The sequence below is a fragment of the Alishewanella tabrizica genome, from assembly GCF_014652375.1.
GTDB lineage: Bacteria > Pseudomonadota > Gammaproteobacteria > Enterobacterales > Alteromonadaceae > Alishewanella > Alishewanella tabrizica.
In genome coordinates this window covers 57,672-115,342 of the sequence record NZ_BMYR01000008.1, presented here as the reverse complement: position 1 = coordinate 115,342, position 57,671 = coordinate 57,672, and the positions used below count along the sequence as shown (strand labels likewise).

The 57,671-nt window shown below is 45.8% G+C and carries 58 protein-coding genes and 1 tRNA gene (2 of these 59 cut by a window edge); 18 read left to right on the top strand and 41 right to left on the bottom strand.

From position 1 onward, the window contains the following. The 5 genes from IE070_RS10595 to IE070_RS10575 form a co-directional block, all read right to left on the bottom strand. A protein-coding gene (locus IE070_RS10595; RefSeq protein WP_189483161.1) for a response regulator crosses the window boundary here: on the bottom strand, positions 1-2,076 show its 5' portion. It extends 63 nt beyond the left edge of the window; 2,076 of the gene's 2,139 nt are visible here — the first part of the coding sequence; the start codon lies at positions 2,074-2,076; its stop codon lies off the left edge, out of view. Between the two features lie 94 nt (positions 2,077-2,170). Then, positions 2,171-2,893 carry a TIGR04219 family outer membrane beta-barrel protein gene (locus tag IE070_RS10590; RefSeq protein ID WP_229797030.1) on the bottom strand — a complete coding sequence of 241 codons (723 nt, stop codon included), beginning with the start codon at positions 2,891-2,893 and terminating at the stop codon, positions 2,171-2,173. Positions 2,894-2,999: 106 nt separating this feature from the next. Beyond that, on the bottom strand, positions 3,000-3,980 hold the full coding sequence (locus IE070_RS10585; protein WP_189483160.1) for a DUF2333 family protein: 981 nt from the start codon (positions 3,978-3,980) through the stop codon (positions 3,000-3,002). Between the two features lie 437 nt (positions 3,981-4,417). Continuing rightward, positions 4,418-5,410 carry a tRNA dihydrouridine(20/20a) synthase DusA gene (gene dusA / locus IE070_RS10580; protein WP_189483159.1) on the bottom strand — a complete coding sequence of 331 codons (993 nt, stop codon included), beginning with the start codon at positions 5,408-5,410 and terminating at the stop codon, positions 4,418-4,420. Between the two features lie 27 nt (positions 5,411-5,437). After that, positions 5,438-5,668, bottom strand: a complete 231-nt coding sequence (locus IE070_RS10575) for a DUF2798 domain-containing protein (protein WP_189483158.1) — start codon at positions 5,666-5,668, stop codon at positions 5,438-5,440. Positions 5,669-5,869: 201 nt separating this feature from the next. Here IE070_RS10575 and IE070_RS10570 point away from each other — a divergent pair, with 201 nt between their 5' ends. Further along, positions 5,870-6,307: a transcriptional repressor gene (locus tag IE070_RS10570; protein ID WP_189483157.1), complete on the top strand. Its 438-nt coding sequence runs from the start codon at positions 5,870-5,872 to the stop codon at positions 6,305-6,307. Positions 6,308-6,409: 102 nt separating this feature from the next. Next, positions 6,410-6,874 carry a chemotaxis protein CheX gene (locus IE070_RS10565; protein ID WP_189483156.1) on the top strand — a complete coding sequence of 155 codons (465 nt, stop codon included), beginning with the start codon at positions 6,410-6,412 and terminating at the stop codon, positions 6,872-6,874. A gap of 42 nt (positions 6,875-6,916) precedes the next feature. On the opposite strand, the gene alr is transcribed toward IE070_RS10565, so the two are convergent. The 20 genes from alr to tsaE form a co-directional block, all read right to left on the bottom strand. Then, complete coding sequence (gene alr / locus IE070_RS10560) at positions 6,917-7,996, bottom strand: alanine racemase (RefSeq protein WP_189483155.1); 1,080 nt, start codon at positions 7,994-7,996, stop codon at positions 6,917-6,919. Beyond that, positions 7,996-9,381: a replicative DNA helicase gene (gene dnaB / locus IE070_RS10555; protein ID WP_189483154.1), complete on the bottom strand. Its 1,386-nt coding sequence runs from the start codon at positions 9,379-9,381 to the stop codon at positions 7,996-7,998. Before dnaB ends, alr begins: the two co-directional genes overlap by 1 nt. A gap of 183 nt (positions 9,382-9,564) precedes the next feature. After that, the gene (gene rplI, locus IE070_RS10550; RefSeq protein WP_189483153.1) at positions 9,565-10,017 is read right to left on the bottom strand and encodes a 50S ribosomal protein L9; all 453 of its coding nucleotides are present in this window, start codon (positions 10,015-10,017) and stop codon (positions 9,565-9,567) included. A gap of 18 nt (positions 10,018-10,035) precedes the next feature. Beyond that, positions 10,036-10,263 (bottom strand): 30S ribosomal protein S18, encoded by a 228-nt coding sequence (gene rpsR / locus IE070_RS10545; RefSeq protein WP_008218940.1) that lies wholly within the window; start codon positions 10,261-10,263, stop codon positions 10,036-10,038. Positions 10,264-10,274: 11 nt separating this feature from the next. Next, complete coding sequence (gene priB, locus IE070_RS10540; RefSeq protein WP_189483152.1) at positions 10,275-10,580, bottom strand: primosomal replication protein N; 306 nt, start codon at positions 10,578-10,580, stop codon at positions 10,275-10,277. 7 nt (positions 10,581-10,587) lie between these two features. Then, positions 10,588-10,965, bottom strand: coding sequence for a 30S ribosomal protein S6 (rpsF, locus tag IE070_RS10535; RefSeq protein WP_189483151.1), 378 nt, complete (start codon positions 10,963-10,965; stop codon positions 10,588-10,590). 213 nt (positions 10,966-11,178) lie between these two features. Then, on the bottom strand, positions 11,179-11,913 hold the full coding sequence (gene rlmB, locus IE070_RS10530) for a 23S rRNA (guanosine(2251)-2'-O)-methyltransferase RlmB (RefSeq protein ID WP_189483150.1): 735 nt from the start codon (positions 11,911-11,913) through the stop codon (positions 11,179-11,181). Positions 11,914-11,936: 23 nt separating this feature from the next. After that, on the bottom strand, positions 11,937-14,309 hold the full coding sequence (gene rnr, locus IE070_RS10525; RefSeq protein ID WP_189483149.1) for a ribonuclease R: 2,373 nt from the start codon (positions 14,307-14,309) through the stop codon (positions 11,937-11,939). Positions 14,310-14,376: 67 nt separating this feature from the next. Further along, positions 14,377-14,997 (bottom strand): tetratricopeptide repeat protein, encoded by a 621-nt coding sequence (locus IE070_RS10520; protein ID WP_189483148.1) that lies wholly within the window; start codon positions 14,995-14,997, stop codon positions 14,377-14,379. 116 nt (positions 14,998-15,113) lie between these two features. Beyond that, a complete protein-coding gene (locus IE070_RS10515) occupies positions 15,114-16,481 on the bottom strand; it encodes a S41 family peptidase (protein WP_189483147.1) in 1,368 nt (455 codons plus the stop codon). 182 nt (positions 16,482-16,663) lie between these two features. Next, positions 16,664-17,959 carry an adenylosuccinate synthase gene (locus tag IE070_RS10510; RefSeq protein ID WP_189483146.1) on the bottom strand — a complete coding sequence of 432 codons (1,296 nt, stop codon included), beginning with the start codon at positions 17,957-17,959 and terminating at the stop codon, positions 16,664-16,666. A gap of 114 nt (positions 17,960-18,073) precedes the next feature. Continuing rightward, on the bottom strand, positions 18,074-19,237 hold the full coding sequence (locus IE070_RS10505) for an aminotransferase class V-fold PLP-dependent enzyme (protein ID WP_189483145.1): 1,164 nt from the start codon (positions 19,235-19,237) through the stop codon (positions 18,074-18,076). Positions 19,238-19,330: 93 nt separating this feature from the next. After that, on the bottom strand, positions 19,331-20,212 hold the full coding sequence (hflC, locus tag IE070_RS10500) for a protease modulator HflC (RefSeq protein WP_189483144.1): 882 nt from the start codon (positions 20,210-20,212) through the stop codon (positions 19,331-19,333). Positions 20,213-20,218: 6 nt separating this feature from the next. Continuing rightward, complete coding sequence (gene hflK / locus IE070_RS10495; RefSeq protein ID WP_189483143.1) at positions 20,219-21,376, bottom strand: FtsH protease activity modulator HflK; 1,158 nt, start codon at positions 21,374-21,376, stop codon at positions 20,219-20,221. Positions 21,377-21,418: 42 nt separating this feature from the next. Continuing rightward, entirely contained in the window at positions 21,419-22,711 is a 1,293-nt protein-coding gene (hflX, locus tag IE070_RS10490; protein WP_189483142.1) for a ribosome rescue GTPase HflX, read from the bottom strand. Between the two features lie 18 nt (positions 22,712-22,729). Next, positions 22,730-22,987 (bottom strand): RNA chaperone Hfq, encoded by a 258-nt coding sequence (gene hfq, locus IE070_RS10485; RefSeq protein WP_189483141.1) that lies wholly within the window; start codon positions 22,985-22,987, stop codon positions 22,730-22,732. A gap of 81 nt (positions 22,988-23,068) precedes the next feature. After that, positions 23,069-24,013 carry a tRNA (adenosine(37)-N6)-dimethylallyltransferase MiaA gene (gene miaA, locus IE070_RS10480; protein WP_189483140.1) on the bottom strand — a complete coding sequence of 315 codons (945 nt, stop codon included), beginning with the start codon at positions 24,011-24,013 and terminating at the stop codon, positions 23,069-23,071. Beyond that, the gene (gene mutL, locus IE070_RS10475; RefSeq protein ID WP_189483139.1) at positions 24,003-25,811 is read right to left on the bottom strand and encodes a DNA mismatch repair endonuclease MutL; all 1,809 of its coding nucleotides are present in this window, start codon (positions 25,809-25,811) and stop codon (positions 24,003-24,005) included. Before mutL ends, miaA begins: the two co-directional genes overlap by 11 nt. A 1-nt stretch (position 25,812) precedes the next feature. After that, positions 25,813-27,138, bottom strand: coding sequence for an N-acetylmuramoyl-L-alanine amidase (locus IE070_RS10470; RefSeq protein WP_229797043.1), 1,326 nt, complete (start codon positions 27,136-27,138; stop codon positions 25,813-25,815). Between the two features lie 52 nt (positions 27,139-27,190). After that, positions 27,191-27,688, bottom strand: coding sequence for a tRNA (adenosine(37)-N6)-threonylcarbamoyltransferase complex ATPase subunit type 1 TsaE (gene tsaE, locus IE070_RS10465; protein WP_189483137.1), 498 nt, complete (start codon positions 27,686-27,688; stop codon positions 27,191-27,193). A gap of 303 nt (positions 27,689-27,991) precedes the next feature. Between tsaE and queG the strand changes: the two genes are divergently transcribed. After that, on the top strand, positions 27,992-29,128 hold the full coding sequence (queG, locus tag IE070_RS10460; RefSeq protein ID WP_189483136.1) for a tRNA epoxyqueuosine(34) reductase QueG: 1,137 nt from the start codon (positions 27,992-27,994) through the stop codon (positions 29,126-29,128). Here the strand turns inward: queG and IE070_RS10455 are convergent. The 3 genes from IE070_RS10455 to orn all read right to left on the bottom strand — a co-directional run bounded on the left by IE070_RS10455 (position 29,097) and on the right by orn (position 30,229). Further along, positions 29,097-29,300: a DUF1289 domain-containing protein gene (locus IE070_RS10455; protein ID WP_189483135.1), complete on the bottom strand. Its 204-nt coding sequence runs from the start codon at positions 29,298-29,300 to the stop codon at positions 29,097-29,099. The two genes, queG and IE070_RS10455, sit on opposite strands and share 32 nt — an antisense overlap. Positions 29,301-29,534: 234 nt before the next feature. Beyond that, positions 29,535-29,610 (bottom strand) — tRNA-Gly (locus tag IE070_RS10450). Positions 29,611-29,680: 70 nt separating this feature from the next. Beyond that, on the bottom strand, positions 29,681-30,229 hold the full coding sequence (gene orn / locus IE070_RS10445; RefSeq protein WP_189483267.1) for an oligoribonuclease: 549 nt from the start codon (positions 30,227-30,229) through the stop codon (positions 29,681-29,683). Positions 30,230-30,382: 153 nt separating this feature from the next. Here orn and rsgA point away from each other — a divergent pair, with 153 nt between their 5' ends. From rsgA to IE070_RS10430, 3 genes are read left to right on the top strand one after another with little or no spacing between them, the layout of a single operon-like run. Beyond that, positions 30,383-31,417, top strand: a complete 1,035-nt coding sequence (gene rsgA, locus IE070_RS10440) for a small ribosomal subunit biogenesis GTPase RsgA (RefSeq protein WP_189483134.1) — start codon at positions 30,383-30,385, stop codon at positions 31,415-31,417. A 23-nt stretch (positions 31,418-31,440) separates the two neighbouring features. Next, entirely contained in the window at positions 31,441-32,313 is an 873-nt protein-coding gene (gene asd / locus IE070_RS10435; protein ID WP_189483133.1) for an archaetidylserine decarboxylase, read from the top strand. A 29-nt stretch (positions 32,314-32,342) separates the two neighbouring features. Further along, positions 32,343-33,041 carry a glycerophosphodiester phosphodiesterase gene (locus IE070_RS10430; protein ID WP_189483132.1) on the top strand — a complete coding sequence of 233 codons (699 nt, stop codon included), beginning with the start codon at positions 32,343-32,345 and terminating at the stop codon, positions 33,039-33,041. Positions 33,042-33,256: 215 nt separating this feature from the next. Here IE070_RS10430 and IE070_RS10425 read toward each other — a convergent pair whose 3' ends face one another. Continuing rightward, positions 33,257-33,664 (bottom strand): MerC domain-containing protein, encoded by a 408-nt coding sequence (locus IE070_RS10425; RefSeq protein WP_189483131.1) that lies wholly within the window; start codon positions 33,662-33,664, stop codon positions 33,257-33,259. Between the two features lie 215 nt (positions 33,665-33,879). Between IE070_RS10425 and IE070_RS10420 the strand changes: the two genes are divergently transcribed. Further along, positions 33,880-34,194 (top strand): prephenate dehydrogenase, encoded by a 315-nt coding sequence (locus IE070_RS10420; RefSeq protein ID WP_189483130.1) that lies wholly within the window; start codon positions 33,880-33,882, stop codon positions 34,192-34,194. A gap of 63 nt (positions 34,195-34,257) precedes the next feature. Here IE070_RS10420 and IE070_RS10415 read toward each other — a convergent pair whose 3' ends face one another. From IE070_RS10415 to IE070_RS10405, 3 genes are all read right to left on the bottom strand, one after another. Next, positions 34,258-34,785 carry a DUF3016 domain-containing protein gene (locus tag IE070_RS10415; RefSeq protein ID WP_189483129.1) on the bottom strand — a complete coding sequence of 176 codons (528 nt, stop codon included), beginning with the start codon at positions 34,783-34,785 and terminating at the stop codon, positions 34,258-34,260. A 227-nt stretch (positions 34,786-35,012) separates the two neighbouring features. Next, positions 35,013-36,650: a chaperonin GroEL gene (groL, locus tag IE070_RS10410; protein WP_189483128.1), complete on the bottom strand. Its 1,638-nt coding sequence runs from the start codon at positions 36,648-36,650 to the stop codon at positions 35,013-35,015. Positions 36,651-36,697: 47 nt separating this feature from the next. After that, positions 36,698-36,988: a co-chaperone GroES gene (locus tag IE070_RS10405; protein WP_189431542.1), complete on the bottom strand. Its 291-nt coding sequence runs from the start codon at positions 36,986-36,988 to the stop codon at positions 36,698-36,700. A 374-nt stretch (positions 36,989-37,362) separates the two neighbouring features. Here IE070_RS10405 and IE070_RS10400 point away from each other — a divergent pair, with 374 nt between their 5' ends. The 8 genes from IE070_RS10400 to purH all read left to right on the top strand — a co-directional run bounded on the left by IE070_RS10400 (position 37,363) and on the right by purH (position 46,110). Next, positions 37,363-39,186, top strand: a complete 1,824-nt coding sequence (locus IE070_RS10400; RefSeq protein ID WP_229797029.1) for a protein-disulfide reductase DsbD — start codon at positions 37,363-37,365, stop codon at positions 39,184-39,186. Positions 39,187-39,606: 420 nt separating this feature from the next. Continuing rightward, a complete protein-coding gene (gene aroQ, locus IE070_RS10395; RefSeq protein ID WP_189483127.1) occupies positions 39,607-40,065 on the top strand; it encodes a type II 3-dehydroquinate dehydratase in 459 nt (152 codons plus the stop codon). 18 nt (positions 40,066-40,083) lie between these two features. Next, the gene (gene accB, locus IE070_RS10390) at positions 40,084-40,539 is read left to right on the top strand and encodes an acetyl-CoA carboxylase biotin carboxyl carrier protein (protein WP_189483126.1); all 456 of its coding nucleotides are present in this window, start codon (positions 40,084-40,086) and stop codon (positions 40,537-40,539) included. 16 nt (positions 40,540-40,555) lie between these two features. Further along, complete coding sequence (gene accC, locus IE070_RS10385; protein ID WP_189483125.1) at positions 40,556-41,899, top strand: acetyl-CoA carboxylase biotin carboxylase subunit; 1,344 nt, start codon at positions 40,556-40,558, stop codon at positions 41,897-41,899. A 111-nt stretch (positions 41,900-42,010) separates the two neighbouring features. Beyond that, entirely contained in the window at positions 42,011-42,892 is an 882-nt protein-coding gene (prmA, locus tag IE070_RS10380) for a 50S ribosomal protein L11 methyltransferase (protein ID WP_189483124.1), read from the top strand. Positions 42,893-43,155: 263 nt separating this feature from the next. Then, complete coding sequence (dusB, locus tag IE070_RS10375) at positions 43,156-44,127, top strand: tRNA dihydrouridine synthase DusB (protein ID WP_189483123.1); 972 nt, start codon at positions 43,156-43,158, stop codon at positions 44,125-44,127. A gap of 17 nt (positions 44,128-44,144) precedes the next feature. Continuing rightward, positions 44,145-44,435, top strand: coding sequence for a DNA-binding transcriptional regulator Fis (gene fis / locus IE070_RS10370; RefSeq protein WP_019676480.1), 291 nt, complete (start codon positions 44,145-44,147; stop codon positions 44,433-44,435). 88 nt (positions 44,436-44,523) lie between these two features. Continuing rightward, positions 44,524-46,110 carry a bifunctional phosphoribosylaminoimidazolecarboxamide formyltransferase/IMP cyclohydrolase gene (purH, locus tag IE070_RS10365; protein ID WP_189483122.1) on the top strand — a complete coding sequence of 529 codons (1,587 nt, stop codon included), beginning with the start codon at positions 44,524-44,526 and terminating at the stop codon, positions 46,108-46,110. 76 nt (positions 46,111-46,186) lie between these two features. Here purH and IE070_RS10360 read toward each other — a convergent pair whose 3' ends face one another. Both IE070_RS10360 and IE070_RS10355 read right to left on the bottom strand, forming a co-directional pair. Beyond that, positions 46,187-46,723, bottom strand: a complete 537-nt coding sequence (locus IE070_RS10360) for a SixA phosphatase family protein (RefSeq protein WP_189483121.1) — start codon at positions 46,721-46,723, stop codon at positions 46,187-46,189. A 117-nt stretch (positions 46,724-46,840) separates the two neighbouring features. Then, entirely contained in the window at positions 46,841-47,422 is a 582-nt protein-coding gene (locus tag IE070_RS10355; RefSeq protein WP_189483120.1) for a porin family protein, read from the bottom strand. Between the two features lie 250 nt (positions 47,423-47,672). Between IE070_RS10355 and suhB the strand changes: the two genes are divergently transcribed. Then, complete coding sequence (suhB, locus tag IE070_RS10350; protein ID WP_189483119.1) at positions 47,673-48,476, top strand: inositol-1-monophosphatase; 804 nt, start codon at positions 47,673-47,675, stop codon at positions 48,474-48,476. Positions 48,477-48,591: 115 nt separating this feature from the next. Then, the gene (locus IE070_RS10345) at positions 48,592-49,854 is read left to right on the top strand and encodes a mechanosensitive ion channel family protein (RefSeq protein WP_189483118.1); all 1,263 of its coding nucleotides are present in this window, start codon (positions 48,592-48,594) and stop codon (positions 49,852-49,854) included. 16 nt (positions 49,855-49,870) lie between these two features. Here IE070_RS10345 and IE070_RS10340 read toward each other — a convergent pair whose 3' ends face one another. From IE070_RS10340 to IE070_RS10310, 7 genes are all read right to left on the bottom strand, one after another. Beyond that, entirely contained in the window at positions 49,871-50,242 is a 372-nt protein-coding gene (locus IE070_RS10340) for a rhodanese-like domain-containing protein (protein ID WP_189483117.1), read from the bottom strand. Between the two features lie 93 nt (positions 50,243-50,335). After that, positions 50,336-51,283, bottom strand: a complete 948-nt coding sequence (secF, locus tag IE070_RS10335) for a protein translocase subunit SecF (protein ID WP_189483116.1) — start codon at positions 51,281-51,283, stop codon at positions 50,336-50,338. Between the two features lie 11 nt (positions 51,284-51,294). Continuing rightward, positions 51,295-53,151 carry a protein translocase subunit SecD gene (gene secD, locus IE070_RS10330; protein WP_189483115.1) on the bottom strand — a complete coding sequence of 619 codons (1,857 nt, stop codon included), beginning with the start codon at positions 53,149-53,151 and terminating at the stop codon, positions 51,295-51,297. A 28-nt stretch (positions 53,152-53,179) separates the two neighbouring features. Further along, positions 53,180-53,515: a preprotein translocase subunit YajC gene (gene yajC, locus IE070_RS10325; RefSeq protein WP_189483114.1), complete on the bottom strand. Its 336-nt coding sequence runs from the start codon at positions 53,513-53,515 to the stop codon at positions 53,180-53,182. A 27-nt stretch (positions 53,516-53,542) separates the two neighbouring features. Continuing rightward, positions 53,543-54,676: a tRNA guanosine(34) transglycosylase Tgt gene (gene tgt / locus IE070_RS10320; RefSeq protein ID WP_189483113.1), complete on the bottom strand. Its 1,134-nt coding sequence runs from the start codon at positions 54,674-54,676 to the stop codon at positions 53,543-53,545. Positions 54,677-54,802: 126 nt separating this feature from the next. Beyond that, on the bottom strand, positions 54,803-55,828 hold the full coding sequence (gene queA / locus IE070_RS10315; protein ID WP_189483112.1) for a tRNA preQ1(34) S-adenosylmethionine ribosyltransferase-isomerase QueA: 1,026 nt from the start codon (positions 55,826-55,828) through the stop codon (positions 54,803-54,805). A gap of 61 nt (positions 55,829-55,889) precedes the next feature. Then, positions 55,890-56,807: a hydrogen peroxide-inducible genes activator gene (locus tag IE070_RS10310; RefSeq protein ID WP_189483111.1), complete on the bottom strand. Its 918-nt coding sequence runs from the start codon at positions 56,805-56,807 to the stop codon at positions 55,890-55,892. 429 nt (positions 56,808-57,236) lie between these two features. On the opposite strand from IE070_RS10310, the gene IE070_RS10305 reads away from it, so the two are divergent. Further along, positions 57,237-57,671 carry the 5' portion of a SulP family inorganic anion transporter gene (locus IE070_RS10305; RefSeq protein ID WP_189483110.1) on the top strand. It continues 1,050 nt past the right edge of the window, so only the first 435 of its 1,485 coding nucleotides appear in the window; its start codon is at positions 57,237-57,239; the stop codon falls past the right edge of the window.

Genomic DNA, 57,671 nt, shown 5'->3' with positions numbered 1-57,671 from the left:
TATATCGTTCATCCCTGCGGCTTTAAAGGCATTAATTTCAGCGGGCAACGCATGTGCAGTAAAAGCAAAAATGGGGGTTTGTTGATATCCCGCTAAGCGGCGAAGCTGAATAGCCACATCAATACCAGATATATCGGGCAAACTAATATCGAGTAAAATCATATCAAATTGCTGCGTTTGACATAGCGCAACAACTTCCGACCCCGTCAGCGCGGCCTGTAATTCTATACGTTTATGCTGCAACAGCACGGCAATAAATGCCTGATTTGTCTCATTATCATCTACCACCAGCAGCTTTTTTATGGCACGTTTGGGCAATTGAGGTAGTGAGAGCGTTTGTAAACGGTGTAAACAAAAATCTGCACTAATACTTGAGGGTGCAACAGCTTGCCAAGCAACCACGTTCAACTTAGGGACAAAAATCTGAATACTAACTTGATGCTGATAACGATTAAGCAATTCAAGCCATGTCGCATCAGGTGCTTGAGGCGGTACAAATAACAACAGCACCTCAGGAATACTCTCCTGTAGTTTTTGCTCTAATTGCATCACACTGTTACATAGCGTTAGTTCCATTGCCTGAACACTTAATGCGGGGGCGCGCTCTTGCAGCCTTTCGCTATCAGCATCGAATACAATCATGTGCTTAATGTTAGTGTTAACGTGCGCCGGTTGCACCGTAACCGGGAGAGCAAATCGAATACTACACCCTAATCCCTCTAGCGATTGAACTTTAAAATCGGCTGCCAAGACGTTTTCACAGCTTTGTAAAAACGCAATATCGGCATCACGCCATTGCCACTCTACTTGCTCGCCCAACGCCAATTGACGGGTGAAATGGACAGGCAACCCACTACCGTCACAACTGATATGCAGTTGAAGCTGTGGGTTTTTCCCTTTTTCAAGCTGCACACGAAATAAAAGCCGTTGCGCTTGCTCTGCACGCAACACCAACAATAACATTGCCTGCATAATGGCTAATAATAAAGATTCATCCATTTGCACTGTAAAATTGGTATTGGCAGAGCCTTCAATCCAGTCAATTGCCAAGTCCGCTGGCGCTAGGTGATTTAATAGTGGCAAGTGCTGCGCCAGCCAATCGCTACAACTAAGTGGTACCGTGTGCATACTCGGTGCGGTAAACTGCAGCGTAGCTTGAAGTAGATGTAATTGCTGCAAACTATTGAACACCGGGGCAGACAGTTGCTCATGCCGAAGAGATAATTGTTGATAGCGTTGCAACCAGACTGCGATTTGTTGTTGCATCGTCGTGGCGTTATCTTGGTAGTGTTGTTGTAAACGTTCTGCTTGCTCACAGGCTTGTTGGCTGTTTTCAAGCATTAATTGTAAATCCTGCACCTGATTATGCAGCTGTTTTTGTGCCTGTTCACACTCGCTGAACACCTGTTGTATCGACGCAAATTCAGCAGGTAACTCCCTGTCATTAACGTTGACGTCATCGATTTTGACCTGCGTAATTTGTGGCGCAGCTAAACGTTCAAGCCAGTAACGACGCTGACGTTCAACCCGACGCAGCACTAACCATAATAAAACAAACAGTCCCGTTAAAAGCGACCAGGTAATCGCGAAAGGCGCACGAATGCCTGGCCAGAGTTCGGGCAACTCCGGTACAACTACTAGATACGCATCTGGAATTTGAAAGGCACCGAAATGATCAACCTGAGTATACAGCGTATATAATGGCTGCACCGCTAACAGCCGTTCATAGCTATGCTGTAACTGGTACTGCCGCTGCAACACATGGTTTAATTGATCTGGCAATAATTGACTCGCTCCAGAGCGCGCGATTTGTTCGCCATTAGGTTGGTATACGGCGAGCGCAGCAACAGGTAACAGCGCACTAAACTGCAATTCGGTTAAATGACTGCTTAATTGCTCGGCAGAAGATTGCTTGATAAAAGGACGTAAGCTAACTTTCATTAACTCAGCGTACTGTTGCAGATGCCATTGCATGCGCTGCTCAGCATAAAAATGCTGCCAACTCATAAGCGCTATAAACAACAGCGCAGAACCCGCGAAATAGATCAACGCAAAATAACGTAACAGCTGCGACAAAATAACACTCTATAACAGCAAAAAAATGTAATTCACTATATGATGTTATACTCACAGTCTCAAGTATAACGCCATACTGTTAACGATTTTTCAACTAAAAATGAATATCAACACCAGCAAACACCCCTTTGAATTGCAAATCAGCATACAGTGAACTCACATCATCTAACTGAATATCAAGACTGCGATACCCCAGCTTCACGCGCATGTCCACTAAGGCGTTATCCATCAGCCTATAAGCGAAGCCAGCTTGCACATCATAAAGATGACTGCCGTCATAGCGGGTGGCACTGCCCGTTGCAAAAAGATCGAAGCCCGTAGTAAATAAGGCAATCTTGCTATCAACATACAACATCGGGATCCATTCGTTAAGGGTTTGCGCCCCCCGTAAACTGCCTGATGACGCACTAATATCGCCTTTTAATTGTTTCGCACTTACCCCCGCATCAAATGAAAAAAGTGGATTATCAAAAATCTCGTAATACAGAATATAATCTGTGCTGGTAACGTCAAAGGATGCTTGCAACCGGGATCCTGCGGCAAAGGGGGTATCAGCAAACACGAATGACTCATTTAAGCGGGTTTGCCCTTCTGTTGCCAACGACATATGCTGCAAACGGATATTAGGTAGCAAAGGAATAAAATGCTCTAATGCAATGAAATACCCTGGCTGGGTTGTATCGGCAAACTCAAACGTAGATAAACGCGTGGTATTGGCAAAACCACCTGTGGTTGAAGCGCGCCAGGCGTCTGCACCAGCATAAAGCCCAATCACACTGTCGGCATGCGCACTCGCACTGCAGATCACTACACTCATGATGACCGCCCTGCTTATTGCAAGACTAGGGCGTTTGCCGTTCCGTTGCTGTAACATCGAAAATTCCTCTAAGATCTATGTAAGCATTTAACATTGTGTCGAGTTATTACCCTTGGGTTAATAACTCTGATAAATCAATAAGCGCTGCATTTGCGCGTGAAATATAATTTGCCATCACTAAACTGTGGTTTGCCAGTACGCCAAAACCACTACCATTCAATACCATCGGACTCCATATCGGTTGTTGTGTGGCTTCTAATTCCCGGATAATTTGTTGTAAGCTGACCATGGCATTGCGCCGTGCCAACACATCAGCGAAGTCTACTTCTATGGCTTTCAAATAATGTAACAACGCCCAGGTTGCGCCTCTTGCTTCATAAAATTCGTCATCGAGTTTCCACCAACTGGTTTTCACTACCCGTTTGTCTGGCGAAAATGTAGATTGGCGCGCCGTTGCATCACCGGCTAAATCTGTGTTAAAACGCTCTTGCCCAACACTGGCACTGAGTCGCTGCGAGTAACTGCCTAAACGCTTCTCAACATTTTTTAGCCAATCACGTAAGTTATCAGCCCGCGCATAAAACTGGCTATCAGTTTTTTTAGGATCCACTAATGCACTTCGATAAAGGTAAAGTTGACCAATCGCTTTGCGGTATTCTGATTCAGCACTGGGTAAAACCCAACTACGATGATCAATATTCAACTGTGGTTGCGCAATTTTCAAAAAGACGTTTTCGGCGGATTGCGATTGCGAACGACTGAAATCCTTACGAAAAGCCAAGACTAAATCGCGTGACATCTCCAAGACGCCAAATTCCCAAGCGGGCATATTGTCTAACACGCTAAAAGGTGGCAGAACATCATTAGACATATAGCCACCGGATTTATTTAACAAGGTCTCGGTAACTCGGATCAGCGCGGTTGTGGTGGTGTAACCGACTACCTTATTACCTTCTTGTTGACGCGTACTTTGCTGTATTTCTTCGATCAATAAGGCAGGCTCACGACTCACCCACCAACTCAGCAACCACAGTACAAAAAGCAATATGGCCACAGAGACTGCGCCAATAGCAGAACGATTATTCATGAACAAACTCCCAAAACAGCTAACGCTTGTTGATTATCTTACACCAGAACAGTTACAGCGACAGCGTAAATTCACTGTTAACTGCTGAGCTAACAGAATGAGGGGGGGCTTTATAACGCCGCGGTTTACTGAAGTGCCAAACCAAGAACGCGGGGATCATCCCTAAAAACAATCCCAACACAGGCAGGAGGTAAATCAGTATTAAGGTGGTATCAAGTAGTCCTAGCATCATCCTATGCTCGCTTATATCGTTTAGAGACGTGTTACGTACCATAAGCGCTTTCAAGGGTTATGCCAGCGGATAAAAATATCCATGCAATTGATTTTATTAATAAAAAAGAAATCAGCAGAATTGATAAAACGTGCAACACTAAGCTAAAAACTAAAAAGTGGTGAAATTCACCACTTTTTACAAAAAAACATGCTACTACCCTGCTTTATCCATGCTCATTAAACGATTCTGGTACCAAACCTAAGGCTTGCACGAGTAAGGCGGGGGTTGCATCGGCATGGTGTCCCTGCTCGCTTAATAAGCGGCGCCACAAACGGGCGCCAGGTCGCCCCTGAAAGAGTCCCAACATATGCCGAACAATGTGCCAAAACCGCGCGCCTTGCTGCATTTGTTGCTCAATATAAGGCAACATTAATCGTACCACATCATGCTCTGATAACGTGGACTCTGCCGCTCCATAAAGCTGTGCATCAACTTGGCTCAATATGAAGGGATTTGTATAAGCCTCACGCCCCATCATTACACCGTCAAGAACAGTTAATTGTTCAGCGGCTTGCTGTAGCGTTTTAATACCCCCATTAATACTGATGTCCAGCATCGGAAAATCTTGTTTTAACTGCTGTACTCGGCTGTAATTTAGCGGAGGAATTTCGCGATTCTCTTTCGGACTTAAGCCTTTCAGCCATGCCTTGCGTGCATGGACAACAAATTGCTCACAGCCAGCAGCAGATACTATCTCGACAAAGTCTTGCAGAAACTGATATTCATCTGACTCATCAATACCAATTCGGGTTTTGACAGAAATAGGAATCGCCACAGCATCTTGCATCGCCTTAACGCAATCACCTACCAAAACAGGGTTCGCCATTAAGCAAGCGCCAAACATACCATTTTGCACCCGATCAGAAGGACAACCGACATTAATATTGATGGCATCATATCCGCGCTGCTCTGCCAACTTGGCACACTGCGCCAACTCGGCCGGATTAGAACCGCCAAGTTGCAACACCAACGGATGTTCTTCCATATTAAATGCCAGATAATCACCTTTACCATGAATAATGGCACCAGTAGTAACCATCTCGGTATACAACACACTGTGCTTTGTCATCAATCGATGAAAATAGCGACAATGTTTATCGGTCCAATCCAGCATCGGAGCCACAGAGAAACGCTGTGGAAGTAAAGTCTTTTTCAAAAAATGCTCTTTTTAACTGAGGGAAATTTAGGGGCGTACTAAAAAAGCCGTTAATTTTTTTACAACCGGTAACACCAATAACAAGGAGGGAAATGCTATCAACCAAGATAATCCCCACGCACCCAGCCAACCTGTGACCGTAAAAGCAGCCCAGCCAACGCCTTTTAACGTACTAACAAAAGACACGATAAAGGTCATCAATATAGACAACAGTAACGGCATAATGAACCCTGCGGCTTTTGCCGGAAATTTTAACATGACATACCTGAGCTTAAAAACCAACACAACGGTGCCAATACCAGTTCTAAAGCCGATTATACCGCAGTAGGTGCAAAAAATCAGCGCAGGTTACCAGGATGAGGTCATTTATTGCCTTTAAGCCTGTTGTAAAATGCGCGCAAACATGGCGAACAGCAGGCAATATGATACACTGCTCACAGAGGTTACGGGAGAGAAGCGATGTCAACAGAAAGTTTAGTGGCACGAGCCAGAACAATTTGCGAACAAAATGGAGCGCGTTTTACCGCTATCCGTGAAAAAGTCTTTCGGCTCATGGCTGAGAACCAAGGCGGTCAAGGGGCGTATGACTTACTTGAACAATTAAAACAAACAGAACCTGCCGCTAAACCTGCCACAATTTATCGTGCCTTAGAATTTTTAACAGAACAGGGTTTTATTCACAAGATTGAATCTAACAATGCATTTATGCTGTGCCATCATTTTGAAAAACATCACCCAGCACAATTATTAATTTGCGAAGATTGCGGCAATGTCACTGAACTGCACTCAAGCGCTTTACATACTGAGTTTAGTCGGCAAGCAGCAGCATTAGGTTTTCATGTGCATCATCAAACTATCGAAGCACGTGGCAAATGTAATAATTGTCATAATAATTAATTAAGTAAATGCTTACATCTCTTGTGTTGTAATGAAAAAACTTCTAGGCTTAACGAAGATTGTCCCGAGAATAACGTAAATTACTACGGATAGGCATTTTAAATGAATGTTGAATACATAAACCCTTTTTTATCTTCATTAGTTAACGTGTTATCCACTATGGCCAATACTAAAATTGTGCCAGGTCAACCTCGTATAAAAAAAGAAGAAGTGGCACATGGTGATGTCTCGGGCTTGATTGGCATGGTAGGCCCGACAATGAAAGGCTCATTTTCTGTTAGCTTTGACGAGTCATTAGCCTTAGAGATTATGTTTAGAATGCTGGGCGAACGCCCCACAAACATTAATGCAGATGTAACAGACATGGTCGGTGAAATTACCAATATGGTAACAGGTGGGGCGAAACGCATTTTAGGCGAAAAAGGGTATGATTTTACGATGGCCACCCCCATTATTGTGTCGGGGAAAAACCATACTATTACGCATAAATGTGAAGGCCCGACCATTTTAATGCCATTTAACTCCGATTTCGGTAAAGTCCATATCGAAGTGAGTTTTGACAAATAACCGCGAATAGAAATAGTAACGCGTTAACATAGAGCAATGCCGCTAGCTTAAATATTGGTAATCTACTCGAGGCGTTATATTACATAATAATTCGTAGGGTATTGTCCCAGCGGATAACGCAATTCGCTCTATCGCTAACTCAGGCCCCCACAACACCGCTTCATCACCCAATTTATCGTGCGCATTTGGTCCTAAATCGACCGTTATCATATCCATGGAAACGCGACCAGCTAGAGGCACTTCGCGGCCATTAATCCAAACAGGCGTACCATTGCAGGCATGCCGCGGATAACCATCGCCATAACCAACTGCAATAACCCCTAACGTTGTGGGTATTTTTGCCTGCCACTGACCACCATAACCCACTGTTTCCCCTTGCTGAACTTGGCGCACTGCAATAAGCCTACTGCTTAAACGCATCACAGGCAGTAACTGATGCTGCTGGCCAGTCTGCTCAGCAAAAGGTGAAATACCGTGCAACATTAACCCTGGTCTTACCCACTCACCATGGCTTTGCGGCCAGGCGAGTATGGCAGCCGAGTTCGCTAAACTACATTGGTCGGCTTTATCCCGAATGAGCTCACTAAAGATAGCCAGTTGCTGAGAGGTGCGCTCTGATCCACGTTCATCCGCACAGCAAAAATGGCTCATCAAGCGAATGCCTGGCAGCACGGCTGAGCATTGCCATAGTCGTCGATAGAATAGTTCAAACTGCGCCGGCTCAATGCCTAGCCGATGCATGCCGGTATCAATTTTCAACCAAACCTTTAGCTGTCCATCCAAGGAGGTTTGTTCTAAAGCACTGAGTTGTAACTCATTATGCACTACTGTTTGTAAATTATTGGCGAGCAAGATAGGCAGCTCGGCAGCCTCGTAAAATCCTTCTAACAATACTATCGGCTTTACAATGCCTGCCGTACGTAACGCTAACGCCTCGTCTATCCGTGCAACCGCAAACGCATCGGCGTCAGTGAGTGCTTGGGCAACTCGAACAAGTCCATGACCATAGGCATTCGCTTTTAGCACGGCTAATACTTGGCTGGAAGGCGCTAAGGCGCGCACACGGGCAAGATTATGCTGCAGTGCAGCTAAATTTATCTGCGCAACAGGCCGTCGACTCATTAATACTCGTCCTCAAATCGCGCGCTGCCAGCGTAATTATCAAACCGCGAAAAATGCCCATGAAAGGTTAAGCGAATTTTGCCGATAGGCCCATTCCGCTGTTTACCAATAATGATTTCAGCTAAGCCTTTATCTTGGCTATCTTCGTGATAAACCTCATCACGATAGATAAACATAATTAAATCAGCATCTTGCTCAATAGAGCCTGATTCACGTAAATCTGAGTTAACGGGCCGTTTATCAGCACGTTGCTCTAATGAGCGATTAAGCTGTGACAACGCCACCACAGGTACCTTAAGTTCTTTAGCTAACGCTTTTAGTGATCGCGATATTTCCGCAATCTCCAAGGTCCGGTTTTCACTTAAGCCCGGCACCGTCATTAGCTGTAAATAATCGACCATGATCATACTTAATCCACCGTGCTCGCGCGCCACTCGGCGCGCCCGAGAACGCACCTCGGTGGGCGTTAAGCCTGACGCATCATCAATATACATCTTGCCTTTGGTGTTCAGCAGCTCAATTGCCGAGGATAAACGTGCCCAGTCTTCGTCTTCTAACTGCCCAGTTCGCACCTTGGTTTGATTAATGCGGCCTAACGAAGCCAGCATCCGCATCATAATTTGGTCTGAAGGCATCTCTAAACTGAAAATTAACACGGGCTTATCGCTGGTAATAGCGGCATGCTCGGCCAAATTCATGGCGAAGGTGGTCTTACCCATCGAAGGACGTGCCGCAACGATAATTAAATCTGAAGGTTGTAAACCGTTAGTCATCTTATCCAGATCTACATAACCGGTAGATAAACCCGTAATACCATTTTGTGGTGAACGGTACAGTGCATCAATTTTATCAATGGTCTTGGCCAGAATATTATTAATCGGCTCTGGGCCTTCGTTCGCATTGGCGCGCTGCTCGGCAATTTTAAATACTTTAGTTTCAGCAAAGTCTAATAGCTCAGCACTGGTTCGCCCTTGCGTATCGTAACCAGCATCGGCAATATCATGGGCCACGGCAATCATATCGCGAACAACGGCACGCTCTCTGACAATTTCGGCATAAGCTAAAATATTTGCCGCACTAGGCGTATTTTTGGCAATTTCCCCGAGATAAGCAAAACCACCGATATCATCTAACTGCTGGTTAGCTTCTAAAGACTCGGAGACGGTAATAAGATCGATTGGCTGATTAGACTCGGCCAAACGCAACATCGCGCTGAAAATAAAGCGGTGTGAGCGTAGATAAAAGTCTTGTTCGACGACTTTCTCGGAGACTCGATCCCAAGCTTCATTATCCAGCATCAAGCCGCCCAGCACAGATTGCTCTGCCTCAATGGAGTGCGGGGGCATTTTAATAGCCGCGACCTGCTTATCTTTTATGCTACTCATAGGGTATTTAACTGCCGAAGGGAAATACGAATACTAGTGGATATGCTACCTTGCGCTGGGCAGAAGTCCAAGTAAAGTCTGAAAATATCTTATGGAAGTCACGCTGTATTAACGATGAATAAAACGCAGAAAAAATAGAACGAAGAGGAAAGCACACTGCACTGAGGCAGTGTGCTTAATGCCTTAAGCTTCAGCAATAACAACCACTTTGATGGTTGCGATAACTTCAGCGTGTAACTGCAGATCGATATCGAACTGGCCAGTTTCACGTAAGGTACCGTTTGGTAACTTAACTTCAGCTTTTGAAACTGCTACACCGGCTTCAGTGATCGCATCAGCGATATCACGTGTGCCGATAGAACCGAACAGACGACCTTCGTCACCCGCTTTAGAAGCGATGGTCACTTCAGCCAGCTCAGCAACTTTAGCAGCACGCTCAGTGGCAGCAGCTAAGTCAGTAGCCAATTTGGCTTCTAATTCAGCGCGGCGAGCTTCGAATTTTTCGATGTTAGCCTTGGTAGCTGGAACTGCTTTTCCTTGTGGGAATAAGAAGTTACGAGCATAGCCAGACTTAACAGTTACATTGTCACCTAAACCACCAAGGTTAGCGACTTTGTCTAACAGAATAATTTGCATTGCCTATACCCCTCTGTATTAGCTGTGTGAGTCGCTGTATGGTAACAGAGCCAAGTAGCGAGCACGTTTGATTGCGCGAGCTAACTGACGCTGATATTTAGCGCTAGTGCCAGTAATACGGCTAGGTACGATTTTGCCACTTTCTGTAACGTAGTTTTTCAGAACGGCGGTATCTTTGTAATCAATCTCTACAGTGCCTTCTGCAGAAAAACGGCAGAATTTACGGCGACGGAAAAAACGTGACATTTGTCTGTCTCCTAACTTAATTGTTCAATCTGTTGCGCATGCAGCACCAGCTTTGCCTGACCGCTGCCGCTCTGGTGGCGATTTAAAAAACCGCTAACCCGAACGTTATTGCCCAACGTCAAATGCTGAGCTTGTTGGTGTAACACTGTGCCACTTAATACCACTTGCATCCGCACATAAGCCTGACGATTTAAACCAGCCTCTTGTTGCATGCTACGATGTTCCAAGGTTAACACAGTGTGCGGGATCCCCGCTGGACTCTCACTGCGTTCAGGGTGCCGACATACGGCGCCACTAAGCACAAGAATATTGTCCATCAACAACTTACTCGTCGTGTGCTACTTGCTCATCATTGTCACGAGGAGCACGCTCACGGCGCTCGTCACGTACCTTAGCCATGGGTGATGGCTCAACTACGGCACCATTAGTGCGCATAACCAGGTTACGTAATACAGCATCGTTGTAGCGGAAGTTAGTTTCCAGCTCATCGATCACGTTCTGTGGGGCTTCCACGTTCATCAGCACATAGTGTGCTTTGTGCAGTTTTTGGATTGGGTAAGCCAATTGACGACGGCCCCAATCTTCTAAACGGTGGATAGTACCGCCAGCTTCTTTGATCGCGCCAGTGTAACGCTCGATCATACCAGGCACTTGTTCACTCTGATCTGGGTGAACCATAAAAACGATTTCGTAATGACGCATTGTAGCTCCTTACGGTTAGTAAGCCTCGGGAGAGCTCGGCCGGGTTCTCATAAAGGCAAGGAACGTGAAGTATATGGCCGAAGGTCGCGTATTTTACGGAGTTAGCGGGTAAATAACAAGCATTGAAACCAGAACAAGCAAAATACTTAGATGAAAAAAACAAAAACCGCTTTCGCGGCTTTTGTTAAGGAACAAAGGGATGGTCGCAAAACGTTATACTGTACGTTGCCGTACGGCTTCAAATAGACAAATACCCGCAGCGACCGACACATTTAAACTAGACACACTACCAAACATAGGAATTTTCACCAGCGCATCACAGGTTTCGCGGGTTAGGCGGCGTAAGCCTTCGCCCTCGGCACCTAATACTAGCGCTAGCGGGCCCTTAAAATCGGCTTGATACACTAAGGTTTCCGTCTCGCCTGCAGTTCCTACCACCCACACGCCAGCATCCTGGAGTTGCCGTAACGTTCTGGCTAAGTTAGTAACCGTAATAAAAGGCACGCTCTCTGCCGCCCCACAGGCAACTTTTCTTACCACGGCGGTTAATTTCACAGAACGATCTTTGGGGGCCAGCACCGCATGTACACCTGCGGCGTCAGCACTGCGTAAAATAGCCCCCAAATTATGTGGATCAGTAACGCCATCAAGCACTAATAAAAAAGGTTTTGCTTCCTTTTCAAGTAACGAGGCTAAATCACTCTCGTTGCCCCCACTGCTTAAACGCGCTTTAGCAACGATGCCTTGATGCTGGCCATTCGTCATATCATCCAAGGTTTTACGATTGCAAAACTGAATTGAGATCCCCAATTGCCGGGCTTGTTGCAGTAACGGCTGCATCCGCTTATCTTCACGATCTTTCATCGCAAAAATTTCTAACACATCTTGCGGACTGCGCGCTAACAAAGCGCTTACCGCATGAATGCCAAAAACCACATCATTACTCATGTTATTCCTAAACGTGTAGTAGGTTACTTTTTACTGCGCCGCGGCTTTTTAACCGCACCCGCTTTACCGGCCGATCCTACAGGCGATTTTTTAGTCCCTGCTTTCCCTACCGCTTTCTTACTGGCGGCTTTACCTGCGCCAGTTTTACCTGTCTTAACCGCTAACTTAGCCTCAATAGCCGCGTTACGACTAGCCTTTACTTTGCGGCCTGACACCTTTGAAGGCGTTTCACCTGCCAACACTAAATCAATTTTACGCGCTTCTAAATTAACAGCCACCACCTTAACCGTCACGGCATCACCCATACGATACTGTGTACCCGAGTGCTCACCGGTTAAGATCTGGCGTTCAACATCAAAACGATAATAATCATTTTTTAAAGACGTAACATGAACTAAGCCTTCAATGTATAAATCAGCTAAGCGCACAAATAAGCCAAAATTGGTTACAGTAGAGACCACACCCGCAAACTCAGTCCCCAAGTGATCCTGCATATACTCGCATTTTAGCCAGTCAGCCACCTCGCGCGTGGCATCATCAGCCCGGCGTTCAGTCATCGAGCATTGCTCACCCAGTGGTGCAATATCTTTTTCGGTATAACCATTGGCGCCAGTAACGTTCTGGCCTTGCTTAGCGAGGATAGCTTTGATGGCCCGGTGTAACACTAAATCAGGATAACGACGAATGGGCGATGTAAAATGCGCATAGGCTTCCAGTGCTAAACCAAAATGGCCTAAATTCTCACCCTGATATACCGCCTGTTTCATGGAGCGTAGCATCGTGGTTTCGATCAGTTCCCGATCCGGACGATCTGCCAATTTGGCCAGCGTTTGCGTCAATTCAAGCGGCGTAGGCTCTGCCGATAAATTAGCTTCAATCCCCAGCTCTGCTAAGAAGCGGCGAAAGTTAGCAAAACGATCGCCATCCGGCCGTTCGTGTACCCGGAACAAGGCATGGGACTGGTGCTTTTCAATAAAGCGCGCCGAAGCCACATTGGCTAAAATCATACATTCTTCAATGATTTTATGGGCTTCGTTACGATGTACCGGTACAATCTCTTCAATCTTGCGATGACTATTAAAGATAAAACGAGTTTCAACCGTTTCAAACTCAATGGCACCACGCTGCGCCCGAACTTTGGCCAGCTTTTTGTAAAGGCTATAAAGCGTTTCCAAATTGGTTAACTGGGCGGCATACTCGGCGCGGAGTTTAGGATCGCCCTGTAAAATGGCATGCACCTTGTTGTAAGTAAAACGCGCAGCAGAATGCATCACCGCTTCATAAAACTGATAACTTTCTAGCTTACCATGCGAATCTATGTGCATTTCACAGACAAAGCACAAGCGGTCGGTATGTGGATTTAACGAACACAGACCATTAGACAACGCCTCTGGTAGCATGGGTACCACATGATCAGGGAAGTAAACCGAGTTACCTCGCTCCAGCGCACTGTGATCCAATGGCGTACCAAAACGCACATAGGCACTGACATCGGCAATGGCAACCCACAGCTTCCAACCACCTTTTTCTTTGGCTTCGGCGTACACGGCATCATCAAAATCACGAGCATCTTCGCCATCAATGGTCACTAAGGGCAACTGGGTTAAATCAACTCGGCCAAGCTTAGCTTCAGCAGGGACGTCTTCACCGTATTTCGCGACTTGCGCTAATACCGCATCAGAGAACACATGCGGGATTTGATGATTACGGATCGCCACTTCAATTTCCATACCGGGCGCCATATGTTCGCCTAGCACTTCAATTACTCGCCCTGTGGCACTAACCCGTTTTGATGGGCGCTGAGTAACTTCAGCTAAGACTACCTGCCCATGCCGAGCAGCACCTTGCTGCCCCTCAGGAATGATAATGTCCTGACAAATTCGAGCATCATCAGGCACCACAACACATAAGGCATGATCTTTGTAATAACGACCAACAATAGGCTCAGTCCGTGGTTCTAGCACACGCACGATGCGCGCTTCAATTTTGTCTTTGCTTTTGATTGTGGTTGCCGTAGCCAGCACTTTATCACCGGGTAACACCCGCTGCATTTCATGAAACGGCAAATACCAATCGGAGCCACCTTGGTCTAGCTTTAAAAAGCCAAACCCATCGCGATGTCCAATAACTGTGCCTTTAACCAGATCCATGTGATCAGCTAAGCCATAACGTTTACTCTTCGTAAAGACGACTTGACCATCACGTTCCATAGCGCGCAAGCGTTTTTTTAACGCAAAAATAGCATCATCGTCTGTTAAACCAAGCTCAGTGACCAGTTCTTCAAAGTAGGCAGGTTGTTGCCGTTTTTCGATATGCTCGAGAATAAATTCGCGGCTGGGGATAGGGTTATCATATTTTTCTTGCTCACGCGCAAGATGCGGATCATTTACCGTCATTAATTAAACTTAGGTTTCCTCGTCATAGTATTCAGTGTAACAGCTACGCATGAAAATGGGATGAATTTCATTTAACCGGCCGTTGTGCATTTGCGACAACGCGCGCCGGCATTTTTTTGGCGAGCTGCTGTTTAAGCGTATCAAGTTTAGCATGAATTACCGGATCTGCGGTAATAGCATGATGTAACCAACGATAACTTTGCTCAAAATCCGTCGGGCTGCCTTGGCCAGCAATTAAAATCTCTGCCAAGCGGATTTTTGCATTGAGGTTACCAACCGTAGAGGCTTCGCGTAAAAAGATAATGGCACGGCTCACATCTTTTTGCACAAAGCGCCCAATGTGGTAATACCTACCCACTTGCTCCAAGCCCTCTGGCAAACCTTGTTCGGCCGCTTGCAACATCATATCCCAACCACGTTCTACATCGCGCGGTACACAGACACCATAGGCTAGCATGTCGCCAAACAAGAACTGATAAGAGGGCAATTTCATTATTTCAGCACGGGCTTCAATATCTCGTACTAATTGACAATCATCAGCTTTTACACGTTCTAGGTGCTGATTGTTCCTAATCAGTTTTAATAAATCGTCTTGACTGTATAGCTCAACCGCTTGCATTTCTTGCGCAATGACTTGCCCAATCCACAATGGCAATACAATCAAAATACCTTTAGCGACTTTTAGCATAGTGTCAAATAACCGTAATTACGCAAAAATAATCTTAATGTCGATTTATAAGCAAAAACCAGACCATAAACCGCACTATCAATTAAGTGGTTACGAAACACCGCTACCTCAGGCCATCACTGTTCATTATAAATGCGCCAACTGGGTTTATTACGTGCATCAGCAAACTCAGTTACCTGACGATCGCTGCTCAAGGTTTGCTCTTCTAACGCCAAACCTTGTCCTGACGCGCAACGCCCGTTACTAATGTAATTAATAGCAGTGGCATATAAAGGATCATTACTTACCCCCCAATCGCCTACAACGGCAGGCGTTACAGGACACTGCGGTTGTAATCCATTAAAATAATCGCCAAAATCAAGTGCATTTACGGTTTGAAAGTTAATTGCAAATAAACGAAAGTTATCAATAAGCGTTGGGATTTGCCCAATAGGCTTACCACAGGTTGTTTGACCAATTTGCACCACTTCAACAAAAGGGCTCATGGCATTAATCACCAATTCGCTGGAAGAACAGCTCCCAGGTGTGGTTAAAACAAATACGCGTGGTAAATTCAGCAACGTTTGACCCTGCCCAGGCGCAAAAAATACCGTCGAGTTACGGCTACTATTTTTATCGTTGTAGCGGTATTTTACGAAAACCTTATCTCGCAGCCGGTTAAACGCAATATGTGAACTCAACTGATTGGCGACGCGAATAAGCCCGCCGCCGTTGTAACGCAAATCAAGGACGAGCTCATCAATTTGCTGAGCCGCAAAAAACTGGAAAGCCTGTTCTAATTCTCGCTCAGAAAGATCAATAAACTGATTAAATACCAAATAGCCCACGTTTTTACCGGCTATCTCTGCGACAGAACGATGCATTACCGTGTTAGTGGTCACACTGCCTTTTTGTAAATCTGCGCGCCGCGTTGTGTTGTCCGGTTTACGCCACACAAAATTTCGTATTACGCCCGCCTGATTAGGCCCATAAATATCATCATTGGTTAAGCGGCCACTGTCTAATCCCGCTAACCACTCAGCCACACTTACACCTTCAATCTCAGTGATCTTATCCGCACGGCGTAAACCTTGTTGTGCCGCCGAACTGCCGTCATAGACGTACAATATTTGAAGGGCCGTATTATTGTCGACACGTTGCGTGGCAAAGCCATAACCAAAGAACACGGCATCAATAAAACGACTTTGATACTCTTGTTCAGTTAAAATAAAACTAAAACTATCTCGAGGCGCTAAAATAGCATTAAGGTAGCTAGACGCGCTGCTAAAACTGCTTGGCACGGCAGAACGCATTTCGTTATACCACAAGTAATTTCGAAACATCTCACAGCCAATTTTGCTATTAGTATCGGTACCATTACAAAGGCTGCTATTACCTGTTGGGGGTGTTCCCACGCTGCTCCCAGAATTCGAGCCACTATCGGAACTGCCACCGCCACATCCAGCCAAAGTTAAACATATCGCGAACAGAACAGCGTTTTTCATCTGCACATTACCCCATATTGCGGAATATTTATTTCAATATTACGCACAATCGCTTTTTAATCCAGCAATACAGGTTTTTGCAGACGAAAAAAAACGCTGCTTAGTGGCAGCGTTTTTGCACAGTTCTTTACTAATCACCCTATCTAAGGACTTTACTACTCGCCTTATCTAGGGAAAAGCAATTAGGCGAAAGGATGGCGTAATACAATCGTTTGTACCCGATCTGGCCCCGTTGAAATAATATCAATAGGAACGCCAGTAAGCTCTTCCAAACGGCGAATGTAATTGCGCGCCGCGACAGGTAATTGCGCTAATTGTTGAATACCAAAAGTACTCTCAGACCAACCTGGCATATGTTCTAAAACGGGCGTAACCACTTCATAACCTTCTGCGGCTAATGGGGGGGTCTGTAAAATACTGCCATCGGGTTGACGGTAACCAACACAGATGCTGATTGTCTCTAACCCATCTAACACATCTAATTTGGTTAAGCAAAAACCTGAAATACTGTTTAATTGCACTGCACGACGCACGGCAACAGCATCAAACCAACCACAACGACGCTTACGCCCCGTAGTTGCACCAAACTCATGCCCTTTTACACCAAGATGCTCGCCAATGGCACAATCTAATTCGGTTGGGAAAGGACCCGAGCCCACGCGTGTTGTATAGGCTTTTACAATGCCTAAGACATAATCTAAATAACGTGGACCGAAACCACAGCCTGTGGCCACACCACCTGCCGTGGTATTAGATGAGGTTACGTAAGGGTAAGTACCATGATCGATATCCAGTAAAGTGCCTTGCGCACCTTCGAACATAATTTCATGGCCGTTTTTACGTGCCTGATCTAATAGCTCTGTAACATCCACCACCAACGACTTTAACAAGTCGGCCATCGCCAACGCGTTGTCTAAGGTCGTTTGGTAATCAATCGGATCCACTTTATAGTACTGTGTTAACGTAAAATTGTGTAAATCCATTACCGTTTTCAGTTTCTCAGCAAACAACGTGGGATTGAACAAATCGCCTACTCGTAAGCCTCGACGCGCGACTTTATCTTCATAAGCTGGGCCAATACCACGACCTGTCGTGCCTATAGGCTTATCACCACGCGCTTTCTCACGTGCTACATCTAAAGCAACATGAAATGGCAAAATAAGGGGACAAGCTTCGCTGATCAATAAGCGCTCTTTTACCGGCACGCCACGCTGTTCCAGCATGGTCATTTCCTTTAAAAAGGCTTCTGGCGATAAGACAACACCGTTACCAATCACACACTTTACATTCGCACGTAAAATACCGGATGGAATAAGATGTAATACCGTTTTTTCACCGTCAATTACCAAAGTATGGCCAGCATTATGGCCGCCTTGGTAGCGCACCACATAACTGGCTTTGTCGGTTAATAAGTCAACAATCTTACCTTTACCTTCGTCACCCCATTGGGTACCGAGCACAACTACGTTTTTGGCCATGGTTCCTACATCACGGAAAAAATGAAGGGTGGATTCTAACAAATCGCTCGGCAAGTTTCAGCCGTCTGGACGAAAAAAAGGCCACATTTTTTATGACCTTTTTATGTTATTGATTTATTTTATATTAAGACAAGTCAGATCGAACTGTTCTGCCATTTGATATAAACCAAAGCCAAATCGTAAACGATCTCCACGATAATCTGTGGTAATACCTGCTTGTTTTAGTAATGCGGCTATCTCTGCCACCTGCTTACTATTGGTTAAACGAAAGGTAAAAAAGTGCCCATGATGATTGGCATCGTGCAACAGTAAGTGCTCACGATTAAGGAGCGGATGTGCTTGTGCATCTAACAACGTTAAAAAATGTTGCTGTAGTTGCTGTACATACCGATGGATACGGCCAACACTGATACCTTGTTGTTTGTATAACAACAACGCGGCTTCAAGGCGGTACAATGCAGTAAAGTCCATGGTAGAGCCCGCAAATCGATAGCCATCTTCGCTGTATAACACTAGCGCAGATTTATCTTTTGCCAAGGCACCAAACTCAGCAAACCACCCTGTATAGACTGGTCGATGTTCGCTGCCTGCTGGAACCGTCATAAAACAACAGCCTTCGCCTCCCTGTGCATATTTATAACTGCCAGACAAATAAAATATCCGCTCAGCAATAGCCGATAAATCGGTTGGAAGTGCCATAAAGCCATGGTAACCGTCAATCACAATCATTGCCTCGGTGACTGCCGCCAACTGATTAACGAATACCGTCAAATCGGCGATAGCATAGCCCGAGTTAAAAAATACCTGGCTACAAAACACCATATCATAGGGGGCATGTTGCGCAGCCTCAATAAAACGACGTTCAAAACTGGCAAAGGGCTCAGTAGCAATGATGTCTATCTCGATATTTTCATATTCAGATAAGCGCTTTATTTGTCGCTGAAAACTATAGAATTCGCTGTCGGTTGTTAAGATTCGCAAGGGTTTTTGCCAATTAAAACAGCTGAGTAACCGCATCACAAACTCATGCGTATTCGGCGCAAAAACAATTTGCTCTGCTGCAGGAAAATTCAAGACATCAGCCACTAATTGTTGAGTATGGGGGATCTTGGTGCCAAAAATATACTGCCACTTATCATCAACTAATCGGGCGCTATCATCCCAGTATGCCATAGTGGCCTCACGCGTCACATCGGGCCAATAATGATGAGAGTGGCTGGCAAAATGTTGTTTATGCTGACTAGCTTGCAAAAAGCGTTGAAAAAAATGTTGATACATAATCACCTCATAACACGCTGTCAAACCACCTGACTACAGTGCAAAAAGGCCCGTAAGGGCCTTTTTCTTTAACATCAAACTAACACAACGCAGTTAGTTTTGTACGGCGTCAGAGCGCATATATTTGAAGAAATCGCTATCGGGTTGCACCACAATAACATCATTTTTCGAATTAAAGCTGTTGCGATAAGCTTCTAAGCTACGTACAAAGGAATAAAACTCGGCATTCTGATTAAACATTTCTGCATAAACACGCGCCGCAGTAGCATCACCTTCACCGCGTACTGAACGTGAATTCCGTTCAGCATCGGCTATCATAACAGTAACACGAGCGTCTACATCTGCTTTGATGATCTCTGCTTCTTCCATACCCTTAGAACGATGTTCACGAGCTACGGCTTCCCGCTCTGCGCGCATCCGAGCAAAGATTGAACTACTGATTTCGTCAGGTAAATTGATTTGTTTTACCCGTACGTCAATCACTTCAATACCTAGCTCATTTGCAGCTTGTCCAGCTTGGCTTAACGCACTTTGCATTAATTGCTGACGTTCACCCGAAACAATTTCTTGAATCGTGCGAGCACCAAACTCCGTACGCAGACCGTTATTGATGTATTGTTTTAATAGCACTTCAGCTTGAGCAGTATTACCGCCAGTAGATAAGAAGAATGCACCAAAATCACGAATACGCCATTTTACATAGCTGTTTACTAATAAGTCTTTCTTTTCAGCTGTAACGAATCGGTCGGCACCATCATCCAACGTTTGGACTCGGGCATCCAACAAACGTACCACTTGGATAAGAGGTAGCTTGAAATGCAAACCTGGCTCGTACACTAAAACACGGTCTTCAGCATCACGCTGAATTTTACCAAATTGAATAACGATAGCCCGTTCGCCTTCTGGCACAACGAAGAGTGCAGAAACGACGATCAAACCCACTACGACAAAGATGGCAATAATTAAATTTTTCATTACGAATTATCTCCCACTGCCAGAACGCGTTGACGTACCACGCGTGCTATCAGTACGTGGTTGCGTATTAATCCCATCCATATTAACACGTGCTGGAGACGAAGACGGTGAAGCAGAGGGTGCTGCAGCAGCGCCCTGTTTCATCAACTGATCCAGTGGTAAATACATCAGATTGTTGCTGTTTTTAACGTCAACCAAAATCTTAGATGTATTGCCGTACACATATTCCATCGTTTCAAGATACATACGATCACGTGTTACTTTTGGCGCGGCAAGGTATTGTGGTAATAGTTGCTCAAAACGTGCCACTTCACCTTGTGCTTTTAATACAATTTGTTGCTTATACGCTTCTGCTTCTTGCATTACGCGGTTAACTTGACCACGGGCACGCGGTTCAATTTCACGCGCATACGCTTGAGCTTCTTGCACAAAACGCTCTTGGTCTTCTTGTGCAGAAATCGCATCATCAAAAGCCTCACGCACTTCTTCTGGTGGCCTAGCATCGCGGAAGTTAACATCGACCAGTGCAATACCCATATTGTAAGGCGTAATAACACTTTCTAACTCTTGACGGGTATTTTGACGAACCACTTCACGACCACGCGTTAGAACATCATCCATAATGGAGTGACCAATCACGAAGCGTAAGGCTGCGTCTGTAGCTTCACGCAAACTGCGATCGGCATCAACCACCGAGAAAAGATATTGTCTCGCATTAAAAATACGATACTGGACTTCAAAGGTTACGCGAACCAAGTTCTGATCTTGAGTCAGCATAAACCCATCAGCACGCAAGGAGCGAACTTCTTGAGTGTTAACCGGTGTCACCGTATCAATAAAAGTGGGTTTCCAATGGATACCCGCGCCAACTTCAGTATGGTATTGACCAAAGCGTAACACAACGCCTCGCTCTGCGTCTTTAATGGTATAAAACCCACTTAAACCCCATACCAATATTGCTACAACCAGTATCACACCAAACAGGGCTGAACCACCGCCACCACTGCTGCTACCAGAATTGCCACCTTTGCCACCAAAGATACCGCCAAATTTTTTGCCTAAATTGCGGAATACTTCATCTAAATCGGGCGGGCCTTGATTACGACCACCTTGTTTCCAGGGATCGTTATTTTTGCCGTTATTGCCCGGCTCATTCCAAGCCATGCTTAACTCCATAGTAGTAAGTTGTCATTAAAGGTTAATGTATCAAAAAACTGACTGGCTGACGATATAGTTTTCAAGTTGTTGTGCACTCTGCTTTTGTAAACGCGCCCATTGCGCAGTCGACAGCTGAATGTTTAACCGACACTGACCATCATCCAAATATTCTTCTTGCTGTACAGCCTGCAGCTGATAGAGGCGCGCTCGCCAATTGGCAGCCGCGGGCGGTAACAATAATGTCAACTGCACATGCTGCTGCGATAACAGTTGAACCAACGCTTGCTGTAACAGCGCAATGCCTTCACCCGACATGGCCGATAAATAAACTGCGCGCGGCAAACCGGTATCGTCATATTCTATACGTGGCAACTGCGCTATTTGGTCAATTTTATTAAAGACTAATAACTGCGTTACATCCGCAGCATCAATCTCCTGTAACACAGAATCAACCTGTTTTATATTATCGTCTTTACGTGGATCAGCCACATCAATAACATGCAATTGAATATCTGCATCACGCGTTTCTTGCAAGGTTGACTTAAACGCCGCAACCAGATCGTGAGGTAGATGTCGAATAAACCCCACCGTATCCGCCAAAATAGCGTCACCAAATTGCGGCAAAGTAATTTTACGTAACGTGGGATCCAAGGTGGCAAAAAGCTGATCAGCAGCATACACAGCAGCGGCTGTTAAACGATTGAATAACGTTGATTTTCCCGCATTGGTATACCCGACAATAGAAATAACCGGTTGCTCAGAACGTTGTCGCGCTCGACGCCCCTGCTCGCGCTGACGCGTCATTTTTTCAAGCCGTTGCTTAAGCGCCCTAACGCGCTCCCGTAATAAACGCCGATCAGTTTCTAATTGTGTTTCGCCCGGTCCACGTAATCCAATACCACCCTTTTGCCGCTCGTTATCGAATCCGCGTATCAACCTTGATGCAAGATGCTGTAATTGCGCAAGCTCAACTTGTAATTTACCTTCGTAGGTGCGGGCCCGTTGCGCAAAAATATCCAAGATTAAACTGGTACGATCGAGAACCCGAGCTTGACAGAGACGCTCTAAATTGCGGGTTTGGCCTGGTGATAGCTCATGATTGAATATCACCACAGACGCAGAGAGGTCTGCGACCGTGGTGGCAAGTTCTGCAGCTTTGCCTGATCCAATAAAAAATTTAGCATCAGGTGACTGCCGATTGGTGGTTATAACCTGCAAAGTAGATACACCTGCAGATGCAACGAGCATTTTCAGCTCTTGCAAATCTTCGGTAACCGCCTCTTGCGGGAAATTAACGTGTACTAGTACGGCCTGTTCAGCCAGCTCAGCCAGTTCAAACAAGCAATATTACTCCGCTAATTATTCTACATCCTCATCGCCATCGCCTGGTGCACCATGTGCCACCATCGTGTTAACCGCACGCGCAGGAACGACAGTAGAAATGGCATGCTTATACACCATCTGACTCACTGTGTTCTTTAACAAAATGACAAATTGATCAAAAGACTCAACCTGACCTTGTAATTTAATCCCGTTCACCAAATAAATTGAAACAGGAATACGCTCCCGTCTTAAGGTGTTCAAAAATGGATCTTGTAATGATTGGCCTTTTGCCATGTCACGCTTTCCTTTTTTATTAAGTGTGCTTTATATAGGTATTATTTTTTTTATTTCAAGTTGTTAAACGTGAAATTTTTACTAACTCTTCACATTGTAGCTTAGCGAAGTTATGACAGCTTGCAAGTTTTCTTCAAGCTTAGCTTCACTTTTTAACCAGTGTAGGTCTGGCCAACTGCGTAACCAAGTCAACTGCCGCTTAGCCAGTTGACGCGTTGCCGCAATGCCTTGACTAACCATCAGCGCATAATCGGCTTTACCCGCCAAAAAATCCCACATCTGTCGATACCCAACACAGCGAATAGCCGGTAGGTTTTCATGTAAATCGCCACGCCCAAAAAGCTGCGCAACTTCATGCTGAAAACCCTGTGCTAACATTTGTTGAAAGCGTAATTCAATACGTTGATGCAATACTGCACGATCAGTGGGCGCTATGGCGAATTGGTGTACTTTATACGGAAAAGGTTCAGGTTTTTTTGCTGTTAACGCCGTTAAGCTTGATCCCGTGAGACGATAAACCTCCAAGGCTCGGTTAATGCGTTGCGGATCATTAGGATGAATTCGCGCTGCGGCGACCGGATCGACCTCGGCTAATTGTTGATGTAAGCTCGCCCAACCATACTGCTGAGCTTCGAGCTCTAATTGTTGCCTAACCTGATCATTTGCTGGCGGCAGCTCAGAAATACCTTGTAGTAAGGCTTTAAAGTACAACATGGTGCCACCAACCAAAATAGGAATATTGCCACGTTGATGAATGGCAGCAATTAACTGCAGGGCATCTGAGCGAAAGTCGGCAGCAGAATAGACCTCTGCCGGATCACGTATATCCAAGAGAAAATGGGGCGCGGTGGCTAACTCTGCGGCTGTTGGCTTGGCTGTGCCAATATCCATACCGCGGTACACTAAGGCACTGTCGACACTGATCAGCTCAGCCTTTCCTAGTTGTTGTTTTAACGCTATTGCCAGCGCAGTCTTACCGGAGGCCGTGGGACCCATGATACAAATAACGGGTAATTTAGCATTCATGTTTTACTACCTGTAAGGTGGCATCACTCACATCGAGAACCACGACTTTAGCATCATGCTGATCGGCAAATACCGCTTCCGGAAAATAATGTAACAACAGTTCAGCCTGTAAATAAGGCGTGGATAACACTAACTGCAACAGCAACCGTGCCGGTTCTATGGCGCCCGGAACGGCTAACTGTGCTACAAAGGCACTAAACCATTGACTGATAGCAGTATGCCTTAACCAAATGGGTACCCGTCGAATAATCGCCGTATTGTCTTTGATCAAGAGATCAAAACCTAAGGACTCTAGACTGTCGGCACACGACAACATGGCGGCGAGCTCTTCAGCCGTAAGATTAATCCTTAACGGCAGTAACAATGGCGCGGTGTCAAGCCGCAGTGGCCAATACCGTGCCACACTGACAACTAAATCATTTAAACGTAGCTGAGTATCTTCTTGATACAACACATAACGATTATCGACTATCAAATAAGGCTTACTTGGCTGAGCACGTTCTTGCTCAACAGCAACCTGACTGGCAGCAAGGTAAGCAATAGCGTGCTGTGGTGATGCACTAGATTGTGATAACACTTCTTTTTCTTTATTAAAGCCTTTATTCACATAAACAGAAGAAGAACGCGGAGATTGCGCACTTACATGATTAGCAACATGCTGTATATCATGATGCTCAACACGCTGCGTAACAAACCCATCCGTGCCTGATGGCGTAACAGACTCGGCAATAAAACGGGCAGAATCCGACACTGTTTGATAACGTTCAGGTTCTGCCACTGTCGAAGGTAGAAGATCTGTTGATAGCTGTGCCAACGCATCACTCAATGCACTCACAACAAAATCATGCACTAAACGCGCTTGATGAAAACGCACTTCATGTTTCGCTGGATGAACATTCACATCCAAGTCTGCCGGATCCAGCTCAAGATAAAGTACAAAAGCAGGCTGAAGCTCCGCGGGCAAACGTTCACCATAGGCTTGTCGAATGGCATGATTTAACAGCTTATCCCGCATCATTCGGCCATTAACATAACTGTATTGACACGCAGCAGTGGCCTGACATGCAGCAGGTGCCAGCAACCAGCCCGATAGCTGCAATTGACCATAATGATTTTCAATCCACAATGCCTGCTCCGCAAAACTGCGACCGCATAAAGCCGCCAACCGTTTTTGCTTGGCTGCTGGGCTGTCTGCTATAGGCAAACGACGTACCGGCTGACCATTGTGGGTTAACGTCCAAGCCACATCAAAACGGCTCAGCGCTAACCGTTTGATCAGCTCATCGATATGGGAAAATTCTGTTTTATCACTGCGTAAAAAGCGGCGCCGCGCTGGGGTATTAAAAAACAAATCAACAACATCAATACTAGTGCCGGTTGGATGCGCTGCCGGTTTTACTTGCACCGCCATATCGCGGCCTTCCGCATTGGCTTGCCAAGCTGCGCTCTGCGTTTCCGGCTTGGATGTTAGGGTTAAACGCGACACAGAGCTAATACTGGCTAACGCTTCTCCCCGAAAACCTAAACTCACAATCTGCTCTAAATCGGCTAAGGTTGCTATTTTGCTCGTTGCATGCCGACTCAAGGCTAACATTAATTCTTGCTGCGCAATGCCTGCACCATTGTCACGCACCCGAATCAGCTTACTGCCACCTTTCTCAATATCAATTTCGATCTGTGTTGCACCGGCATCTAAGCTATTTTCAACCAATTCTTTAACGACTGAAGCGGGTCGTTCAACCACTTCGCCTGCAGCAATTTGGTTAGCTAATTGTGGCGGTAACAATTGAATAGGCATGTCAGGGGATCCGTATTACCTGGCCAATGCGGATACTGTCACTACGTAATTGATTGTGGCGGCGCAGCTCTTCTATCGACACATTGTAACGCTGCGCAATTAATGACAACGATTCCCCAGCCTGGACGCGGTGTTCTTTGGCTCGGCGCTGCGCAAAAAGCGAATCGGCAGGCGGCGATAATTCGAAATGGCGTTTTAACCCTGTAAATAATGATTGCACTAATTTTTGTTGATGCGCACTGCTGCGCAATAAGCGTTCTTCTTGTGGATTCGAAATAAATCCAACCTCAACCAAAATGGAAGGAATATCGGGTGCTCTCAATACCCCTAAACTCGCGGCTTGAGGTTCACGCTTGTGTAAGGTGGTCACTTTACCCAATTCAGCAAGCACTTGGTTTGCAACTTGATGCGCTGTAACCATGGAATGGTTCATCGATAAATCTAACACGGTTTGTGCCAAGTAACGTTCATTAGCGGAATCTTTAATGACCTCAGCAACACCCCCTAATAACTCACCGTGTCGCTCAGTTTGCTCTAACATCCGCCCCACTTCTGACGTTGCTCTGCGAAGCGATAACACCCAAACGGCAGCGCCCTTTGGATGGGGCGACGTAAAGGCATCAGCATGAATGGACACCAGTAAATCGGCTTGCATACGTCTGGCAATATCGGTTCGGCTATTAACATGAATAAAATAGTCGCCGGTACGCACCAGAACAGCTTTCATGCCTGGCTCTCGATTTATCCGTTCTACCAATTGCCGAGAAATGGGTAACGTTAAATTTTTTTCGAAAGTACCACCTGGGCCAATTGAGCCTGGATCTTCCCCGCCATGGCCTGCATCTACCGCAATAATAATATCGCGGGCGGTGCGAGCGCCTGATGGCAGCGGACGATTGTTACTTGCTCCGGTAATTGCAGTACTCGCTGGGGTGCTGGCCTCAGCAGGTTGGCTGTTTGCAGCATTGCTAGCTGGGTTACTGTCAGGAAAATCAATAACCAAACGGTGGCCATAAGGTGGCGTAGGCGCTAACGCAAACACCGTAGGTTTCGCCGCACGAGTTAAGTCGAGCACAATACGCATACTATTTTGTCCGCTACTACTGCGGATACCACGAATTAACGCAGCCTCACCATTCACACTGGGTAACGCAGTTCCCCCAGAAACACGACTGAGATCAATCACTAAACGGTGTGGATCTTCCAACATAAAATGCTTAAAGTTGGGTGCGGCACGTAAATCAAATACGACTCTGGTGTTATCTGGAGAAGGCCAAACACGAATGCTTTGCACTTGATTAGTTGCATTATTGGCCTGCGCCACCATGCTCAGCAACACACAACACGCAAAAAAGGTATATCGAATAAGTACGGTAAGGTTATTCATGATGTGATAATACAGTTAACATCGCGTCAGTACGGGCATGGTGTGCCGTTAACACCAGTGTGCGTTGTTCCGCCTCGAAACCCAAGGTAACAGTGAGATCAGGTTGTGGCAGACTACCTTCGCCACGCTCAGGCCACTCCACTAAACACAGGCTTTGTGCGGTAAAGTAATCGCGTATCCCCATAAACTCCAGTTCTTCGGCATCATGCAAACGATAAAGATCAAAATGATATACCTGCAAGCCAGCAAGTTCATAAGGCTCAACCAAGGTATAAGTGGGGCTTTTAACATTACCGTTATGGCCAAGTGCTTGAATAATCCCACGACAAAATGTGGTTTTTCCCGCCCCCAAACCGCCTTGTAAAAACACGACAAGGCCACCGTGTAACAGCGTAGCCAGGCGTTGAGCCAGCGCCAATGTTTCCGCTTCTGTATGCAACTGAACACTTAGACTCTGCAAGCTACTACCCTGAAAATACGTATCAATCATTTTGTTGGCTATGGTAACAAAGGATCAGCCCTTTCAGCCAGAAAAACCGCGTTATAACGCCATCTGACTTGATGCTTTCGTTCAAGTTCCCTTGCTTGGCACAAAGTTGACTCAGAGCGTATGGGACTCGCCCTGAAACACCCCAGCATACGAGTGAATGTGTTTGCACACCGATATGCGCACCTGTAGATGAAATCTTTGAATGAAAACTGCGGGCTAAAACTATGGGCTAAAAAAACACTATGCTAAGATCCTTGCTGTTGCTTATAGCACCTAAGCATTTTAAAAATGGAATCCCTTAAGATGGACAAGCATCAATTGGCTCAACAAATTAAACAGTGGGCCAATGAATTAGGCTTTCAAGCCTGCGGCATCACAACACCGGATTTAAGCCAATACGAAAGCGCGTTACAGCGCTGGTTAGAGGCAGGGTATCATGGTGAAATGCATTACATGGCTGAGCATGGCATGTTAAGGGCTCGCCCGGCTGAATTACATCCCGGCACCCTGAGTGTGATCAGTGTTCGAATGGATTACTTGCCAAAACAGGCAGGGTTCGCAACGAATCTTGCCGATCCTAGCCAAGCTTACATCAGCCGCTATGCGCTAGGACGTGATTATCACAAACTGGTGCGCAGCCGTTTAAAACAACTTGGGCAACGTATTAGTACTGCGCTTGCAAACATCACCGATGTGAACGGTAGACCTTTTGTTGATTCAGCGCCTATCCTAGAACGCCCCTTAGCACAACAAGCGGGTATTGGTTGGATAGGTAAACACAGTTTAGCGCTCAATGAATCCGCAGGCTCATGGTTTTTTCTCGGCGAACTGTTAATCAATATTGCGCTGCCCACAGATACACCACACGAAGGCGATTGCGGTAGTTGCGTCGCCTGTATCACCAGTTGTCCCACAGGTGCCATCGTTGCCCCCTATGTGGTAGATGGTCGCCGGTGTATTTCGTATTTAACCATTGAATTAAAAGGGGCTATTCCGGAGGAATTTCGCGCCCTTATTGGCAACCGTATTTATGGCTGTGATGATTGCCAATTAGTGTGTCCTGTCAATCGCGATGCGCCGCTAACGGCGGAGGCCGATTTTCAACGGCGCCCCCAATGGCAAGATCATGCTTTGCTTACGCTTTTTCAGTGGGATGAGGCCACGTTTTTACACTATACGGAGGGCAGCGCCATAAGGCGTATAGGCTTTGAGCGTTGGCAACGTAATCTTGCCGTAGCGCTTGGCAATGCGCCCTATCACGCTGAAATCAGCGATGTATTGCAAGGCGCTTTAGCGCATGCGACGCCCTTAGTGGCAGAGCACATTCGGTGGGCGTTGCAACAACAAAAACAAAAATACTGGCAGCAAGGCAACTTGCTACCCCGCTCAACAGCCCGCTTAGTAAGAATTATTCAGAAGGGTCTACCCAGGGATGCATAATGTCACGTTGCCGACGCGCCTCACGCCGCTGCTGCGCCAGAAGGCTAATCTGCTCCCGACGCCACGGCTCGGCTTGATGCCACTCGGTAATCTCGGTTAATAAACGCCCGCAGCCCAAACAGCAATCATGCTGATCGAGACAACAATTACGGATGCAAGGTGATTGCGACATAACTCCTCCCTTCGCCGCTGCGTTTACAGTAAAGCTTTACCTATCATAAGTTGTAGCTGCAAATTGCCAACTTGTAACGGTACGATGCAATTTTTTTGCTGTTTCGCAGTGAAGCTGGAACAGTGAATAACTCACATCACGCAAGATGGGAGGGAATTTGCAGTAAAATAGGAACATTGTTATGAGCTTAAAACAGAAAAGCAGCCATAAGGCTGCTTTTCTGTTTCTAAAATTTGGAGCGAGTTACGAGGTTCGAACTCGTGACCTCGACCTTGGCAAGGTCGCGCTCTACCAGCTGAGCTAAACTCGCATTAACCAGCACTATCTGTACTGTTTGTGTGGCGCATTTTACAAAAACAGGCCGCTGATGCAAGACTTTTTTAAGGTAATTTAAAAAAATGCGTACGGTAAGTCACTAACTCTGCAATTGATTCACGAATATCATCCAGTGCCAGATGGCTACTGTTTTTTTGCACCTTTTTTAACACCTCTGGATGCCAGCGACGTGCAAGTTCTTTTACCGTACTCACATCTAAATTGCGATAGTGAAAAAAGGCCTCGAGGGTAGGCGCATATTCCGCTAAAAAGCGTCGATCTTGGCCAATGCTATTGCCACACATAGGTGACTTACCTGGGCTAACATACTGGCTTAAAAAGGCAATGGTCTGTGCTTCAGCCTCAGCCAATGACACGTTACTGGCACGACACCGCGCCGTTAAACCACTTTTACCATGCTGTTCAACACACCACGGACTCATATTATCTAACACATTGTCAGCGGTTTTGATGGCAAATACAGGCCCTTCAGCTAAAATATTTAAATGGCTATCGGTAACAATGGTCGCCATTTCCAAAATCACATCGGTTTTGGGTTCTAGCCCGGTCATTTCTAAATCTAACCAAACCAGATTCGTGTCGTTAATTGCCATCATTAGATGCTACCTATTACAAGTGAAAACTGAGGGAAAATGTGGGTGTTGCTATCAAGTCGCGGCTTGCCACTTTGTAAGAACCCAGAATACGAGTATGATACACGCCTTCGGCTTTACAGTAATAGCATCCTTTTTAAAAAACGGTAACCAGTGACCAAGAAAAAACATCTTAGCCAGCGCCAACATGATCGTATTGCTAAAAACGAGCAGCGCCGCTTACAACGCACAGATAAAAAATCCAACGTAGTTTGGGATGATACGCTGCTTGAGGCACCGGAACCAGGCCTTGTTATCAGCCGTTTTGGTCAACACGTCGATGTGGAAGATCGCCATGGCCAGATTATTCGCTGCAATATGCGCCGCACTATCAGCTCGGTTGTCACGGGTGATCAGGTAAGTTGGTGCCGCAGTAAACAGCCTACCGGCAGTATTGATGGCGTGATAGAAGCGGTAGAAGAGCGTCGTTCCGTGCTGTTACGCCCTGACTTTTACGACGGTTTAAAACCCGTAGCAGCCAATATTGATTTGATGATTATTGTGTCGGCTATTTTACCTGCACTGTCGTTAAATATTATTGATCGCTATTTAGTTGCCGCAGAAATGACCGGTATCAAGCCATTATTAGTGATTAACAAAGCCGATTTAATCGACGCCGATGCGCAACATGCGATAGAGCAACAACTTGATGTGTACCGTAATTTAGGCTATCCAGGACTATTGGTAAGCGCTAGCACAGGACAAGGTATGGACGCCTTACTACATTATATCCACAGTGGTACCAGTATTTTTGTTGGGCAATCGGGTGTAGGCAAGTCGTCATTAATGAACAATCTGATGCCTGAACTAGCAGCGGTAACCCAAGAAGTATCTGCTGTTTCTGGGCTTGGTCAACACACTACAACCGTATCTCGGCTCTATCATTTACCTGAAGGCGGCGCCTTAATTGATTCACCTGGTATTCGTGAGTTTGCGCTATGGCATTTATCGGCGGAAGAGGTTACCGCAGGCTTTGTAGAATTTCGTCCGTGGCTCGGCCGTTGTAAGTTTCGCGATTGTAAACATATCACCGATCCGGGCTGCGCTCTGCAACATGCCATTGCAGAAAACCAGATAAGCCAAACCCGCTATGACAGTTATTTAAAAATCCTGACCAGTATGACGCAGGATAAACCTAATCATTTTTAAAATTTAAGAGTAAGAAACGTACCATGGATAAACTTAAAATTACCCTGCAATATATTTTACCTAAACATCTTATCTCGCGCCTTGTTGGCAAACTTGCCGCCGCGAAACTGGGGTTTATTAGTCATGCGTTAATTAATATATTTATTAAAGCCTATAAAATTAATATGCAAGAAGCCCAGTTTGAGAAAGCCTCCGATTACGACAGCTTTAATGCGTTTTTTACCCGGCCCTTAAAAGCCGGTCTTCGCCCTTTAGCAACCGAACAAAACGTCATTGCCCATCCCGTTGATGGCAAAATTAGTCAGTTAGGCGACATCATTGCCGGACAGTTGGTACAAGCCAAAAACCATGATTACAGTTTACAAAGCTTGCTCGGTGGCAAAGCAGAAACGGCTGATCCTTTCTTAGGCGGTAAATTTGCCACTATTTATCTGGCGCCGAAAGACTATCACCGGATCCATATGCCTGTAACCGGCACCCTGCGCGAAATGATTTACGTGCCAGGTGAGTTATTTTCGGTCAACCCGCTAACAGCGGAAAATGTGCCTGATCTTTTTGCCCGTAACGAACGCGTTGTTACCCTGTTTGATACAGAATTGGGGCCTATGGCACTTGTGCTGGTTGGCGCAACCATCGTTGCAAGCATTGAAACGGTATGGGCCGGGACAGTGACCCCACCCGCAGGTAAAGATGTGTTCCGCTGGCAATACCCTGCTACCGGATTAAACAGTGTCACCCTAGAGAAAGGCGCTGAAATGGGCCGCTTTAAATTGGGTTCCACGGTAATTTTAGCCTTCCCTGCTAACAGCATGGCATTTTTACCCGAACAACAACCCGGTACGGTTACCCGAATGGGTGCTGCCTTTGCAAACATAACAACTGACCCGCGTTCCTAACTAAACGGCTCATTTTATAAGGATAACCTATGCAGATAATCGCGCATCGTGGTGCCAGCGGCGAGTTCCCAGAAAACACGTTATTAGCGTTTCAACAAGCTATTGCACAAGGTGCTGACGCTATTGAGTTAGACGTGTTTGCGGTTGAAAACGAGCTGGTTGTTATTCATGATGCGCGATTGGAACGTACCACATCAGGTCAGGGCAGCTTGTATGCGCATTCCTTGGCACAATTAGCGCAATTAGATGCGGGGCAAGGTCAATCTATTCCCCTGTTATGGCAGGTTCTTCAGTTGATTCAAGGCAAGTGTTGGTTAAACATTGAATTAAAAGGCCATGATACCTTAACCCCGTTATTATCTTTGCTCGACCGCGCGGTAAATGAACTCAACGTTGATCTTAGTACCTTACTCATCTCCTCATTTAATCATCCTCTGCTAGCCGCATTAAAACAGGCAAAACCCAGTATCCGTATTGGCGCCCTAACCGCCAATCTGCCTTTAGATTATGCCAAGTTCGCCAGCGAATTGCAGGCTGAGGCAGTTCATTGTGACGTGGATTTTATTAACGAAGACATGGTAAAGGATGCAAAAGCACGCGGCTTAAAAGTCTATGTTTATACGGTTGATGGTGAGCAAGCCGTAAACGCCATGCATCTGCTCGGAGTAGATGGCATTTTTACAAACTACCCGGCTAAAAGCCGAGCGATACTGAATTCAAAAGATTAACGAAACGCCTAACAGCCAGGTAAATCGTCATCATGCTATCCATCGAAGTAGCGCGATTATGCCCTCTTGGGCTAAGACACATAAGCTAAAGACAGCGATTATCAGCCATAAGGCTACAATCACCTTATGGCTAAAAGACTAGTTAATCTTCATGATTAAAAGATATGGTTAGAACAAAGAAGATCTGAGCGTTATTAAGATACAACCAAGTAACGTTAGGCCGTTTCTTTAGGTTGCTCAGATTCACAACCAGTGCACTGGTTACACAAACGCATGTTCATGATATGTGCACCGACCACTAAAACCGCCCCTATGACTAAAATAAAGTGCTCATAGTCATGTCCCCAAGCTCCGCGCTGCCAGTAAATAAAGCCGCCTAAGAACAATGCATAAAAGGGATAAAGCTTACGGTGGTAACGGTGAAAACCAATAAATAAGGTAATAAAACCTAACACCATGGTTAGCAGCAAAACAAAGCCTTCAAAGGCGTGATTGTGTGACGCAGTTAACCCTAACAGCGGTAGTACAGGCAGGATAACAGGCAATAAAATACAGTGAATAGCACACAGTGATGTGACCATAATTCCGAATTTATCAAATAACACTCTTGCCTTGGCAATCACAGCGAAACCTCAGAACAATAAAAACTCAAAAGATATAATATAACAACACAGCATACAATGAAATGGGCTGGTTAAAAAAAACTGTATGCTGCCTGTAAGCGCTAAGATATGCCATAATAACGCAACTGCACCCTATCGTTTAAAAACACTACGATCCCTTTTTAAACAACAGGGTGCGCAACTAAGCTGAGGCCTTTTGCGTATAAAGTGGAATTATGGATACATTATTAGAACAGCTAGATGAAAATTTGAAAGAGCTATATCGTAAAGCTTTAGATGCTGATGCACTGTTAGAGGAGTTGCAACAGCAGGGCCAAGCTAACTATCAGGCGATATTTAGTAAAGAGTCGGCTTTTAACGTACAAAGCAATCGCTTTATGCCCTATCTGGCTGAAACCGCAGAACAAATCGCCGCCATTCGGCAAAGCCAACAATTTAATACGGCGACGTTACAACGTGTGGTGAAGCAGTTGCAGGTGCTACATAAAACCCTGGCAGAGTTTCGGGCGGCATTGAAAGTCACTCAATAAGCGGGGCAAGTGGGTTCAGCACAGTAAATACTGCGCTGAACCGTTTTTTATTGCAAAGAGACGTTACTGAGAGACTTTAGGCGGTACCGCAGCATGCTGCGTAATGGCGGGCTGTACAGTTTTCCTAAACCAATCTTCTATCATTTTATGCTCAAACTCAAATTCTGGCCGACTGCTGGTGGCATTTAACCGCTGCATAAAGCCCATATCCCGTAAGCGGACTTCACCACTTAAAACCTCTTCACCAAGATTATCACGTAAACTGTGTGTAAAGCGCACAGCAGGTGAGTAAATGTCTTTGACGATCCGTAATGCTTGGCCAGTTGGGCCAGCAAAATAATCAACATCTCCAGCAAGATCAATATCTGTTATCGTAACGTCCCAACGATAGCCTTCAGGCATTTTTGCTGCCTGCTCATTAAAAAAACGTTCAAACGCGGCGGTAACACGTTGCTGATAACGACTTTTTGAATCATTCGCCGGACGAATATCGGTAAACTTTTCAGGTTGTTCAAAGTTAATAGTGAGCCCTGTTGCAGAAACAAGCCCTGACATCGCTAACAGTGTAATAGCAAGCAAACTGTTACGCATTTTATAACTCCTCAATTAACAGTAAGACCTAGATTAACGGTGAGACAAAATATATCACCACTAAAAATATAGTGAATATACCCTTTATGCAAGCTGAACACATTTTAAACAAATACACACCGTGTAAATAAAAAACCCCGCAGTTTCCTGCGGGGTTTTTGGTATGTTAGGCCATGTTAGGCAAAGCAAGGTGCGCTAAAAACACACTTTGCTATGGCCTATTAGCATTACATCATGCCGCCCATACCACCCATGCCGCCCATATCTGGCATTGCAGGGGCATCAGCCTTTGGTAACTCAGTTACCATCGCTTCGGTGGTGATCATCAGTGAACCAACAGAAGCAGCAAACTGCAGCGCTGAACGCGTTACTTTAGTTGGATCCAGGATACCCATTTCTAACATATCGCCGTACTCGCCACTTGCCGCGTTGTAACCGTAGTTACCTGAACCCGATTTAACTTGGTTCACGACTACTGATGGCTCTTCGCCCGCGTTAGAAACGATTTGACGCAGTGGCGATTCCATTGCACGTAAGGCAATTTTGATACCGTGGTTTTGATCTTCGTTCGCACCTCGCAAGTCAGCCAGTTTAGCGGCTACACGAACTAGGGCTACACCACCGCCAGGTACTACGCCTTCTTCTACCGCAGCACGGGTAGCATGTAAGGCGTCTTCTACGCGGTGTTTCTTCTCTTTCATTTCGATTTCAGTGGCCGCGCCCACTTTGATTACCGCAACACCGCCAGCTAATTTCGCTAAACGCTCTTGCAGCTTTTCTTTATCGTAGTCTGAGGTAGCTTCTTCGATTTGCTGACGGATTTGCTTCACGCGGCCATCAATTGCGCCTTGCTCACCAGCACCATCAATAATGGTGGTGTTATCTTTAGTGATAACGATACGCTTGGCTGTACCTAAATCTTCTAAGGTGGCTTTTTCCAGTTCCATACCGATTTCTTCAGAAATCACGGTACCGCCAGTTAAGGTAGCGATATCTTGCAGCATAGCTTTACGACGATCGCCGAAACCTGGGGCTTTTACCGCAGAGATCTTCACGATACCGCGCATATTGTTTACCACTAAGGTGGCTAAGGCTTCGCCTTCCACATCTTCAGCAATAATTAATAACGGCTTGCCTGATTTTGCAACGCCTTCTAATACCGGTAACAATTCACGGATATTCGTGATTTTCTTATCCACAGTCAGGATGAATGGGTTATCCAGTTCAACCTGGCCCGCTTCCTGATTGTTGATGAAATACGGTGATAAGTAGCCACGATCGAATTGCATACCTTCAACCACGTCTAGCTCGTTGTTCAGGCCTTGACCTTCTTCAACCGTGATCACGCCTTCTTTGCCTACTTTGTCCATGGCATTGGCAATGATTTGGCCAATTTCATCATCAGAGTTAGCAGAGATAGTGCCTACTTGCGCAATGGCTTTGCTGTCAGCACAAGGCTGAGATAAGGTTTTCAGCTCGGCTACCGCAGCGATAACGGCTTTGTCGATACCGCGCTTCAGGTCCATCGGGTTCATACCAGCAGCAACGGCTTTAACACCTTCGTTGATGATGTTCTGGGCTAATACTGTAGCAGTAGTCGTACCGTCACCCGCTTCGTCGTTAGCTTTCGAGGCCACTTCTTTGACCATCTGTGCGCCCATATTCTCGAATTTATCTTCTAATTCGATTTCTTTGGCAACAGACACACCATCTTTGGTGATAACAGGTGAGCCGAATGATTTATCTAAAATTACATTACGGCCTTTTGGACCTAAGGTAACGCGTACTGCGTTAGCCAGAATATTTACGCCTTTCAGCATTTTGTTGCGAGCTTCGTCGCCAAAACGTACGTCTTTTGCAGCCATTTTAAAATCCTTAAATACGGTTAATGATTACTCAGAAAAAGGGGGAATTAATCCAGAATAACACCTAAGATATTGTCTTCTTTGGTGATCACATATTCCTGACCATCAATTTTTTCAGTGCGCTCTACATAGGCACCAAACAGCACCTTGTCGCCAACTTTTACTTCCAGTGGCTTAACGTCACCGTTATCTAAGATACGACCATTGCCAACCGCAACGACTTCGCCACGAGTAGATTTCTCAGCAGAAGCACCAGTTAAGACGATGCCACCGGCTGACTTGCTTTCAGCGTCAGTACGTTTGATGATGACACGATCATGTAATGGACGAATATTCATGCTCTATCTCCTAAAGCTTATTTATGTTTTAACATGGTTGTTAAATTGCGTGCTCCCTATATGGGGCAAGCTAAAAAAAATTCCAAGGGGGGAATTTAAAAATTGTGCATTTTTCTAGGTGTCTTTATCGTAGAATAGCGTTATAACCAACGCTAAGTTACTAACCGCATCGCCTGAAAACAGCGTTTCAAAGCAGACAGTTTGCGTTTTAACGCATTAAAGCAGACCATGCTTGCTGTTACGCCGTAAATGCAGACTACATATTTTCTGTTATTAACAGCACATCACTCTAATCCTGATTTATAGTGACGCTTTTAAATATAACGCCACAATACTGATAGCCGCTATCACCACCGCCAAGAGGTAATTGCAACGTGATAAGACATTTGTTGTATCTGTTTTTCGTATTCTCGGTAACATTGAGCCTGCCCAGCGCAGCGCAGCAATCATCGTCTAGCGATAATGCCGTACTAAACAGCCTTTTAAATACCCAGCCACAGTTTTTACCGGTTAATCAAGCCTTTGTATTAGATTATCGGCAACAAGATGATGTGCTGGTGTTAAATTGGACCATTGCTGACGGCTACTACATGTATCGAGATAAGTTTAAACTGGGTGGCATTGCCGTTAATTTCTCGCATCCTACGTATCCAGCCAGTATCAGTATTGAAGATGAATTCTTTGGGCAATCCGAAGTGTATTATCATCAATTACAACTTAAAATTCCGTTATCTGACATCGACGAAGACGCCATTTTTCGAGTGCAGTTTATGGGCTGTGCCGAAGCGGGATTATGTTACCCTCCCGAGACTATTGAAATTCCACTTATACAGCCTTCGGCAAACGCAGCGGCTCTGGACAGCAGTGCAAACTCAGATTCCTCTGGCATAACAGCCGACAATGCGCCGGTATCTAGCCAATTTAACCTTCTAAATAAACTGTCTGAAGGATCAGTATTAGCCAGTCTAGGTGTGTTTTTCTTGCTTGGCTTGGGCCTTGCGTTTACACCCTGTGTTTTTCCGATGTATCCCATTTTAAGCAGTATTATTGTTGGCCAAGGGCAACAACTCTCTACTAGACGCGCATTTGGTCTGTCCATGTCGTATGTGCAAGGTATGGCCTTAGCGTACTCAATATTAGGCTTAATCGTCGCCAGTTTAGGGGTGAAGTTTCAAGCGGCCTTACAACACCCTGCGGTATTAATTATCGCAACCGGTATTTTTATCCTGTTGGCGTTAGCGATGTTTGGCGTCTTTAACTTGCAGTTACCTGCCCGCTGGCAAGAAAAAATTGCCGGTATTAGTAATAAACAGCAAGGTGGATCGTTGAAAGGGGCCTTTACCATGGGCGCACTCTCTGGTTTTATTGCCTCGCCATGCACCACTGCTCCGCTGTCTGCCGCCTTACTTTACGTGGCACAAAGTGGCGACTTACTGTTAGGCGCGGTTACCTTGTATGTGCTCAGTTTGGGCATGGGTTTACCATTACTGCTGCTGGGTACATCTGGCGGTAAATTACTGCCCAAGGCCGGTAATTGGATGAACTCGGTAAAAGTGATTTTTGGTTTCTTACTGTTAGCCGTGCCATTAATCCTACTTGATCGGTTTTTACCCTTTGCCGTTGTACTAATACTAGGCACCTTGCTGACGTTGTCGTTGGTGTTTTACCTCTATCGTCTGTTATTCAGTGCTAACAGTCTTAATGGTAAGGCCGCGCTGGCGGTGATCATTCAGGTGTTACTACTCGCCGTATTTTGGTTAAATTTATCCTATTGGCAACCAACATCCACCAGCAGTGCCAACGTAAACGTAACGAGCGCAGACAATGTTAATGCCTTAGGCTTTATTGAAATAAAAACAGCAGAGGAATTGGCCGAGCAATTAGCACTCACTAAGGCCGCTAACCAATTTACGATGGTTGATCTTTATGCTGAGTGGTGTGTGGCATGCAAGGAATTTGAGCAATTAACGTTCCCAAGGCCCGAAGTTACCGCGCTAACGTCGCAGATGCGTTTGATTAAAATCGATGTGACTAAAATGACGCGCAGTGATGCCGCATTGCTTGATAGCTATCAAGTGTTAGGCTTGCCGACCTTGTTGTTTTTTGCACCCGATGGCACTGAATTGACCCAAAGCCGAGTAACCGGTTTTATGAATGCCAGTGCGTTTGCTAACCATTTGTCAGCGATATTGCCTTAACACCCCTTATACATGGCAGAGCAACGTCAGTTCTGCCATGTAATCCACCGCCAGGTTATTTAACAGGTTTTAACAGAGCCACGAGAACGCGCAAGAGCAGTCTTTCCGTGTTATCGATATTTCCCGCCTGTTCAGCACTTTTAGCCTAATAGTTGGCACTTTTTTTCTAAATTAGTGTCGAACCATACAATTATGCTCACAAAAACAGCAAATTAATACCATCTAGACGGCTACTGGCTGATAAGACCAGTATTTTGCTGCCATTTGCTGCGATTTCACTATAATAAGGCGCAGATCTGCATGCTGACCTGCAAAACAGTTTGCCATTTTTGTTGAAACTACTGTTTTTTATGATTAGCCCTTATATAGTATTGCGCAGAGCATTGAACCGATAACGCACGTTCTCACTTTAGGAAGAATATGGCCGCCACTTTACGCATCTTACTGCTCAACGGGCCCAATTTAAATATGTTGGGGATCCGGGAGCCTGCTACCTATGGTGCAGAGACCTTACAGGATATCGTCCATACGTTAGAAGCTCAAGCTCAGCAGTTAGGGGTAACACTTACGTCGTTTCAATCTAATGCCGAGCATGTGCTCATTGATACCATTCAGCAGAGCTATCAACAACAAGATTTTATTATTATTAATCCGGGCGCATTTACCCACACCAGCATCGCGTTAAGAGACGCCTTGCTTTCGGTCAATATCCCGTTTATTGAAGTCCATTTATCTAACGTACATGCGCGGGAAAGTTTCCGCCAGCACTCTTATTTATCTGATATTGCTAAAGGTGTAATTTGCGGCCTTGGCGCAAAAGGCTATCACTACGCATTAGACGCGGCAGTATCGTTTTTACAACCACACAACCAAAATTAACTCAATCAGGCGACAGACATGGATATTAGAAAAATTAAAAAATTAATTGAATTGCTCGAAGAATCTGGCATTTCTGAATTAGAAATTACCGAAGGTGAAGAATCGGTTCGTATCAGCCGTAATGGCCCAGCACAACATTACGCGCCCCAGCCGATGCATTACGCACCTGCACCTGCGCCTGTCCCAGCTGCTGCACCTGTTGCCGCAGCACCCGCAGTTGCTGCGGCCCCTGTTGTCTCTGGCCAAACAGTTAAATCACCTATGGTCGGTTCATTCTATCGTGCGGCGTCACCTACCTCGAAAAACTTTGTAGAAGTGGGTCAGAGTGTCAAAGTGGGCGATACCTTATGTATTGTTGAAGCGATGAAGATGATGAACCAGATCCAGTCTGACAAAGCCGGTGTGGTAAAAGAAATCTTAGTTGAAAACGGTGAGCCGGTTGAATTTGATCAACCCCTCTTCATTATTGAATAACGCAAAAGGCTGACTGATGCTAGAAAAAGTACTGATAGCCAACCGCGGCGAAATTGCTTTGCGTATTTTACGCGCCTGCAAAGAGCTCGGGATCAAAACGGTGGCAGTGCATTCCACTGTCGATCGCAACTTAAAGCACGTGCTCTTGGCCGACGAAACCATTTGTATCGGCCCAGCACCGTCACCACAAAGTTATTTAAATATCCCTGCTTTAATTGCTGCCGCTGAAGTAACCAATGCGCAAGCTATTCACCCTGGTTACGGCTTTTTAGCCGAGCGAGCCGATTTCGCGCAACAAGTAGAAGAGAGCGGCTTAGTCTTTATTGGGCCTCACCCCGATTCTATTCGCTTAATGGGCGATAAAGTCTCGGCCATTGAAGCGATGAAAAAAGCTGGCGTGCCTTGTGTACCAGGTTCAGATGGTGCTGTAGGTGATGATCCTGCCACCAATATGAAAATTGCCAAACGTATCGGCTATCCTATTATTGTAAAAGCGGCTGGCGGCGGCGGTGGCCGTGGGATGCGTGTGGTGCGTTCAGAGGAAGAACTGGTTAGTTCTATCGAGATGACCAAAGCCGAAGCCAAAGCGGCTTTTGGTAATGATATGGTGTACATGGAGAAATTCCTTGAAAACCCACGCCATATTGAAATCCAAGTATTAGCCGATGGCCAAGGTAATGCCATTCACCTAGGTGAACGTGATTGTTCAATGCAGCGTCGCCATCAAAAAGTGGTCGAAGAAGCACCGGCGCCAGGAATTACGCCTGAACTGCGTGCCTTTATCGGTGGTCGCTGTGTTGATGCTTGTAAAGTGATGAATTATCGCGGTGCAGGTACCTTTGAATTTCTGTTTGAAAACGGTGAGTTTTTCTTTATCGAAATGAATACCCGTATTCAGGTAGAACATCCGGTAACCGAAATGATCACCGGCGTAGACTTAATTAAAGAACAATTGCGCATTGCTTCTGGTATGCCAATGACGATTAAGCAAGAAGATATCGTGATCCGTGGTCATGCCGTGGAGTGTCGTATCAATGCCGAAGATCCGGTAAGCTTTATCCCTTCACCTGGCAAGATCACCCGGTTCCATCCACCTGGTGGCAATGGCATTCGCTGGGATTCGCATATCTATGCTGATTATACCGTACCGCCAAACTATGATTCTATGGTCGGCAAGCTGATTACTTACGGTGAAAATCGTGAAATCGCGATCGCAAGAATGCGCAACGCGCTTGACGAGTTATTGGTAGATGGCATTAAAACCAATATCCCACTGCATAAAAACATTATGCGCGATGCGGGTTTCTGCAAGGGCGGCACCAATATCCATTATCTAGAAAAGAAATTGGGCATTAAATAATTAGCCGCGCGGTGTACTTGATAAAAAGGACCATTTTGGTCCTTTTTTATTTCGCACTATGCCATCAGAGCGCTATAATATTGGCCCTTTATCAGCAAGCCGAGATTTACCATGCCCTGGATCCAACTGCGCGTCACCACCACTGAGAAAAAAGCCGAACAGGTCAGTGATATGCTGATGAGCTGGGGTGCCCAGGCCGTGACCTTTTTGGATGCCAAAGACACGCCGATTTATGAGCCGATGCCTGGGGAAATTCTGTATTGGGAAAACACCGTGGTCATGGGCCTGTTTGATGCTGAACACCCCATGCAAAAAGTCATTAAACAGTTAGAAAGCGTTGCATTGTTTAAAGACGGTTTAACCTACAAGCTGGAACAATTGGAAGATAAAGACTGGGAACGTGAATGGATGGATAACTTTCATCCCATTAAATTTGGCGAGCGTCTTTGGGTTTGCCCTAGCTGGCGGGATATCCCAGAACCAACTGCTGTGAACGTTTTATTAGATCCTGGCCTAGCCTTTGGTACAGGTACCCATCCCACTACCGCATTATGTATGCAATGGCTAGATGCGCATATCAGCAAAGGGCAAACCGTGGTCGACTTCGGTTGTGGCTCGGGCATACTGGGTATAGCGGCGCTCAAACTCGGCGCCAGCCGCGTCATTGGTATTGATATCGATCCCCAAGCCATTATGGCCTCGAAAGCCAATGCCGAGCGTAATAGCGTTGCCGGACAAATTGAACTGTATTTACCCAAAGATCAACCTAGCCTGCAAGCCGATGTCGTTGTCGCCAATATCCTCGCCGGCCCGTTAGCCGAATTAGCAAGTATTATCAGTGCTTATGTGAAACCCGGCGGTTTGCTGGCACTTTCGGGTATTTTACAAAGTCAGGCACAAAGCGTTATCGCCGCGTATGCAAACGAGTTTGTCTTTGACGCGATAGCTGAACAAGATGAATGGGTACGTTTAAGTGCCAGAAAAAACACCTAATTCAGTCTATATTCAGCCATAACGTAAACCAATTATCGCTTTCATTGATGGTGATAAAAACAACAGCAACACAATTATCTTTTTATGACAGCCAGTATTTTCGCGAGTGGATCGGGTAGAAAATGCGTCTTTTCAGCCTTTTAGGGAATGTCAATCCCTGAAAGGCCAAAAAAAAGCAAATTTTGTTTAAATAATAGCCTTTGCTTTAGTGGCAAAAATCCGTAAACTTAGCGCCCCTTAAGGGTAGAGCCTCGGATTCAGTGGTGCGCATAGGTCCATATCAGTTAGCGAACAAGGTTATTTGTGCTCCGATGGCTGGAGTCACTGATCACACTTTCAGGGAGCTTTGTCGGCGATTTGGTGCTGCTTTAGCTGTATCTGAAATGCTGTCGAGCAATCCACTGGTCTGGCAGAGCGAAAAGTCACAGAATCGGATGGGACATCGCCACGAGTCAGGCATTCGCTCAGTACAAATTGCGGGCAGTGATCCTGAACAGATGGCCGATGCAGCTCGACATAATGTCGACATAGGCGCCGACATTATTGATATTAATATGGGTTGCCCAGCAAAAAAAGTGAACAAAAAGCTAGCAGGTTCGGCGTTATTGCAATACCCCGAGCTAGTGCAGCAAATTGTAAACGCGGTAGTTAAGGCGGTTAATGTGCCGGTTACCTTAAAAATACGCACCGGCTGGGACACCGAAAACCGCAATGGCGCATTAATTGCGCGAATAGCAGAAGATAACGGCATACAAGCGTTAGCAGTACATGGTCGTACTAAAGCCTGTATGTATAAAGGAGAAGCCGAGTACGACACCATTGCTGCCATTAAGCAGCAGGTTAAGATACCGGTCATTGCCAATGGTGATATAACTTCACCGGAAAAAGCGCAATTCGTGCTCGATTACACCGGTGCCGACGCCATTATGATTGGTCGTGCGGCACAAGGTCGGCCATGGATTTTCCGAGAAGTCGTGCACTATTTGGCAACAGGGGAGAAACTGGCTGCACCTGCCATATGCGAGGTGCAGCAAATAATGCTGGAGCATGTTCAAGGTCTGCATCAGCTCTATGGAGAGCACGCTGGTGCCCGTATCGCCCGTAAACATGTGGGTTGGTACCTGGCAGAACATGATGCAGCAGGACTATTTCGCAGTGAATTCAATGGTATTGAGGATGCTAACCAGCAGCTCAATACATTAAATGACTATTTTCATAAACTAGCAGCAACCTAACGTAAAAGAGAAAAGCAATGTTTAATTCGAACGTTACTTCGCCATTTATCACTAACGCCCATGTTCAGACTCAAGAGAAGCCACAAGCTTTATCTAACGCCGTACAAAAAGCCGTTGCTAATTACTTGCAACAGCTTAACGGCCAAGACGTGAACGATTTATACGAGTTGGTATTATCCGAATTAGAGCGGCCGTTACTAGAAGAAGTTATGAAGTACACTCGCGGTAACCAAACGCGTGCAGCCAACTTAATGGGTATCAACCGCGGTACGCTGCGTAAGAAATTAAAGCAATACGGCATGTCGTAATGCCCCCGCAGGGTTCCGCCCTGCACCAAAGCACCTTCGGGTGCTTTTTTATTGACCTTTTTCTTTTGGCTACAACGAGATAAACCTGATGAGCACACTTCGCCCTGTTCGCCGCGCCTTGTTAAGCGTCTCCGATAAAACCGGTATTGTTGAATTTGCCCACGCCCTTCATGCTATGCAGGTAGAAATTTTATCTACCGGCGGTACCGCCAAATTACTCGCGGCGCAAGGTATTAAGGTTATTGAGGTATCTGATTACACCGGTCACCCGGAAATAATGGATGGCCGCGTTAAAACGTTACACCCTAAAATCCATGGCGGTATTTTAGCAAGACGTGGCACAGATGAAGCCGTTATGGCTGCCAATCATATTGGCCCTATCGATCTAGTCGTGGTTAACCTTTATCCATTCGCCACTACCGTTGCAAACGCTAATTGCACGCTTGCAGACGCGGTTGAAAATATCGATATCGGTGGTCCAACCATGGTACGCGCAGCGGCGAAAAACCATCAGGATGTGACCATTGTGGTTAATGCCAGCGATTATGCTACTGTACTTGCCGAAATGCAGACCAACCAGGGTGCAACCACGCAGGCTACCCGCTTTAGCTTAGCCATCAGCGCCTTTGAACACACCGCGCAATATGATGGCATGATTGCCAATTACTTTGGCACTATGCTGCCGGCATACGGCCAAGAGAATGACGCTGCCACTCAGTTTCCACGTACCTTTAATAGCCAGTTTGTAAAAAAACAAGACCTACGCTATGGCGAGAATAGCCATCAGCAAGCGGCGTTTTATGTCGATGCTAACGCCAGCGAAGCCTCAGTGGCCACTGCAACTCAGCTACAAGGTAAGGCGCTGTCTTACAACAATATCGCCGATACTGACGCAGCGTTAGAGTGCGTAAAAGAATTCTCAGAGCCAGCCTGTGTTATCGTGAAACATGCGAATCCATGTGGCGTGGCCATTGGTGACAACATTCTAGCCGCCTATAACCGCGCCTATAGCACCGATCCTACTTCAGCCTTTGGCGGTATTATTGCCTTTAACCGCGAGCTGGACGAAGCGACAGCACAAGAAATCGTTAGTCGGCAGTTTGTAGAAGTCATTATCGCGCCACGCGCTACAGAAGCAGCAATAGCGGTGGTTGGCAGTAAGCCTAATGTGCGCTTGTTAGTGTGCGGTGACTTTACTGCCGCAGCGCCTGCACTGGATATTAAGCAGGTCAATGGCGGTATCTTGTTGCAAGATCGCGATCAAGCGCAAATTAGCGCCGCTGATTTAAAAGTGGTCACCAAGCGCCAGCCAACTGAGCAAGAGCTAAAAGATTTACTGTTCTGCTGGAAAGTGGCGAAGTTTGTGAAATCCAATGCCATTGTGTATGTGAAAGATAGCATGACCATTGGTGTAGGTGCTGGCCAAATGAGCCGTGTGTATAGCGCGAAAATTGCCGGTATTAAAGCCGCAGACGAGAATCTGGAAGTTAAAGGCTCAGTGATGGCCTCTGATGCCTTCTTCCCATTCCGTGATGGTATTGACGCTGCTGCCGCTGCCGGTATTACTGCCGTGATCCAGCCAGGTGGCTCTATGCGTGATGCTGAGGTGATTGCTGCTGCTGATGAGCATGGTATGGCAATGGTATTTACCGGCGTAAGACACTTTAGGCATTAATCTAAAGCGTGTCTCGCTGGGATTTAATGCAGTTAACTGCGCTAAAACAAGGTCGCCAAATTGGCGACCTTTTTTATCACATAAACTTTACGGGCACCGACCATTGCAGGCACCAATTTACTGTAGCGCTGTCGTTGCTGCCAGCAGACGATGCAGTAAATTCAGTTGATTCTGTATTTAATTGCAAACAGGTTAGTGAGGCTTTACGAACCTTTAACAAAGGTTCCAGCAATGGCAGTTGTGCGTTCAACATACGGCTTATCAGCTGCGATAAATCAGGCTCATGTCCAACAAACAGGCTAGGTGCTGATAATTGGGGGATCAGGCGTTGTAACGCCTCAAGTGCATCCAGCGGCGGCGTATTAAGCGCTAGCCAATCCACCGCTGTGGCAGAGGTTAACTTCGCTTGCTCACACACAATAGCAGCTGTTTCGCTTGCCCGTGGATAGGGGCTAGTAAAGACATGCTGCGGTAACATGTCGTGGCGTACCATAAATTGCCCTACCTTTGCCGCTTGCTGTTTGCCTTTTTCAATTAAGCAGCGCGCACGATCGTCCTGATCTGGCAATATAACCTCAGCCGTAGCATGGCGTAAAAAGTAAAGTGTGCTCATAAGGTATCCAAATTGATGTGCAATTCTTTTGTAATGTGCATCACAAAAAATGTTAGCACTCATATAAGAACACACTATTACGGGGCACAGCTGGCCCCCGTCATGTTGAGTTCTGCGTTAAAAGCGGTACTGCAGTCCCAAGGTCATCAGAGAGACATCCGATTTAAACAGCCCCTCGTCTTCCTCTTCCAGTTTAGGTAACCGAGTATATTCTGCCACAACACTCAAACTGTTTGTGAGGTTAAGTGCAACACCTGCACCAAATTGTACGCCTTTTTCAGTGGTTGTTTCGCGGCCGTCAGCGCCTAGCACTTCATAAGCAAGGGCATAACGGGTTTCTCCGTATCCCGCGGTGCCAAACACCGACACGGTTTGGCCAAGATGAAAAGTTCCTTTTGCAACCAACGCCATATGCCGATCTAGCTCAAAACGTGCCGCATCTGAACCACTGAACAGATCCTCATCTTCAACGCCTTGCGCATAACGCGCTTCTAATCCCAAGAATGGGCTGAGTTGATAGCCTAAATTGACTCCAACAAGGCCAAATTTGGCATTAGCACTGCCTAAATCTGATTCCAAGTCGACTTTTTGCTGGCCATAATGTGCACCAAGATACAGTCCGCTATCTGGCGTTTGTGCCAATACCGTATTCGCTGATAACGCCGTAAAAGCAGCCATGGTGGCAACTAATTTCAACATAAAGAGTCCTCGTGTTCATCATTAATGTCAGCACAAGGTATAACAGAGCGCGGATGAATCTATCATTAACCCACCAGATACCTAGATGAACGTACTGATACCACGATGGGCTTTTACCCCACATTGCAACCTTGATGCTTTATCCAGGAAAACTGACGCTAAGGCTTTACTTTTTCTGCCCAACCGCTACAATACGCGCCGCTCTTTTGAATGTTATTTATACAGCTCTTTCCAAAATAAGGTAATCGTTATGCATCCGATGTTAAACATCGCTATTCGCGCTGCCCGTAGTGCGGGTAATGTTATTGCACGTGCTTGTGGCCAGCTAGACATGGTTCAAAAAATGCCAAAAGGAACGAATGATTTCGTTACCAATGTCGACCGCGAAGCTGAACAAGCTATCGTTGCGGTGTTAAAAAAATCCTTCCCAACCCATGGTATTGTGGGCGAAGAGCATGGCGATTACGGCAACAATGACAGTGAGTTTCAATGGATCATCGATCCGTTAGATGGCACGACCAACTTTATCAAAGGCATTCCGCATTTTGCAGTCTCTATTGCCTTAAAACATAACGGTAAGTTAGACCAAGCAGTGATTTTCGATCCATTGCGTGGCGAGCTCTTTACCGCATCGCGTGGCCGTGGCGCACAATTAAACGGTACCCGGATCCGCGTGAGTAACCTGCCCGATATGCAAGGCAGTATCTTAGCAACGGGTTTTCCCTTCAAAGCGAAACACCACTTAGACAGTTACAGCAATATTTTTAATGCTTTCTTTGCTGATTGTGCAGATATGCGCCGCACTGGCTCAGCTGCCTTAGATTTAGCCTACGTTGCCGCAGGCCGCTTTGATGGCTTTTGGGAAATCGGCTTAAAACCATGGGATATCGCAGCAGGCGAGCTGATTGTGCGTGAAGCCGGTGGCATGGTGTGCGACTTTGCTGGAGGCAATAATCACATGAAGAGCGGTAATACTGTGGCAGCCAGCCCGAAAGTGCTGCAAGCCATGGTGAAAGGCATGCGCCCACACTTGTCAGAAACCTTAGCGAAATAATACGCTGCTACACTGTACGTTCGGCGGCATGCTTGTGCTGCCAAGCGTCAACATCCGTACTGTAAATCCGACAACTGTCGGATTTTTTTATCGACCTGACCGACACGAGGTAATTATGCAAGAACAACTCGCACAACTTGATGCCTGGACAGCCGAATACAGCCATTTAGCCATGTGGCTTGGTTTAACAGTACTGCTGTGCTTATCTTGGTGCGCTAATTTTCTGGTAAAGCATATCTTACTGCGTGGCGTTTTGCGGCTGCTTAATTTAGAACGAAAGCAATGCGAGCAACGGGGGTTTGATCTGCGCTTTATTTCCCGTTTATCTAATGTCGTACCGGCGCTAGTCATTTCAACGCTGATCCACAAAGTTCCACTGCTCCCTGACTTGCTAATGCAAGTCACCGTGAATGTCACAAACGCCTTCGTGGTGTTAACGATTGCCATCGCCCTCAGTAATTTGCTGTCATTAATAAATAATTTGTACTCCCGCAGGCCTGATGCCCGCAATAAACCGATTAAAGGCTACATCCAACTGGCCACTATCGTTATTTATGCGATTGCTGTTATTTTGGTTATCGCTGCCCTATTCGATCGTTCTCCGCTTATCTTGTTATCTGGCTTAGGCGCTATGGCCGCCGTTTTAATGCTCATTTTCCAAGACACCATTTTATCGTTAGTGGCCAGTGTACAAATTTCTTCGAACGATATCATTCGCGTTGGTGATTGGGTTGAAATGCCCCAATTGAACGCCGATGGCGATGTAATAGATATCGCCCTGCATACTGTCAAAATTCAAAACTGGGACCGCACCATCACGACTATTCCCACCCGCCGTTTTATGACAGATCCCTTTAAAAATTGGCGAGGCATGCAGGAATCTGGCGGCAGACGCATTAAGCGTAGTATTATGCTTGATCAACAAAGTATTCACTTTCTAAGCAAACCAGAAATTGATCAACTAAGCCGTTTTAGTTTGCTGCAACAGTATTTAAACGAAAAACAACAGGAAATTGATGCATGGAACGCGCAATTAGCCGAACAAGGCAAAGAGCCAGTTAACACCCGGCGTATTACCAATATTGGTAGTTTTCGGGCTTATGTGGTGCAGTATTTAAAAAATCATGCAGGTATTCACCAAAATATGACGCTGATTGTGCGGCAACTGTCGCCAAGTGCTGAAGGATTACCGCTAGAAATTTATTGCTTTACCAATACGACCGTTTGGGTGGCTTACGAAGGCTTACAATCGGATATTTTTGATCATTTATTGGCTATTTTACCCGAGTTTGGCTTGCGGGTTTATCAACAACCAAGTGGGTTGGATGTGAGAGCGTTAAACCTCTCTGCTCTCAACACGCCAACATTATTAGAATAGCGCTATTAGAAGAGCGTTATTCTGGTGTTATTACCGGCAAATTGCGTGCAGTCCACTCTCGGTATCCCCCGATTAAACTGAACACATGTTGATAGCCCATTTGCTGCAATGTCTGAGCGGATAAAGCAGAACGAAAGCCACCACCACAATACAGCACAATTTTTTGCTTTTTATCAGGCACAGTTTGCTCAATATCGCGCTCGATAATGCCCTTACCGAGATGCATTGCTTCGGGCAAATGGCCACTTAACCATTCATGATCTTCGCGAATATCTAGCAGCACATAAGGTTCATTGTGCTGCTGCATTTCATCTATAGTCATTTCGTTGATCTGGCTTTTTGCTGCGTTTACTAAGGCAATAAAACCCGGTGCATGCTGTTTACTCATATATTTTCCTATAAAAAATGCCAGTCGATGACTGGCATTTTTAACACACTTTAGACGTAATTACACTTCATACGTACTCACCTTTACCGGTGATTAGAGCAAGGGCTCTGTGCCTTCGCCTTCTTTCTCTGGTGGTGGTGGAGGCAACATATCTTCGCGGTTAAGGCCAAGCTGTACCGCAATACCACTGGCCACAAACACAGAAGAATAAGTACCGATAGCAATACCAAATAACAACGCTGTAGCAAAGTTATGGATTAAGGCACCACCCATATAAAATAATACAATTAATACAATAATGGTGGTTAACGACGTAACGACCGTACGATTTAACGTAGCGGTTACCGCATCATTAACCGTTTCAGCTGCAGTGGCATCACGCAATTTACGGAAGCTTTCGCGGATCCGGTCAAATACAACGATAGTATCGTTAATTGAATAACCAATCAGCGCTAAAATAGCCGCCAATACCGTCAAGTCAAATTCCAGTTGTAGCAGCGAGAACAAGCCGAGGGTAATAATCACATCGTGCCCTAATGCCAGTACCGCACCTAACGATAGCCGCCATTCAAAGCGCATGCCGACATACAGTAAAATACCAATTAACGCAGCCAGCATGGCTAAACCGCCTTGCTCTTTTAACTCGTCTCCTACCGAAGGTCCAACAAACTCAATACGGCGCATCTCTACAGCGGATGACGAAGTTTGAGATACTGCCGCTAATATTTCATTGGAAATACGGCTTTGATCAATGCCTTCTCGTGGAGAGATACGAATAGCCACATCTTGGCTTGAACCAAAATATTGCACCACTGCATCGGGATAACCACGCTCTGCCAGAATGGCCCGCACTTGGGTTAGATCAGCATTTTCAGCAAATCCAACTTCAATCACGGTACCCCCGGTGAAGTCCAAGCCCCAGTTTATTCCTTTGGTAAATAGCAATCCTAATGAGCCTAGTACCAACAACGCCGATAGCATTAATGCTGGCCATTTGTAGCGCATAAAATTAATAGAATCAGTAAAACGAAATATTCTCACTGTTTAGCTCCTCACATTGGCAGCGACTGAACGCGACGGCCGCCCCAGATTAGGTTAACCAGTAAGCGGGTACCCACTACTGAGGTAAAAATAGACGTTAAAATACCAATCGCTAAGGTTATCGCAAAGCCTTTGACCGGACCGGTACCAATGCCAAAGAGTATCAACGCAACTAATAGGGTCGTAACGTTAGAGTCGGCAATGGTAGCAAAAGCACGATCATAGCCTTGATGAATGGCCTGCTGTACCGAACGGCCATCAGCCAATTCTTCGCGGATCCGCTCAAAAATAAGCACGTTGGCATCAACCGCCATCCCTACCGTTAACACAATACCTGCCATACCCGGCAAGGTCAGCGTAGCCCCTGGGATCATTGACATAATACCAACAATCAAAACTAAGTTAGCCACTAACGCCAGGTTCGCAATAAGCCCAAACGCACGATAGTAAATCACCATAAAGATCAGCACTACGACCATGCCCCACATAATAGCAGTCATACCTAAATCGATATTTTCCTGCCCTAAGCTTGGACCAATAGTACGCTCTTCAATGATTTGTGTTGGTGCAATTAAGGCACCTGCGCGCAGTAACAGTGCTAGGTTTTGTGCTTCTGCTGGGTTACCGATACCGGTGATCCGGAAACTACGTCCTAAACGTGCTTGAATCGTAGCCGCATTAATCACTTCTTCTTGTTTGATTAACACTGGCGTACCGTCTGCTTGTAATTCCTCGCCCGGTTTATACTCAATAAACACCGTCGCCATACGCCGACCAATGGAATCCCGCGTGGCCACTGACAGGAGGTTACCGCCTTGTGCATCAAGTGAAATATTCACCTGCGGCTGGCTGTATTCATCATAACTCGAACTGGCGTTCGTTATATGCTCACCCGTCAGCATAACCCGGTTTTCCAGTAAGTATGGCTGACCATTACGATCGGTATATAACGACGAGCCTGGCGGTAAACGACCATTTAAGGCCGCCGCTAAATCACCTTGCTCATCAACCAGACGAAACTCTAACGTGGCGGTTGCCCCTAAAATCTCTTTCGCTTGCGCCGGATCTTGTACACCAGGTAATTGCACGATAATACGATCAGCGCCTTGACGCTGCACCAGCGGTTCCGCAACACCAATCTCATTTACCCGATTACGAATAATGGTAATGTTTTGTTCCAGCGCGTATTCCCGAATTTCACGAATACGGTTTTCGCTTAAACTCACATTTAAACTAAACTCAGCAGCGCCATCGGTAAAAACATATTCACGATCCAGCTGACTTAACGCAGTACGAGCCGCTAATACATCTTCGGCTGAGCGCAATAAAATTTGCACTTGACCGCGTTCAACATCAGCCGATACTGAGCGATACCGCACCCGAGCCTCACGTAAATCGGCCCGAAATGCTTGTGTCAGATCGTTAATGTTTTTATCTAAGGCCGCTTTCATATCTACGGCCATTAAAAAATGGACACCACCACGTAAATCTAAGCCTAATTTCATAGGGCTAGCACCGATAGCCGCTAACCAAGCCGGTGTGGTAGGAACTAAGTTTAACGCAGAAACATAGTTCACATTTCCGAGCAATTCGGTGGCAACTTGGCGTCCACGCAGCTGATCTTCAGCCGATTGAAATCGCACTAATACCTGACCATTTTCTAACGTAACCGCTTTAGGCGTGATACCCGACGCGGTTAAGCGTTCTTCTAACTGTTGTCGCGTGGTTTCCGACACCACACCCCCGCGTGTTGCGTTGATGTTTAATGCCGGATCCTCCGGATATAAATTGGGCATGGCATACACTAATGCCAGCAGCAGTACCCCGATAACAACAAGGTAGCGCCAAAGCGGATTTTGGTTTAACACAAAAACATCCTTTCGATAAAAGCGCCGCTTATAACGACTTTAAGGTACCTTTTGGCAACACAGCACTGACAGCAGACTTCTGCACAGTCACTTCTGTAGTGTCGTTTAACGCAACAACGATAAAGTCTTTGTCTTCAGCAATTTTGCTGATGCGTCCAACAATCCCGCCTTGTGTTAATACTTCGTCGCCTTTGCCTAAAGCACTCATCAAATTACGGTGTTCTTTTACGCGTTTTGCTTGCGGACGGTAAATTAAAAAATAAAAAATTAAACCAAACGCCAGCAACATGATAATTAAATCCCAACCGCCACCTTGTGGTGCAGCGGCAGTGTCAGCGTAAGCTTGGCTAATAAATAAACTCATAAAAATCCCCTCAATTGTTTTAAAAAGTTATTCTGTTGTTATTGGTGCATCCAATGCAGGCACTGGCATACCCCGTTTTGCATAAAAGGTGGCAACAAAGTCGTCCAAGTTACCAGCGGCGATGGCTGCACGCAATCCCTGCATCAATTTCTGATAATGATGCAGATTATGAATGGTATTCAACCTTGCGCCAAGAATTTCATTACAGCGGTCTAAATGGTGTAAATACGCTCTGGAATAATTTTTACACGTATAGCAATCACACTCGCTGTCTAGCGCCGACGTATCGTCTTTATGCTTAGCATTGCGGATTTTAATCACGCCATCAGACACAAATAAGTGACCATTACGGGCATTGCGGGTTGGCATCACACAATCGAACATATCTACGCCACGACGCACCGCCTCGACTAAATCTTCTGGCTTACCCACCCCCATTAAATAACGTGGTTTATGTGCCGGCATTTTATCGGTAGTATGGTTTAAGATATTGATCATATCTGCTTTAGGTTCGCCTACTGACAGACCACCAATGGCATAACCATCAAAACCTATGTCCTCTAATCCTTGCAATGAAATATCACGCAAATGCGGATACATTCCGCCTTGGATGATCCCAAATAAGGCCGAAGGATTGTCACCATGCGCATCTTTAGAGCGCTTGGCCCAACGCAAGGATAATTCCATCGATTTTCGGGCTTGCGGTTCAGTAGCGGGGTATGGAGTACACTCGTCGAAAATCATCACAATATCAGAACCCAGATCGCGTTGAACTTCCATCGAGCGCTCGGGCGTGAGCATTATTTTTTCGCCATTAAGTGGCGAACGAAACTTTACGCCTTCTTCAGTGATCTTGCGCAATTCACCTAAACTAAATACCTGAAAGCCCCCCGAATCCGTTAAGATGGGTTTGTGCCAGTGCATAAAGTCGTGCAAATCGCCATGCTTACGGATGATCTCCGTACCGGGGCGTAACATTAAATGAAAGGTGTTACCCAAACAAATTTGCGCCCCAGTGGCCGCCAACTCTTCAGGCGTCATGCCTTTTACCGTGCCGTAAGTCCCTACCGGCATAAACGCTGGCGTATCAACCACGCCACGTTCAAATACTAAGCGGCCACGACGGGCTTTGCCGTCAGTAGCAAGTAATTCAAATTTCACAATCTACCTCTTTTGGCCAGAAAAACAGTCTGGCCATTCATTTTTAACGCGGTTAACCCTTTACTGTGGTCAACCTGCAGGGTGCTATTATATCAGTAATCGCGCTTAGGCTTAACTATTCATCCATTAGCGAATAAACATGGCATCACCATAAGAGTAAAACCGATACTGCTCGGCAATGGCTGTTTCATAAGCCTGCATCACATAGTCGCGACAACTAAACGCCGATACCAGCATAATTAACGTCGATTCGGGTAAGTGAAAGTTAGTGATTAAACTGTCAATGACCTTAAATGTGTAACCGGGATAAATAAAGATTTGCGTATCACCCTGATAAGGTTTTAATTCCCCACCATGTTGCTGTGCCGCCGACTCTAACGAGCGCACTGATGTGGTGCCTACGGCTATCACTTTGTTACCACGGGCTTTACAGGCTGCCACGGCGTCCACTACGGTTTTATCAACCTCGATATATTCTGCATGCATTTTATGCTCTAACACCGAATCCACGCGAACCGGCTGAAAGGTCCCAGCGCCCACATGCAAGGTGACAAAAGCAAATTCCACCCCTTTTGCACGTAGCTGATCAAGCAAGGGTTGATCAAAGTGCAGCCCAGCGGTCGGTGCGGCAACAGCACCAGGTTTAGCATTATAAACGGTTTGATAACGGGCTTTATCTTCTTCGGTATCGGGGCGTGCAATGTAGGGCGGTAATGGCATATGCCCTAAGCGTTCTAACATCGCCAACACCGGCTCGTCGCCTAATAACTCCAACTCAAACAGCGTATCATGCCGCTGTTGCATAACCACTCGGGCAGAATTCTCTAACAGCAATTCCGTTCCCGGTTTTGGTGCTTTACTGGCGCGAATATGTGCCAAAAAACGTTGCCCGTGCAACAAGCGCTCAACGAGCACTTCGACTTTGCCACCGGAGCTTTTTTCCCCAAATAAACGCGCTGGAATCACCCGGGTATTATTAAAAATCAATAAATCACCGGGATTAATTAACTGCAGAATGTCTTTAAAAATGTGGTGTTGTAAAGCGCCACTCTGGCGGTCCATCACTAACAAACGACTGGCAGAGCGTTCTGCCTGCGGTTGGCTGGCAATGAGCTGCTCAGGCAGCTCAAAACTAAACTCTTTGACTAACATAGTAGGGTCTCACTTTTCTCTGGCTTTACCGGCCAAATCCGGCGGCGCTATAGTAGCAAAGTCACTCGGTATTGCGGCACTTTTTTGCGAGCACTTCTTTAATTAATGCGGCCATTAGCTGGTAGCTACGCGCTTTGCTCGACGTAGGCCGCCATACTACACCAATATCACGATAGGCATTGCCGGCAACGGCAGGTTGGCTAATCAATTCTGTGCCCTCTAACACGCCGCTATTAATGGCCATTTGCGGCATAAAGGTTACCCCCAGTTTGTTATTCACCATTTGCGTTAAGGTATGCAAACTGGTCGCAAAAAACGGGTTCACTTTACGACTATCTTCCAATTCACAGGCTTTTACAGCATGTCCAGTTAAACAGTGTTCACGCTCTAGCAAAAAGATGCTTTCATCCGGCCACTGATTAATATCTTTGTTAAAACCGCGATCTTGCCAATCTTTGTGTAGCACCAGATTAAACATATCTTGGCCTAAAATTTCGGTATGCATCGCGCCTGTTTCATACGGTAAAGCCAATAACACCATATCTAAGCGGCCTTCACTTAACGCATGTAAGGAGTTTTCAGACGTGTCTTCGCGGAGCAATAATTGTAAATCGGGATAACGCTCACGACACAGGGTCATCACTTCGCCAAGTACAAAAGGCGCAATCGTCGGAATACAACCTAATCTAAAGGGCCCGGTCATTGGCTTACCTTGCGATTTTGCGTAATCACTCAGCTCTTCGCATTGCTCAATGATTTGCCGAGATAAGCGCACCACATCTTCACCTAAGGGCGTAAAAATAAAGGTTTTGTGATCACGCTCTAATAACTGGGTTTCCATGGTTTCTTCTAAATTAGCTATCGCGGCACTTAAGGTTGACTGCCCAACATAACAAGCGTCTGCGGCACGACCAAAATGTTGATGCTCATGTAATGCCATTAAATACTGTAACTGCTTAATACTCGGTAACCTTTTCATGCTTTATTCCGATTAAAGTTAACTCGTTTAGATGTAAATTATGATTAAGTTACGCCTTCAATGTCCGAGAATCAAGCTTATTCATCGCAACATTGCGGTTATGCTGCGCTATTGTAGGTAACGATGAATACGCGAGCAAAAAATCACCAAAAAACGATACCAAATATGCACAAACGAAGCCTTCGCATAACATTTCATTCGAAGTGCAATTTTTAGTTCGATTTCTAGTCAAAAATTACGCTATAATGCCTTTTTAATTTTAGCATTGAGTGATTTTCAATCAGTGAGGATAGGCCGGTGTAATTAACAATACAGAATACTATATTGCAAAAAAAGTTGTGAAAATGGGTACTCAGGGCAACTTTACTGCAATGCCTGTTAATCTGCGTTCCGGCTTACTATCGGTAAGTTTTTTTGATTGGAAATGTTATGTTGAAATCTATCCAGCAGCACTGGTTCTCTAACACCAAAGCTGATCTGTTATCTGCCCTTGTGGTCGCCTTGGCCCTGATCCCTGAAGCCATTGCCTTTTCTATTATCGCTGGCGTTGATCCCAAAGTCGGTTTATACGCGTCCTTTGCTATCTGTGTCATTATTGCTTTTACCGGTGCCCGCCCAGCAATGATCTCGGCAGCGACCGGCGCGATGGCACTGCTTATGATTACGCTGGTAAAAGAACATGGCTTGGAATATTTATTGGCCGCTACCCTGCTAACGGGTGTTATTCAAATAATTTTTGGGTTTTTAAAACTCGGTGATTTAATGCGCTTTGTCTCGCGCTCGGTAGTCACCGGCTTTGTTAATGCCCTAGCCATATTGATTTTTATGGCACAGTTACCTGAATTAAGCGGCACCTACGGCAGC

What these genes read in the sequence shown, in the direction of transcription:
- IE070_RS10590 (WP_229797030.1), bottom strand. Translation starts at nt 2,893, where the DNA reads ATGAGTGTAGTGATCTGCAGTGCGAGTGCGCATGCCGACAGTGTGATT.
- IE070_RS10585 (WP_189483160.1), bottom strand. Translation starts at nt 3,980, where the DNA reads ATGAATAATCGTTCTGCTATTGGCGCAGTCTCTGTGGCCATATTGCTT.
- IE070_RS10575 (WP_189483158.1), bottom strand. Translation starts at nt 5,668, where the DNA reads ATGTTAAAATTTCCGGCAAAAGCCGCAGGGTTCATTATGCCGTTACTG.
- IE070_RS10570 (WP_189483157.1), top strand. Translation starts at nt 5,870, where the DNA reads ATGTCAACAGAAAGTTTAGTGGCACGAGCCAGAACAATTTGCGAACAA.
- IE070_RS10565 (WP_189483156.1), top strand. Translation starts at nt 6,410, where the DNA reads ATGAATGTTGAATACATAAACCCTTTTTTATCTTCATTAGTTAACGTG.
- alr (WP_189483155.1), bottom strand. Translation starts at nt 7,996, where the DNA reads ATGAGTCGACGGCCTGTTGCGCAGATAAATTTAGCTGCACTGCAGCAT.
- dnaB (WP_189483154.1), bottom strand. Translation starts at nt 9,381, where the DNA reads ATGAGTAGCATAAAAGATAAGCAGGTCGCGGCTATTAAAATGCCCCCG.
- rplI (WP_189483153.1), bottom strand. Translation starts at nt 10,017, where the DNA reads ATGCAAATTATTCTGTTAGACAAAGTCGCTAACCTTGGTGGTTTAGGT.
- rpsR (WP_008218940.1), bottom strand. Translation starts at nt 10,263, where the DNA reads ATGTCACGTTTTTTCCGTCGCCGTAAATTCTGCCGTTTTTCTGCAGAA.
- priB (WP_189483152.1), bottom strand. Translation starts at nt 10,580, where the DNA reads ATGGACAATATTCTTGTGCTTAGTGGCGCCGTATGTCGGCACCCTGAA.
- rpsF (WP_189483151.1), bottom strand. Translation starts at nt 10,965, where the DNA reads ATGCGTCATTACGAAATCGTTTTTATGGTTCACCCAGATCAGAGTGAA.
- rlmB (WP_189483150.1), bottom strand. Translation starts at nt 11,913, where the DNA reads ATGAGTAATGATGTGGTTTTTGGCATTCATGCGGTAAGCGCTTTGTTA.
- rnr (WP_189483149.1), bottom strand. Translation starts at nt 14,309, where the DNA reads ATGACGGTAAATGATCCGCATCTTGCGCGTGAGCAAGAAAAATATGAT.
- IE070_RS10520 (WP_189483148.1), bottom strand. Translation starts at nt 14,997, where the DNA reads ATGCTAAAAGTCGCTAAAGGTATTTTGATTGTATTGCCATTGTGGATT.
- IE070_RS10515 (WP_189483147.1), bottom strand. Translation starts at nt 16,481, where the DNA reads ATGAAAAACGCTGTTCTGTTCGCGATATGTTTAACTTTGGCTGGATGT.
- IE070_RS10510 (WP_189483146.1), bottom strand. Translation starts at nt 17,959, where the DNA reads ATGGCCAAAAACGTAGTTGTGCTCGGTACCCAATGGGGTGACGAAGGT.
- IE070_RS10505 (WP_189483145.1), bottom strand. Translation starts at nt 19,237, where the DNA reads ATGTATCAACATTTTTTTCAACGCTTTTTGCAAGCTAGTCAGCATAAA.
- hflC (WP_189483144.1), bottom strand. Translation starts at nt 20,212, where the DNA reads ATGAAAAATTTAATTATTGCCATCTTTGTCGTAGTGGGTTTGATCGTC.
- hflK (WP_189483143.1), bottom strand. Translation starts at nt 21,376, where the DNA reads ATGGCTTGGAATGAGCCGGGCAATAACGGCAAAAATAACGATCCCTGG.
- hfq (WP_189483141.1), bottom strand. Translation starts at nt 22,987, where the DNA reads ATGGCAAAAGGCCAATCATTACAAGATCCATTTTTGAACACCTTAAGA.
- miaA (WP_189483140.1), bottom strand. Translation starts at nt 24,013, where the DNA reads ATGAATGCTAAATTACCCGTTATTTGTATCATGGGTCCCACGGCCTCC.
- mutL (WP_189483139.1), bottom strand. Translation starts at nt 25,811, where the DNA reads ATGCCTATTCAATTGTTACCGCCACAATTAGCTAACCAAATTGCTGCA.
- IE070_RS10470 (WP_229797043.1), bottom strand. Translation starts at nt 27,138, where the DNA reads ATGGTGGCGCAGGCCAATAATGCAACTAATCAAGTGCAAAGCATTCGT.
- tsaE (WP_189483137.1), bottom strand. Translation starts at nt 27,688, where the DNA reads ATGATTGATACGTATTTTCAGGGTAGTAGCTTGCAGAGTCTAAGTGTT.
- queG (WP_189483136.1), top strand. Translation starts at nt 27,992, where the DNA reads ATGGACAAGCATCAATTGGCTCAACAAATTAAACAGTGGGCCAATGAA.
- IE070_RS10455 (WP_189483135.1), bottom strand. Translation starts at nt 29,300, where the DNA reads ATGTCGCAATCACCTTGCATCCGTAATTGTTGTCTCGATCAGCATGAT.
- orn (WP_189483267.1), bottom strand. Translation starts at nt 30,229, where the DNA reads ATGGCAATTAACGACACGAATCTGGTTTGGTTAGATTTAGAAATGACC.
- asd (WP_189483133.1), top strand. Translation starts at nt 31,441, where the DNA reads ATGGATAAACTTAAAATTACCCTGCAATATATTTTACCTAAACATCTT.
- IE070_RS10430 (WP_189483132.1), top strand. Translation starts at nt 32,343, where the DNA reads ATGCAGATAATCGCGCATCGTGGTGCCAGCGGCGAGTTCCCAGAAAAC.
- IE070_RS10420 (WP_189483130.1), top strand. Translation starts at nt 33,880, where the DNA reads ATGGATACATTATTAGAACAGCTAGATGAAAATTTGAAAGAGCTATAT.
- IE070_RS10415 (WP_189483129.1), bottom strand. Translation starts at nt 34,785, where the DNA reads ATGCGTAACAGTTTGCTTGCTATTACACTGTTAGCGATGTCAGGGCTT.
- groL (WP_189483128.1), bottom strand. Translation starts at nt 36,650, where the DNA reads ATGGCTGCAAAAGACGTACGTTTTGGCGACGAAGCTCGCAACAAAATG.
- IE070_RS10405 (WP_189431542.1), bottom strand. Translation starts at nt 36,988, where the DNA reads ATGAATATTCGTCCATTACATGATCGTGTCATCATCAAACGTACTGAC.
- aroQ (WP_189483127.1), top strand. Translation starts at nt 39,607, where the DNA reads ATGGCCGCCACTTTACGCATCTTACTGCTCAACGGGCCCAATTTAAAT.
- accB (WP_189483126.1), top strand. Translation starts at nt 40,084, where the DNA reads ATGGATATTAGAAAAATTAAAAAATTAATTGAATTGCTCGAAGAATCT.
- accC (WP_189483125.1), top strand. Translation starts at nt 40,556, where the DNA reads ATGCTAGAAAAAGTACTGATAGCCAACCGCGGCGAAATTGCTTTGCGT.
- prmA (WP_189483124.1), top strand. Translation starts at nt 42,011, where the DNA reads ATGCCCTGGATCCAACTGCGCGTCACCACCACTGAGAAAAAAGCCGAA.
- fis (WP_019676480.1), top strand. Translation starts at nt 44,145, where the DNA reads ATGTTTAATTCGAACGTTACTTCGCCATTTATCACTAACGCCCATGTT.
- purH (WP_189483122.1), top strand. Translation starts at nt 44,524, where the DNA reads ATGAGCACACTTCGCCCTGTTCGCCGCGCCTTGTTAAGCGTCTCCGAT.
- IE070_RS10360 (WP_189483121.1), bottom strand. Translation starts at nt 46,723, where the DNA reads ATGAGCACACTTTACTTTTTACGCCATGCTACGGCTGAGGTTATATTG.
- IE070_RS10355 (WP_189483120.1), bottom strand. Translation starts at nt 47,422, where the DNA reads ATGTTGAAATTAGTTGCCACCATGGCTGCTTTTACGGCGTTATCAGCG.
- suhB (WP_189483119.1), top strand. Translation starts at nt 47,673, where the DNA reads ATGCATCCGATGTTAAACATCGCTATTCGCGCTGCCCGTAGTGCGGGT.
- IE070_RS10345 (WP_189483118.1), top strand. Translation starts at nt 48,592, where the DNA reads ATGCAAGAACAACTCGCACAACTTGATGCCTGGACAGCCGAATACAGC.
- IE070_RS10340 (WP_189483117.1), bottom strand. Translation starts at nt 50,242, where the DNA reads ATGAGTAAACAGCATGCACCGGGTTTTATTGCCTTAGTAAACGCAGCA.
- yajC (WP_189483114.1), bottom strand. Translation starts at nt 53,515, where the DNA reads ATGAGTTTATTTATTAGCCAAGCTTACGCTGACACTGCCGCTGCACCA.
- queA (WP_189483112.1), bottom strand. Translation starts at nt 55,828, where the DNA reads ATGTTAGTCAAAGAGTTTAGTTTTGAGCTGCCTGAGCAGCTCATTGCC.
- IE070_RS10310 (WP_189483111.1), bottom strand. Translation starts at nt 56,807, where the DNA reads ATGAAAAGGTTACCGAGTATTAAGCAGTTACAGTATTTAATGGCATTA.